Origin of the sequence: Nocardia otitidiscaviarum NBRC 14405 (genome assembly GCF_000308635.1) — a bacterium.
GTDB lineage: Bacteria > Actinomycetota > Actinomycetes > Mycobacteriales > Mycobacteriaceae > Nocardia > Nocardia otitidiscaviarum.
Window position 1 is genome coordinate 1 of record NZ_BAGD01000276.1, and the last position, 57,671, is coordinate 57,671.

At 68.4% G+C, this 57,671-nt stretch carries 39 protein-coding genes (1 of these 39 running past the window's edge); 26 read left to right on the forward strand and 13 right to left on the reverse strand.

Annotated elements, in window-relative coordinates:
• On the reverse strand, positions 1-8,067 hold an 8,067-nt coding region (locus tag ON31_RS35035; RefSeq protein WP_157533822.1), incomplete at its 3' end, for a type I polyketide synthase.
• 216 nt (positions 8,068-8,283) lie between these two features.
• On the opposite strand from ON31_RS35035, the gene ON31_RS31305 reads away from it, so the two are divergent.
• Positions 8,284-9,600 (forward strand): cytochrome P450, encoded by a 1,317-nt coding sequence (locus ON31_RS31305; protein ID WP_039818792.1) that lies wholly within the window; start codon positions 8,284-8,286, stop codon positions 9,598-9,600.
• Here the strand turns inward: ON31_RS31305 and ON31_RS31310 are convergent.
• From ON31_RS31310 to ON31_RS31320, 3 genes are all read right to left on the reverse strand, one after another.
• Positions 9,581-10,801 carry a DUF6545 domain-containing protein gene (locus tag ON31_RS31310; protein ID WP_039818793.1) on the reverse strand — a complete coding sequence of 407 codons (1,221 nt, stop codon included), beginning with the start codon at positions 10,799-10,801 and terminating at the stop codon, positions 9,581-9,583. The two genes, ON31_RS31305 and ON31_RS31310, sit on opposite strands and share 20 nt — an antisense overlap.
• Positions 10,802-10,804: 3 nt before the next feature.
• Positions 10,805-11,347 carry a regulator gene (locus ON31_RS31315; protein ID WP_143982356.1) on the reverse strand — a complete coding sequence of 181 codons (543 nt, stop codon included), beginning with the start codon at positions 11,345-11,347 and terminating at the stop codon, positions 10,805-10,807.
• A gap of 121 nt (positions 11,348-11,468) precedes the next feature.
• Complete coding sequence (locus tag ON31_RS31320) at positions 11,469-12,062, reverse strand: hypothetical protein (RefSeq protein ID WP_143982355.1); 594 nt, start codon at positions 12,060-12,062, stop codon at positions 11,469-11,471.
• A 259-nt stretch (positions 12,063-12,321) separates the two neighbouring features.
• Here ON31_RS31320 and ON31_RS31325 point away from each other — a divergent pair, with 259 nt between their 5' ends.
• Positions 12,322-13,041, forward strand: a complete 720-nt coding sequence (locus tag ON31_RS31325; protein ID WP_039818795.1) for a response regulator transcription factor — start codon at positions 12,322-12,324, stop codon at positions 13,039-13,041.
• Positions 13,042-13,046: 5 nt separating this feature from the next.
• Here ON31_RS31325 and ON31_RS31330 read toward each other — a convergent pair whose 3' ends face one another.
• Together ON31_RS31330 and ON31_RS31335 are read right to left on the reverse strand one after the other, a co-directional pair.
• Positions 13,047-14,339, reverse strand: coding sequence for a glutamate synthase-related protein (locus tag ON31_RS31330; RefSeq protein ID WP_039818796.1), 1,293 nt, complete (start codon positions 14,337-14,339; stop codon positions 13,047-13,049).
• Positions 14,336-15,355 (reverse strand): asparagine synthetase A, encoded by a 1,020-nt coding sequence (locus ON31_RS31335; RefSeq protein WP_306306436.1) that lies wholly within the window; start codon positions 15,353-15,355, stop codon positions 14,336-14,338. The genes ON31_RS31330 and ON31_RS31335 overlap by 4 nt, the downstream gene beginning before the upstream one ends.
• A gap of 222 nt (positions 15,356-15,577) precedes the next feature.
• On the opposite strand from ON31_RS31335, the gene ON31_RS31340 reads away from it, so the two are divergent.
• From ON31_RS31340 to ON31_RS31400, 13 genes are all read left to right on the forward strand, one after another.
• The gene (locus tag ON31_RS31340; protein ID WP_081592876.1) at positions 15,578-16,696 is read left to right on the forward strand and encodes an LLM class flavin-dependent oxidoreductase; all 1,119 of its coding nucleotides are present in this window, start codon (positions 15,578-15,580) and stop codon (positions 16,694-16,696) included.
• Complete coding sequence (locus ON31_RS31345; RefSeq protein WP_039818797.1) at positions 16,693-17,940, forward strand: MFS transporter; 1,248 nt, start codon at positions 16,693-16,695, stop codon at positions 17,938-17,940. The genes ON31_RS31340 and ON31_RS31345 overlap by 4 nt, the downstream gene beginning before the upstream one ends.
• The gene (locus tag ON31_RS31350; protein ID WP_039818798.1) at positions 17,937-18,425 is read left to right on the forward strand and encodes a cobalamin B12-binding domain-containing protein; all 489 of its coding nucleotides are present in this window, start codon (positions 17,937-17,939) and stop codon (positions 18,423-18,425) included. The genes ON31_RS31345 and ON31_RS31350 overlap by 4 nt, the downstream gene beginning before the upstream one ends.
• Positions 18,425-19,654, forward strand: a complete 1,230-nt coding sequence (locus ON31_RS31355) for an ATP-grasp domain-containing protein (protein ID WP_039818799.1) — start codon at positions 18,425-18,427, stop codon at positions 19,652-19,654. Before ON31_RS31350 ends, ON31_RS31355 begins: the two co-directional genes overlap by 1 nt.
• Positions 19,651-21,135 (forward strand): hypothetical protein, encoded by a 1,485-nt coding sequence (locus ON31_RS31360; protein WP_051038093.1) that lies wholly within the window; start codon positions 19,651-19,653, stop codon positions 21,133-21,135. The genes ON31_RS31355 and ON31_RS31360 overlap by 4 nt, the downstream gene beginning before the upstream one ends.
• A 1-nt stretch (position 21,136) precedes the next feature.
• A complete protein-coding gene (locus ON31_RS31365) occupies positions 21,137-22,402 on the forward strand; it encodes a methylaspartate mutase (RefSeq protein ID WP_039818801.1) in 1,266 nt (421 codons plus the stop codon).
• On the forward strand, positions 22,399-23,646 hold the full coding sequence (locus ON31_RS31370; protein WP_051038095.1) for an ATP-grasp domain-containing protein: 1,248 nt from the start codon (positions 22,399-22,401) through the stop codon (positions 23,644-23,646). Before ON31_RS31365 ends, ON31_RS31370 begins: the two co-directional genes overlap by 4 nt.
• Positions 23,647-23,736: 90 nt before the next feature.
• Positions 23,737-25,041, forward strand: a complete 1,305-nt coding sequence (locus ON31_RS31375) for a cytochrome P450 (RefSeq protein WP_039818802.1) — start codon at positions 23,737-23,739, stop codon at positions 25,039-25,041.
• A gap of 160 nt (positions 25,042-25,201) precedes the next feature.
• On the forward strand, positions 25,202-33,637 hold the full coding sequence (locus ON31_RS31380) for a type I polyketide synthase (RefSeq protein ID WP_081592877.1): 8,436 nt from the start codon (positions 25,202-25,204) through the stop codon (positions 33,635-33,637).
• 1 nt (position 33,638) lies between these two features.
• The gene (locus ON31_RS31385; protein WP_051038097.1) at positions 33,639-35,228 is read left to right on the forward strand and encodes an NAD(P)/FAD-dependent oxidoreductase; all 1,590 of its coding nucleotides are present in this window, start codon (positions 33,639-33,641) and stop codon (positions 35,226-35,228) included.
• A gap of 28 nt (positions 35,229-35,256) precedes the next feature.
• Positions 35,257-36,174, forward strand: a complete 918-nt coding sequence (locus ON31_RS31390; protein WP_051038098.1) for an SDR family oxidoreductase — start codon at positions 35,257-35,259, stop codon at positions 36,172-36,174.
• Between the two features lies 1 nt (position 36,175).
• Positions 36,176-37,939, forward strand: coding sequence for a long-chain-acyl-CoA synthetase (locus ON31_RS31395; RefSeq protein WP_051038100.1), 1,764 nt, complete (start codon positions 36,176-36,178; stop codon positions 37,937-37,939).
• Between the two features lie 11 nt (positions 37,940-37,950).
• Complete coding sequence (locus ON31_RS31400) at positions 37,951-38,427, forward strand: PaaI family thioesterase (RefSeq protein WP_157533823.1); 477 nt, start codon at positions 37,951-37,953, stop codon at positions 38,425-38,427.
• On the opposite strand, the gene panC is transcribed toward ON31_RS31400, so the two are convergent.
• The 3 genes from panC to ON31_RS31415 form a co-directional block, all read right to left on the reverse strand.
• Complete coding sequence (gene panC / locus ON31_RS31405) at positions 38,408-39,271, reverse strand: pantoate--beta-alanine ligase (RefSeq protein ID WP_255222339.1); 864 nt, start codon at positions 39,269-39,271, stop codon at positions 38,408-38,410. The genes ON31_RS31400 and panC overlap by 20 nt on opposite strands.
• Before the next feature lie 90 nt (positions 39,272-39,361).
• Positions 39,362-40,255 (reverse strand): P1 family peptidase, encoded by an 894-nt coding sequence (locus ON31_RS31410; protein ID WP_039818805.1) that lies wholly within the window; start codon positions 40,253-40,255, stop codon positions 39,362-39,364.
• A 12-nt stretch (positions 40,256-40,267) separates the two neighbouring features.
• The gene (locus tag ON31_RS31415) at positions 40,268-41,227 is read right to left on the reverse strand and encodes an NRDE family protein (protein ID WP_039818806.1); all 960 of its coding nucleotides are present in this window, start codon (positions 41,225-41,227) and stop codon (positions 40,268-40,270) included.
• 127 nt (positions 41,228-41,354) lie between these two features.
• Between ON31_RS31415 and ON31_RS31420 the strand changes: the two genes are divergently transcribed.
• The 5 genes from ON31_RS31420 to ON31_RS31440 all read left to right on the forward strand — a co-directional run bounded on the left by ON31_RS31420 (position 41,355) and on the right by ON31_RS31440 (position 47,131).
• Positions 41,355-41,786, forward strand: a complete 432-nt coding sequence (locus ON31_RS31420) for a nuclear transport factor 2 family protein (RefSeq protein ID WP_039818807.1) — start codon at positions 41,355-41,357, stop codon at positions 41,784-41,786.
• Positions 41,786-43,402: an NAD(P)/FAD-dependent oxidoreductase gene (locus ON31_RS31425; protein ID WP_051038104.1), complete on the forward strand. Its 1,617-nt coding sequence runs from the start codon at positions 41,786-41,788 to the stop codon at positions 43,400-43,402. The genes ON31_RS31420 and ON31_RS31425 overlap by 1 nt, the downstream gene beginning before the upstream one ends.
• Positions 43,402-44,676, forward strand: a complete 1,275-nt coding sequence (locus ON31_RS31430) for a tetratricopeptide repeat protein (RefSeq protein ID WP_039818809.1) — start codon at positions 43,402-43,404, stop codon at positions 44,674-44,676. Before ON31_RS31425 ends, ON31_RS31430 begins: the two co-directional genes overlap by 1 nt.
• 298 nt (positions 44,677-44,974) lie before the next feature.
• Positions 44,975-45,763: a LuxR C-terminal-related transcriptional regulator gene (locus tag ON31_RS31435; RefSeq protein ID WP_157533825.1), complete on the forward strand. Its 789-nt coding sequence runs from the start codon at positions 44,975-44,977 to the stop codon at positions 45,761-45,763.
• Between the two features lie 9 nt (positions 45,764-45,772).
• Complete coding sequence (locus tag ON31_RS31440; protein WP_039818811.1) at positions 45,773-47,131, forward strand: cation:proton antiporter; 1,359 nt, start codon at positions 45,773-45,775, stop codon at positions 47,129-47,131.
• Here the strand turns inward: ON31_RS31440 and ON31_RS31445 are convergent.
• The gene (locus ON31_RS31445) at positions 47,096-48,325 is read right to left on the reverse strand and encodes a M20 family metallopeptidase (protein ID WP_039818812.1); all 1,230 of its coding nucleotides are present in this window, start codon (positions 48,323-48,325) and stop codon (positions 47,096-47,098) included. The two genes, ON31_RS31440 and ON31_RS31445, sit on opposite strands and share 36 nt — an antisense overlap.
• A gap of 543 nt (positions 48,326-48,868) precedes the next feature.
• Here ON31_RS31445 and ON31_RS31450 point away from each other — a divergent pair.
• Both ON31_RS31450 and ON31_RS31455 read left to right on the forward strand, forming a co-directional pair.
• The gene (locus ON31_RS31450; protein WP_039818813.1) at positions 48,869-49,762 is read left to right on the forward strand and encodes a helix-turn-helix domain-containing protein; all 894 of its coding nucleotides are present in this window, start codon (positions 48,869-48,871) and stop codon (positions 49,760-49,762) included.
• Entirely contained in the window at positions 49,752-49,964 is a 213-nt protein-coding gene (locus ON31_RS31455) for a DUF397 domain-containing protein (protein WP_039818814.1), read from the forward strand. The genes ON31_RS31450 and ON31_RS31455 overlap by 11 nt, the downstream gene beginning before the upstream one ends.
• A gap of 60 nt (positions 49,965-50,024) precedes the next feature.
• Here the strand turns inward: ON31_RS31455 and ON31_RS31460 are convergent, their stop codons facing one another.
• Positions 50,025-50,945, reverse strand: coding sequence for an NAD-dependent epimerase/dehydratase family protein (locus ON31_RS31460; RefSeq protein WP_039818815.1), 921 nt, complete (start codon positions 50,943-50,945; stop codon positions 50,025-50,027).
• Positions 50,946-51,055: 110 nt separating this feature from the next.
• Here ON31_RS31460 and ON31_RS31465 point away from each other — a divergent pair, with 110 nt between their 5' ends.
• Complete coding sequence (locus ON31_RS31465) at positions 51,056-51,997, forward strand: GlxA family transcriptional regulator (protein WP_039818816.1); 942 nt, start codon at positions 51,056-51,058, stop codon at positions 51,995-51,997.
• Between the two features lie 131 nt (positions 51,998-52,128).
• Positions 52,129-54,024 (forward strand): alkyl/aryl-sulfatase, encoded by a 1,896-nt coding sequence (locus tag ON31_RS31470; protein ID WP_039818818.1) that lies wholly within the window; start codon positions 52,129-52,131, stop codon positions 54,022-54,024.
• Between the two features lie 52 nt (positions 54,025-54,076).
• Here ON31_RS31470 and ON31_RS31475 read toward each other — a convergent pair whose 3' ends face one another.
• Entirely contained in the window at positions 54,077-55,786 is a 1,710-nt protein-coding gene (locus ON31_RS31475; RefSeq protein WP_039818819.1) for a SulP family inorganic anion transporter, read from the reverse strand.
• 237 nt (positions 55,787-56,023) lie between these two features.
• On the opposite strand from ON31_RS31475, the gene ON31_RS31480 reads away from it, so the two are divergent.
• The gene (locus ON31_RS31480) at positions 56,024-56,215 is read left to right on the forward strand and encodes a DUF2252 family protein (RefSeq protein ID WP_218007414.1); all 192 of its coding nucleotides are present in this window, start codon (positions 56,024-56,026) and stop codon (positions 56,213-56,215) included.
• Between the two features lie 124 nt (positions 56,216-56,339).
• Here the strand turns inward: ON31_RS31480 and ON31_RS31485 are convergent, their stop codons facing one another.
• Positions 56,340-56,954, reverse strand: coding sequence for a TetR/AcrR family transcriptional regulator (locus tag ON31_RS31485; protein WP_081592882.1), 615 nt, complete (start codon positions 56,952-56,954; stop codon positions 56,340-56,342).
• Positions 56,955-57,054: 100 nt separating this feature from the next.
• On the opposite strand from ON31_RS31485, the gene ON31_RS31490 reads away from it, so the two are divergent.
• Positions 57,055-57,671, forward strand: partial view of a hypothetical protein gene (locus ON31_RS31490; RefSeq protein ID WP_039818823.1) — the 5' portion only. Its footprint extends 208 nt past the window's final position; only the first 617 of its 825 coding nucleotides appear in the window; the start codon lies at positions 57,055-57,057; the stop codon falls past the right edge of the window.

A 57,671-nucleotide genomic window follows, 5' to 3' on the forward strand; every position in this document is an offset into this window, starting at 1 on the left:
CCGAATGGTGGTGCGCAGTGCGGCATGTCGGCGAGCCAGGCGCGCCACGGCCTGCTCCAGGCGCTCGGGGGTGACAAGCGCGGGCAGCCGGACCGCGACGCCACCGGTCTGCGCGGCGCTCGGGATGCCGAGCTGTTCGGTGCGCAGCAGCCGCATCATGTCGCGGGTGACCGGCAGTACCTCCACCTCCGGTATCGCGGGCTGGTCGGCGTCCGGGCTTCCGGTGGGATCGCTGGCGGCGATATCGGAACCCGCAGTGGTGCGGGTTATTTCGTCGACGAGGTGGTCGGCGAGGTCGGTGAGGGTACGTTCGGCGAGGATGGTGCCGAGCGGCACCGAGACGCCGGTGTGGTCCCGTACCTTGTTGCGCAGTTCGATGGCCATCAGCGAGTCCAGGCCCAGGCTCTGGAAGGGTTCGTCGGTCGCGACCGATTCGGTGCCGGTGTGGCCGAGCACCTGCCCGGTCCACTCCGCCAGCGCGGTCACGGCGCGGGCGACCGCCTCCGGGCGCGGCCGGGTGCGCAGTTCGTCGGCCAGATGCGCCCCGGCCGCCGCCTCGACGGTCGCGCGATCGGCGACGGCGCGCTGCGGGGCACGGTATACGAGTCCGCGCAGCAGCGGCGGCGCGCTGGGGGAGCGGCGCAGTACCCGGGTGTCGAGCAGCAGCGGCACCAGCAACGGATCACCCACGGCGAGTGCGGCATCGAAGCAGGCCATGCCCTGGGCCACCGAGAAGGTGCGAATCCCCGCGCGTTCGATGCGCTGGACGTCGGCCCGCGCGTAGTGGTCGTACTTTTCGACCTCCCACGCGCCCCAGGCCAGGGACTGCGCGGGCAGCCCGAGGGAGCGGCGGTACAGCGCCAGCGCGTCGAGATAGGCATTGGCCGCCGCGTAATTGGCCTGACCCGGCGTGCCGAACAAACCGCCCGCCGCCGAGAACAGCACGAAGAATCGCAGCTCGCGGTCCCGGGTGAGTTCGTGCAAGTGGTGCGCCGCATCGACTTTCGGGCGCAGCACCCGGTCGAGCTGTCCGGACGTCAGCGATCCGATGGTGCCGTCGTCGAGTACGGTCGCCGCGTGCACGACTCCGGCCAGGGGGAGCTCGCCGAGCAGATCCGCCAGGGCCGGTCGATCGGTAATGTCGCAGGCCGCGAAACGCACTCGCACCCCGCGGCCCTCCAGGTCCGCGCACAGCGCCCGGCCGCCCGGGCCGTCGATCCCGCGCCGACTGACCAGCACCAGATCCCGCACGCCGTACGCCTCGACAAGATGCCGGGCCAGCGCCGACCCCAATCGCCCGGGCGCACCGGTGATGAGGACCGCGCCGTCCCCGATCCGCACCCGCTCCAGCGCCCCACCCTCCGGCAGCCGCACCAATCGCGGCCGCAACGCGACCCCGCCGCGCACCGCCACCTGCGGCTCGCCAGCCGCCAGCAGCGCGCCGATATCCGCCTCCGACTCATCGGTGTCGAGCAGGAGGATCCGCCCCGGGTTCTCCGACTGAGCCGAACGCACCAAACCCCACACGACGGCTCCGGCGGGATCCGGAACCTGGATAGGAGACCGACCCACGGCAGGCATATGCGCCCCGCCGTCCTCGGCCGCACCGTTCGCGCCGGACACCGTCGTCTCCGGTAAGGGCCTCGCGCCTGATCGCGCCGGTCTGGAGGGATTGGTGGTTCCGTGTGCGGCCCTATGAGGTGGAGGCGTCGCGCCCGTGCTGGGTGCTGCGGACGGGATGGTGGCACCGGGTACCGCCGCATCGTGCCGAGAAGGCCCGCCCGCGTCGACTTCTCGCGTCGCCGCCGAGACGAGCCGGCCGGGCACGGTCGATGTCGAGACGGTGGCGACCGGCACCGCGCCGTGGGTGCGTACCACCAGCGTCGAGTGCTCGAATCGGCTGTCGCCGACGAAGGTTCGCAGTGCGGTGAGGACTCGCTGGGCCGCCGCGTGTACCTGCTCCGGTGCGGTGCCGCGCGGCACCGGGAGGACCAGTACGTCGGCGGTCGGTGCCGCGGTGTCCTCCCAGTCGCCGAGCGTGGGCGTTCGTCGCGGAGCGGGTGGTTCGAGGTGGGTCCACTCCATTCGGAACAGGCGTCGGTAGGCGGTCGACAGGGTCGCGGCGTCCCATTGGGCGGCGGAGACCGGTCGGGACAGCACCCCGCCGACCGAGACGACCGGTCGCCCGGTGCGGTCGGTCGCGGTGAGGGTGACGGTGTCGGCGCCCGTGCGAGCGAGCCGTACGCGCAGTGCCGCCGCGCCGGTGGCCCACAGCTGCACATCGGTCCATACGAAGGGCAGCAGCGCGTGGTCGTCGCCGTCGCTGAACAGGGTGGTGACGTGTAGGGCGGCGTCCAGCAGGGCCGGATGGATGCCGTAGCTCGCGGCGTCCGCGTGCACGGATTCGGGCAGCTCCACGTCGGCGACGATCTCGTCCCCGTGTCGCCATGCCGACCGCAGCGCGCGGAAGGCCGGGCCGTAGTGGTGGCCGCGGGCGATCAGCGCGTCGTACAGGGCGTCGATGTCGATGCGCAGCGCGTTCTCGGGCGGCCAAGCGGTCCCCGGCGCCGGGGGCGCGGTCGTCTCCGCCTGCGGCGGCAGGTGTGACGTGTTCACGCTTGTTTGTGCTCGCGGCAGCGGTGTGTGGGGAGCGGACGCGCCTGTATTTGTTTGCGGCAGCGGTGTTTCCGATTCCTGGCACAGGGTGCCGTCGGCATTGAGCGTCCACTGCGCGTCCGGGTCGCTCTCGTCGCGCGAGTAGACGCGCACGGTGCGCAGGCCGTCTGCCCCGGCCCCGCCGACCACCGTTTGGACCCCTACCGCCCCCTGTTCGGGAATGAGCAGCGGTGCGCGCAGCACCAGTTCGCGCACGATCGGACTGCCCACCTCGTCACCCGCCCGCACCGCCATCTCGACCAGGGCGGCGCCGGGCAGGAGCACCGCGGTCGGCCCGGCATGGTCGGCCACCCACGGCTGGAGTCGGCGCGACACCCGTCCGGTCAGCAGCACACCGTCCGAATCCGGCTGTGGCACAACGGCGACCAGGATCGGGTGGGCGCTGTCCTCGAGTCCCAGCGCGGTGGTGTCCCGGTGCACCCGCTCGGTCCAGAAGCGGCGTTCGTCGAAGGCATAGGTGGGCAGGTCGACCCGTCCGGATTCGGGAACCAGTGCGGTCCAGTCCAGTTCGTGCCCGGCGACCCACAGTTCGGCGCGGGCGCGGGCCAGACAGCTCGGCCCGTCCTGGTCGCGCACCAGCGAACCGACCGCCACCACCTCGCGGGCCAGACCCTCCGACACCGTCCGCACCGCCGCCGTCAGCGACGGGTGCACGCCCAGTTCCACGAAGTACCGGAAGCCGTCGGCGATCATGCGCTCCACGGTGGCGGCGAAGCGTACGGTCTCGCGGGCATTGCGGTACCAGTAGTCCGGTCCGATCTCGCCGGTCACCGGCTCGCCGGTTACCGTCGAATACCACTGTGTCGCGGGCGCTTCGGCGATCAAATCGCCCAGCTCCGCCGACAGTGGGCCGCGGATGGCCTCGATCAAGCGGCAGTGCCCGCCGTATCCGCGTCCCGCCGCCCGCAGCTGTGCGGACACTCCGTCGAGGTCCAGCTCCGCCACCAGCCGCTCCACATCGGCCTGCGCACCGGCGACGACGGTCGCGTCGGGCACATTGACCGCCGCGACCGAGACCCGGCCGTCGACTCGCTCCAGTCGGGGTGCCAACTCCGCCTCGGGCAGCCGCACGATCGCCATGGCACCGGGTTCGGGAACGGTCTGCATGAGACGGCTGCGCGCCACGACAATCCGCGCGGCGTCGTCCAATTCGATGACGCCGGCACAGTAGGCGGCGGCGATCTCGCCCTGACTGTGGCCGACCACCGCGTCCGGGGTGACACCCGCCGCCCGCCACGTGGCGGCGAGCCCGGCCATGGTGGCGAACAGCAGCGGTTGCACCACCGGGAAGTCCATGAGGTCCGCGGCGGTCATCCCGGTCAGCCGGTCCACCAGCGACCAACCGGTCAGTGCGCCGAAAGCCTTGTCGCACCGCTCGAATTCGGCCCGGAACTCCGGCGTGGAGTCGAGCAGATCGCGCGCCATGCCGACCCACTGGGTGCCCTGTCCGGGAAAGGAGAACGCGGTTTTGGCATTGGTGAGCACCGTGCCGGCGCCGCGCACCACCCGGGGCGAAGACCGGCCGTCGACCAGTTCGCGCAGCCCACCGACCATCTCGTCGCGATCACCCGCGACCACGACCGCGCGACGCTCGAACCGGCTCCGGTGCAGCGCCAACGACCGCGCGACCGGACCCGGCCGCAGCCCCGGATCGGCCGCCACCATCTCCAGCAGCCGCTCGGCCTGACCGTGCAGCGATGCCGGGCTACGCGCCGAAATCGGCAACAGCACAACCTTGTCACCAGCACCAGCGCCAGCAGTATCCGAGGCAGCGACGGTGCCAGCAGTGACGGCGGTACCGAACTCAGCGCCAGCGGCGTCGGCGGAACCTGCGTCCGTAGCAGCATCGTCGCTGTCGGCGGCGGAGTCGGCCGCCGCCCGAGCGGCGGCTGTGCCCGTCGTATCCGTGCCTGCCGTATCCGTGCCCGCACCCATCTGCGGACCCGCGCCCACGCTCGTGCGAGCAGCGGTACCGCCCACTACCGCCCTCGCCGCTTCGACCTGTGGTTCCACCAGTGCGAGCGGTGCTTCCTCGAGCACCAGGTGCGCGTTCGTACCGCTGAGCCCGAACGCGCTCACACCCGCCCGCCGGGGGCGATCTCCGCGCCGCCACGGCAGCGGCTCGGCCGCCACCGCGATACCGCCGCGCTCCCAATCGACCTGTGGCGACGGCACACTCGCGTGCAGGGTGGCCGGTATGCGCTCGTGCTGAAGGGCGAGTACGAGTTTCATCACGCTGCCCACGCCCGCCGCGGCCTGCGTGTGGCCCACATTGGATTTCAGCGATCCGATGCCGAGCGGACGCGCCGGATCGCGACCGGGCCCGAACACCCGCGCCAGCGCCCGCGCCTCGATGGGATCGCCCAGCGCCGTGCCGGTGCCGTGCGCCTCGACGTAGTCGACATCCTCGGGGGCCAGGCCGGATACCCGCAGCGCCGAACGCAGCACCTGTTCCTGCGCCGCGCCATTGGGTGCGCTCAGCCCCTGACTGCGGCCGTCTTGATTGACGGCGGAGCCACGGATGACCGCCAGCACCCGGTCCCCGTCGCGGCGCGCGTCACCGAGTCGCTTCAACAGCACCAGTCCCGCGCCCTCGGCCCACACCGTGCCGTCGCCGTCGGCGGCGAACGGCGCGCAGCGGCCCGTCGGCGACAGCACACCCAGCTTGCACAGTTCGATATGGGCGGTCGGCGACATCAGCAGGGTGGCGCCGCCCGCCAGCGCGAGTTCGCATTCGCCCGCTCGCAGCGCTTGCATGGCCGAATGCATGGCGACGATGGAGGACGAGCAGGCGGTGTCCAGGGTGACCGCCGGGCCGTGCAGGCCCAGTGTGTAGGAGATCCGCCCGGACGCCACACTCGGTGAAAGTCCGGTGCCCACTTGGCCGTTCAACTGCTCGGGGGCCGGGTCCGCGAGATAGCCGGTGCTGTACACGCCGAGGTAGACGCCGGTGGCGCTGCCGTGCAGGGCGCGCGGATCGCGCCCGGACCGCTCGATGGCCTCCCAGGCCAGTTGCAGCATGATGCGCTGCTGCGGGTCCATGACCGTGGCCTCGCGCGGGCCGATGCCGAAGAAAGCGGCGTCGAAGCGGTCGACGCCGTCCACGTAGCCACCGCGGAAGGTGTACGCCTTGCCGGTCGCGGTGGTGTCCGGGTCGTAGAGGCCGTCGATATCCCAGCGGTCCGGAGGTACGTCGGTGAGCGCGTCGCCCGTCCCGTCCAGCAGCCGCCACAGCGCCTCGGGGGAGTCGACTCCCCCTGGGAAGCGGCAGGCCATGGAGAGGATGGCGATGGCGTCGTCGTCCGCGGCCTCGTCGGCGCTGCCGTCTCGGCCGTCGGCAGGCTCCGCCGACACCGGTGCCGCGGGTGCGACGGGATCGGCCACGATCGGCGCGGCGGGGGCCAGCGCGGCGGCCACGCCCTCGATCGTCGGATGATCGAAGAACATGTTCGTATCGAGGAAGCGGCCGACGAAATCCGACAGCTCCACTACCAGCTCCACCAGATCGTGTGAGCCCAGACCGAATTCGACCAGAGGCAGGCGCACATCGATGCGTTCGGGATCCAGGGCCGCCTGCCGTGCGATCTCCTGCACCAGCCAGGAGCGAATGGCATCAGCGGACGGTCCCGCTGCTTCCTCAGCATCGGATTCCGCTGTCGCCGTTGGCGGTTCGTAATCGTAGAGCTCGTCCTCCGGTGACCGCAGCGGACCCGCCGCCAGCTCCAGCAGCTCCCCGGAGGCGTAGGCCGCCCGGGAGGCGGCGCGCTGGATCTTGCCGCTGCTGGTCTTGAAGATGGTGCCCGGACGGAGCAGCATGACGTTGGCGAGGGTGAGTCCGTGCTCGGTCGCCACCGCACCGCGCACCGCCGCCTCGATCGCGGCCAGCTCGTCCGCATCCTCCCCGCGCACCTCGGCGACCACCACCGGCTGTTCCCCGGCCGCCGCGAACTCGACCGAGAAGGCCGCGATACAGCCGGGGCGGACACCCGCGTGGGCGGCCTCCACGGTCGATTCGATGTCCTGCGGGTAGTGGTTGCGGCCGTCCACGATCAGCAGATCCTTGCGCCTACCGGTGATGAAAAGCTCTCCGCCGGAGACGATGCCGAGATCGCCAGTGCGTAGGAAGGGGCGGGAGTCGCCGGGCAGTGTAGCCCCGAACACCTCGGCGCTGGCCTGCTCGTCACGGAAATAGCCTCCGGCGACGCTGTTTCCGGCGACCCAGATCTCCCCCTCGTCGCCGTCCGCGCACTCGGTGCCCCGCTCGGGATCGACGATGGCGACCGACATGCCCGGAACCGGTCGCCCCACGCCCACCAGCTCGCGGGTGCCGCCGGGCGACACCAGCTCACGCAGCGTCGGCGTCGCGGTGGGGTCCGGGGCGGTCACGATCAGCGTGGCCTCGGCCAGGCCGTACACCGGGTGGTGGGACTTCGCCCGGAATCCGACGGGGCCGAAGGTATCCGCGAAGCGCCGCACCGTCGTCGCCCGCACCGGTTCGGAGCCGTTGAACGCCACCCGCCACCGACTCAGGTCCAGCTGTTCGAGCTGTTCCGGGGCTATCTTGCGCACGCACAGTTCGTACGCGAAGTTGGGACCGCCGCTGGTGTGCGCGCGATAGGTCGAGATGGCCCGCAGCCAGCGCTCCGGTCGTTGCAGGAAGTGCAGCGGCGACATCAGCACCGAATGCGCGCCCAGGTACACGGTGTGCAGCAGCGGCGCGATGAGTCCCATGTCGTGGTACATGGGCAGCCAGCTGGCGAACAGCGCACCGTCCCAGGAATCGGCGAAGGCCCGATCGTGTCCCAGCCCCGCCGCCAGGGCCGCCTGATTGTGCAGCAGGTTCTCATGGGTGAGCACCACGCCGCGCGGCGCGCTGGTCGATCCGGAGGTGTACTGGATGAACGCGACCGCGTCCGCGCCGAGATCCGGTTCGCGCCACCGCGCCGCCTCATCGCCCGCGACCAGATCCGTGGCCAGCCATGGCAGACCCGTCAATTCGGGGATCTCGGCGCACAGCGCGGCGGTGTCCGCGGCGATTCGGCGCGGAGCCAGCACCACGTCCACCTCGGCGTGCGCCACCATCCGCCGCAGTCGGCGCAGCGAGCGATTGTCCCATTCGGGCAGTGGCGCGGGCACGGCGACCACCCCGGCGGCCAGGCACCCCAGGAACGCCTCGGCGAACTCCGGCCCCGCAGGATACAGCAGCAGCGCCCGCCGCGGCCGCGAATCCTGTAGTGCCGCGCCGATCGCGCGCACACGCAGCCCCAACTCCGCGTAGCGCGTCTCGCGGACCACGCCGTCGACGTCGCCGCTGTCCAAGAACCGGTACACCAGATCGGTGGGGCGGGCCTCGACCTGAGCGAACAGCGTATCGACGAACGTTGTGACCACGAAACTTCCTCTGCCGGTGAAATTCGAGATGTGGGACCTCGTTCCCCCAGGCGTATGCGGAAGAGCGGGTGCTGCGTCCTATGGGTGCTGCGTCGTAACGGACCGCGTCCATCTTTACCACTTCGCGCCCGGAGCGGCGAGGCCGAAGCGACCTTCGGGGTGCCCCGGAAAGTCGGGGCAAGACCCGCCGGAAATCCGTGTGGTTAAGGTACTTCGGTGTTGTCGCTGAACGAACTGCCCCGACTGCGCTCCCGCCACCTCGGTCGGCTCGGAACGCTCATGCGACCCGGCACCCAGGGGTCGCCGCTGCTGGAGTTCGGGGAGCGATTCGTGGTGCGCCCACCCGGATTTCCGACCATGTTGGTCACCCACGATATGGATGACGTGCGGGAGTTGTTCACCAATCGCGACGACTTCTCCGTCGGGCAGGTGCTGAGCCGACTCTCCAGTCACGATCGGATGTTCGGCACCGAGACGCTCATCTTCCTCGACGGCGAGGAGCACGGCCGCGAACGCCGCCGCTTCTCGCCGCCGTTCCAGCAGAAGGCGTTGAAATCCTACGAAGACCTCATGGTGGAGGTCGTCCGGCGGGAACTGCCCAGCTGGCCGATCGGTGAGCCCTTCGAATTCCTGCGAGCCGGTTACGATCTGGCGATCGGGGTGCTGCTCGGTGTGGTCTTCGGCGATGTGGCACCGGCCCGCAGGGACCGGTTGCGGCAGGCGGTGCGCCGCTGGTTCGGCGAGATCGAGAGCCGCGGCTTCCTCACCGTCACCCTGCTCACCCCGCTTTTCGGCGGCTACACCCCGCCCTATCCGCCGCTGACCCGTCGGCAGGCCGAGGTCGATGCCGTCATCGTCGAGGAGATCGCCGCCCGCCGCGCCAGCCCCGACTCCGGGGCGAACCGCCGGGATGTGCTCTCCCGCTACGTCGGCACCGATCTGGACGATCACGACGATGCCGCCCTGGCCCGCAATATGCGCGGCATCCTGTTGGGAGCCTACGAGACCACCGCCATCACCCTGGGCTGGATCGCCGCCATGCTGGCCGCGCACCCGGCGGCCATGGCCGAACTCGACGCGGCCGCCGACGCCGGGGACCGTGACCGCCTCGACGCCTACCTGGACGCCGTGGCCGCCGAAACCATGCGCCTACGCCCGGTCTCACCGTTCACCGGCCGCCGTGCCCTGCGCGATACCGAGATCAACGGTGTCCGCATCCCCAAGGGCGCCATCGTGATCGTGCCCATCCTGCTCATTCACGAATCCCCCGAACACTATCCGGATCCGCTGGTCTTCCGCCCCGAACGCTTTCTCGACGCCCGCCCGAACGGCCACACCTGGCTCACTTTCGGCGCCGGGCCGCACCGCTGCCTCGGTGCCTCGTTCGCCCTCGCCGAGGCCCGCATCCTGTTCCGCACGGTTCTCGAACACCGTCGCATCGCCACCACCCCGGACGCCGTCGAACCCCCGCGTCGCTACCACACCGGGCTGAGCCCCGCGGCGAACGCGCGCGTCACCCTCCACCCACGCTGACCCGACCGGCCACCACCGGATGCGCGTAATCGGGTGCGAGGGCCAGTGATCTGGCGGGCTGCCAGAGTCGGCGCAGGGTGCGTTCGTCGGGGACGTCGGCCCAGTACGCGGTCGGCTCGCCCGGCGGTTCCCCACCGTGGTCCGCGAGGTAGCGGGCCGCCAGGACCAGTTCGGCGACCAGCCGCATATCCTCCTGGTCGGCTTCGGCGACGACGGTGTCGATCAGCTCGTCGACGGCATCGGGAAGCGGCCGGACGTAGCGGGCGACGATTTCCGCCGCGTCGTGAATCTCCATGCGGCGGCGGTGCAATCGCTCGCGGGGGGATCCGTGCCAGCTGTCGGCCCACTTCAGCCGGAACACCACCTGCGGCGCGGCGGCTGTCAGGTCCCGCCAGATCGGGGACAGGCGGCGTACGGTGCGCGACTCCTGGTCCAGCCGCAGCAGCCGCAGCACGGCCTGTGCCGAGGTGGGGATGAAGACGACCACCACGGCGGCGTACACGAACAGTCCGGCTTCGCCCGAGGCGAGTTCACCGGCCACCCGGGTGTAGGTGAGGCGGAAGGCATCGTCGACGCCGGCGAGATCCAGGACCCCGGCGGCCGCGATCGTGCCTAGCGGGAGCAGGGTGGCCAATCCCAGACCGACCATGGCGGCCACCGTGATTCGCTCCCACCAGGTGGTCGTCCGCCACAGCGCGCCCTTGTACAGCAGGATGAAGTAATAGGACGTGATCACGGCGGGCAGCCCCGTGTACAACCCGAAGTAGACCGCGAACTGCCAGTCGCCGTGGTTCGCGATGGACGGCAGCCCCTGTGCGCGCGCCGGGTGGCTGAGGATCAGGAAGGCCAACCCCACGAGCGCCGACAGCCCGATCACGATGCGGAAGCGGTAACGGTAGCGGGTCGGCCCGTACTCGTGCAGCAGCGCCATCCCCAGCCCGCACGCCCAGGACAGCAGGGTCAGCCAGTGCCAGGCGTCGAAGACGGTGGGCAGGCCGCCGGGCACGACTCCGGCCAGATTGCGGGCGACGACCGGCTCCCGCAGTACGGCTGCCGAGGCATTGAGCGCGATCACCGTATTGGTGAGATGGCCGAAAATGCTCGCGTGCCTGGTCAGGGCGACTCGGATGATGGTGATGAGGACGATGAACGCCGTCGCCGACGCGGTGGCCCAGAGGGGCATGTGGTCGTGCGGCCACATGCGCTACATCTCTTTCAGCATCGGGTCCCGGCGCGGCCCGTCGGTGCGGGCGTGGGAGCCGATCAGGGTGGCGAACAATTCCGCTTCGTACTCCTCGTTGGAGGCGTAGCTGGAGATGCCGCGGGCGGCCCGGACCGTGGCGGGGTCGATATCGCCGACGGTCTCTTTCAGTGTCGCCCATTCCGTCGCGGAGATCGGCCGGTCCTGCCCGTGGCCGAGCAGCATATGGCCGATCTCGTGCAGCACCACGTGGGTCTCCACGGTGGAGTCGGGGGAGGGCCGTAGGAAGATGGCGTCGTATTCCTTGCACGCCAGCCACAGTCCGCACAGTCCCACCGGCGCGGTGGGCGGCAGCGGCAGCCGCGCGATGCGGCGTCCGCGCATGCGCTCGACCGCGGCGATGAACTCCTCGATCGTCCAATCCGGGGGCAATTCGAGGTCGTCGACCATGGCCCGCAGTCGCGCCCGGGTGGAGATCTTGCTCCGGTCGGGCCGCCACGGCCACGGGAATGGCTTGCGCCAGAACAGGTTCAGTATGCCGCTCAATTGGAGTTCCTGTCCCGAGCCTTCGGACATCCGATCTTGTTCACCGCGCACGGCGGCGCGGACAATCACAGTCGACCACAACCCGGCGTTCCGCGCAATCGATCGGAAGTCGTTATGGTGGCTAGGTTTTCGACGTGTCGTCCGGGGTCGACTCGTCCGAGGCTCGGGTGGGTTTGGCGACATCTTGCAGTGCCTGTAGTAGCTGGTCGATCGCTGTCTTGGGGAAGATCAGCTGGTAACCGTCGGTGTGGCTGCGTGCCCGCTTCAATTCGATGCCCAGTCGGTCGAGTTCGGTCACGAGGTCCACGACGGAGCGGTGCTTGCGTGCCAGATTCTGCAGGGCGTTCACGCCGCTCTCGACATCGTCCGCGTCATCGGTCATGGGTGCGGCGGGTGGCTCGTCGACGGGCATTCCGAGCGTGCCGCCGTGGTGCAGGGCCGCCGTCGCGCTGCCGGGCGGCAGTCCCAGGGCCTCGAGCGCTCGATTGTATTTGGCCTCCGATGTGGCGCTGATGGTGTCGACCTGCCCGCTCTCGATCCGAGATTGCACATTCCGGGTAGGACCTCCCAGTTCGTGGATGTGCTGATGTGTGATCAGCTCATCGGGAAGATTGCGTTGCCGAAACGCCTTCAGCTGCCGTCCGAACCGCTGTCCAGCGGACTCGACGACTTTCTCGCGCTGCGCGCTCTCGCCGACGCCCAATTCGTCGCCCATGAGCAGGCATTGTAGCACCCACATGTGCAGAGCTGGGCATGACGTCCCATCGCTGAGAAGCGTACCTAGTCGATCGAGGGTCGGCAACGTGATTTGACCTTGAATCTGTCCACGCTTTCGGGTGCCTGACGGCGGGATGCGATGTTAACGAATCTGCTGTGTGCACGATGCACACCGATGTGTTGACATGAGTATTCATGGTCGCTAAATTGCACTCGAAGGGGCGGGTTCGGGCGCCAATGCGAGGTGGGCAGCGATCATGTGGAAGTTCGGCACGATCGGAGAGACTCCCGACGGAATCACCTTCGGCGGAGTCGGGTTGCGCGAATCCGGCGCGGCGCGACCTCGGACACTCCTGGTTGCCTCCGATTCGCCGTTCGCGCGAACGGATTTCGAGGATGCGGTCGCGGCCAGCGAAGGCTTCGTGCTGGCGGGCACCTGTTCCTGGCGCGAGGTCGCCGACCGGGCCGGGCACTGGCGGCCCGACGTGGTCGCCGTGGACGCCTCGGTCGCCTACGTGGCGGGTCTGGCCGAGACGGTGGCCCAGCTGCGCGGCCTGGCGCATGCGCCCATGATCACGCTCCTGGTCGAGCACGGCGCGGCCAAGGCCGATATCGACCAGGTCGACGCGGTGGTGGCCACCGATCGCGGCGCGGCCGCGGTCTTGGAGGTGCTGGAGGTGCTGATCTCCGGGGCGGTGCTGGCGCTGATGCCGCAACCGGACCGGGTGCATGCCGACGCGGCCGCGGATTACGAGGTGCAGCGCCGCCTCGCCGCCATGACCAAGCGGGAACGGGAGATCCTGGAGTTGGTCGTCGACGGCCTGTCCAATCGAGAGATCGGCTCCCGGCTCTACATCAGCCCGGAGACGGTCAAGGAGTATGTCAGCCGCATTCTCACCAAGCTCGATGTGACCAGCCGGATCGAGGCCGCGGTGGCCGCCGTCCGTGCCGAACAACTCGCCTGCGGCGACCGCTAGCGGGGCTATCGGTCGCCCCGGGGCGACTCGGGCAGCCAGACGTCCTCGGCCGCCAGGTCCGCGATCCGGTACTTGCCGAGGGCGCTGACCAGCAGTCGCAATTCCAGTCCCAGTGCGGCGAGCAGATTGCGCAGTCCGTGATCGAGGTCCTCGTCGGCGGCGACCAGCGCTGCCCGACCGAGGCCGGTGGCGCTGGCGCCGAGTGCCAGGCACTTCACCACCCGGGTGCCCTCCCAGCAGCGGCCGGAGACCAGCAGGTCGCCGCGGCGGTCGCGATCGCCGATCCGGCGCAGGCATTCGGCCAGGGGCAGGCCCACATTCTGCAGGAATCCGGTTGGGGCCCAGCCGGTTCCGGCTTCGGCCCCGTCGACGGTCACCGCGTCCGCGCCCGCCGTCCACGCCACCTCCGCCGCGGCGGCCACATCCCGCGACGGCGGCAGCTTCACCCACACGCGGCACCGCGGAAAGTTGTTGCGCATCAAGCGAATCTGATGGCGCAGGATCTCCGGGGTGAACGTGCCGGGGGTGGCGCAGCGCAGGACCGAGCCGGTGCCGTCCGCGCTATCGGGGTCGATTTCCACCATGTCGTACCACGCCGCCAGCCGCGCGGCATGGCGCCGGGGCACGAGGGTCATACCGCCGAGACCGGGCTTGGCGCCCTGCCCCACCTTCAGCTCGAAGGCGAGTCGGCCGGTGGCCAGCAGCGGCTCGGCCGCCGGGTCGCTGTACACCAGATTCCACACCTCGGCGTCGGCGTCCTCGGTGCTCTGCTGAACGATCACGCCACCGATGTCGTCGGCGGCCGTCTTGGCGTACTCGTTGAGCCTGCGCAGCAGCGACCCCTGCGACTCGCGCGGCCCCGGCGATTCCGGCGCCAACCGGCCGTAACCGGATACCGGAACGATGTTCTCGCCGATCACCATCGGTATGCCGGATGCGGCGGCCTGCCGCGCCAGTGCGACGCCGAGATCGCCCTCCACCACGGCGGTCGATCCGAATGCCGAGACATAGACCGGAAGCTCGGTGCGCAGGCCGCCGATCGTGGTGGTCAGGTCGACATCACCGGCGAGTGGTTCCCGTCCCAGCTCGAACAACCGCTCCTCCCGCAGGGGGACGAAGACCGGTGGCACCACACGGATCCGGTCGATCGCGTCCGGGGATCCCGGCATCGGGTGCTCGCCCTGACCGAACAGGGCCGAGCCGTACCGGGTGCGATCGGGGAATACCGCGCCCGCCGCCGACCGGGCGCGGGCGCGCACCTCCCGTTCCGGGAATCCCGGAGCTGTCAGGGCGCTCATGGTCGCGGGACTCCCGGCAGCTTCGGGTAGGCGGTGGCCTGCCAGACGGCGTCGGAGCCGCAGAGGAAGCGAGTGAACCGTTCCACTCCGAGGCCGAATCCTGCACTGGGCGGCAGCCCTTCGCGCGCCAGCGTGAGATACCACTCGTACTTGGCCGGGTTCTCCCCGGTTTCGCGAATTCGGGTCAACAGGGTCCGGTAGTCCGACTCGCGCTCACTGCCGCTCATCATCTCCCCGAAGCCGCCGGGGAAGATCAGGTCGAAATTGCGGAGCACGCCGGGCGAGTCCGGATCCTCCCGGTCGTAGAAGCCCCGCGACCCCTTCGGGTAGTCGGTGACGAAGAACGGGCGGGTCGCGGCCGCCGAGACGAGTTCCTCACCGGCCCATTCGATCTCGGTGTGGTCCGGCTGGTCGTAGCCGAGGTCGCGTAGTTCGCGCACCGCCTCGGTATGGCGCTTGCGGCCGTAGGGACCTGCGAGGACCTGGTTCAGCTGTTCGACGTCGCGGCCGAGTTCCCGCAGCTCGTGTTTGGCATTGCTGAGCACGTACTCCACCACGTGGGTCGTCATGCGTTCGGCGACATCCATCGCGTCGTCCCGGGAGCCACCGGCGATCTCCACGTCCAGTTGGTGGAATTCGACCAGATGGCGATGTGTCACCGCGGTGTCGAGCGGCTCCAGCCGCACATTGGGGGCCACATGGAAGATTTTGTCGAAGGCGAGCAGGGATGCCTGTTTGTAGAGAATTCCGCTGGTCATCAGCTTGTATCGATGACCGTAGTAGTCGATGTCGACCTGCTTCGCGCCGCGGGACCCGGGATCGGTCACCGGGCCGATGATCGGCGGCAGCAGTTCGGTGAAACCCTCGGCGGTCAGGAATTCCCGCGCGGCCGCCTGGAATGCCGACTGGACGGTCAACGTCGCAATGGTTCGAGGCGAGGTGAGATGCGCACGTGTCGACGGGAGTGCGGATACCGTCGATTCGGTCGATTCAGTGGGCAAGTCCGGTCCGTTCAATAGTGGTGAAGGTTGATCGGATAATTGGATCGATACCGAAAAGAATTGTGTGGACGAAGCCCATTATCGAGTCTCGGAAGAAGTCTGTCCATCACCCGTTCGGGGGGATTTCGACCAGCGGGAGAAGTGTGAAACAGCTGGTTGACACCGGTCGTAACACGCGATTAATCTCGGTCGGGAAGCTGTATTGATCAATTCTGAGACCGAAATGAATCTCGATAAATGAATTCTGATCGTATGGAGTTCGCCCCGATTTCCGCGGCGCGAAACCATGATTCCGGAGAATTGCGATTCCACTGGTGTGCCCCGGCGGACAGTGGACAGCAGTCGGCCACCGAGAAGTATCGGGTCGGCGAACTCGACTTCGACGGGATGGTGGCGTTCGCGCAGGAAGCCGACCGGCTCGGCGTCGACTCCCTGCTCATGGGCATCGCCCACTACATGCCCGATCCGCTGCCGCTGATCGGTGCGCTGGTCCGGGAGACGCGCGATGTCACCTTCATCCTCGCCTACCGGCCCGGACTGCTGTCGCCGACGCTGTTCACGCAGGTGGTGAACACCATCTCGTGGATGTCGGACGGCCGCATCGCGCTGAATCTGGTGGCCGGGATCTCGCCCGTGGAGCAGGCGTACTACGGCGACTTCGTGGCTCATGACGGACGCTACGCCCGCACCCAGGAGTTCCTGCAGATCTGCCACCGGTTCTGGAACGGCGAGTCGCCGTTGACCCACGAGGGTGATCACTACGCCATCAGGGACGCCGAACTCGGCCTGGGTTACCAGGGCAAGGGCAGACCGGAGATCTACCTCAGCGGTGCCTCGGAGATCGCCAAGGAGACCGCGACCATGTACGCGGACTGCTGGCTGCGCTACGGCGACACCCCCGAGGGCATCGAGGCCGCGGCCCGGCCGGTGCTGGACAAGGGCACTCGGGTCGGCATTCGCATGCACGTCCTGGCCCGTGCCACCCGCGAGCAGGCGCTCGCCGATCTCGCGGCCATGCAGGAGAATCCGGATCAGGCGCATCGGGCATGGGTCGAGAAGTTCGTCGCCGCGTCGGATTCCGAGGCCGTCAAGACCTCCTTCCGGCTCGCCGCGCAGGCCGACGACGACTGGCTGTCCCCGATGATCTACTCCGGTTTCGTGCCGTATCGGGGCGGTCCCGCGCTCTGCGTGGTGGGCAGCTACCGGGAGGTCGCCGACTACCTCTATTCCTACCGCGCGGCCGGTGTCGGCGAGTTCATCTTCTCCGGCTGGCCGACCCGCGACGAGATGCGGATCTTCTATACCCATGTGCTGCCGCTCATCCGGGAACGGGAACGCGGCGGAGGGCCGGCGTGAACTCAGGGGCGAGTGTCCGACAGCGTGCGCTGTTCGCCTCCGGGGTCCTGCTGGGCCTGGTGGCCGAACAGGTGATCCTGTTCGCGGTGCCGCTGCTGATCTTCCAGGACACCGGTGAGGTCTCCACCCTCGGTTTCGCGTTCGCGCTGGAATGGCTGCCCGGCCTGCTCGCCTACCCCTTCGCGGGCCTGCTCGCGGACCGCGACGGCGGCGCGCGATTGTTCACCCGGGTCTCGCTGCTGCGCGCGCTCATCCTGCTCACGGTGCTGCTGGTATGCCTCGCCGAGCCCGGCGCGGCGACGGTCGCCCTGATGGCGGGCGGTGCGTGCCTGTCGGTCTGCATGGCGCCCATCCGGATGTCGATCGAGAAGATGGTGCCGCAGCTGGCGCCGCCGTCGCAGGTCGCGGCGGTGCAGTCGCTGGTCCAGAATATGGAGCTGCTGGCCATGGCGCTCGGCCCCGCGCTGGCGACCGTGGCCGCGCTCTTCCTGGGCAAGCTGTGGCTGCTACTGGTCGCCGCCGCTGCCTTCGCGATCGCCGCGGCGACCTGGCTGCCGCTGCCCCGCCCGCGCCGCGAACCCGCGGTGCGCCAGGCGGCGCGGGCGGTGCTCGCCGAACTGGCCATCGGCTGGCGGCTGCTGGTGAGCATCCGTCCGGTGCTGCTGCTCGGCGTGCTGAACTTCGCCATCAATCTGGTGGTGGGTGTGCTGCTGGCGGCGAACGCGGCACTGATCACCGATGTGTTCCGGGCCCCCGATTCGGCGTACGGTCTGCTCAACACCGCGGTCGGGATCATGGGGCTGCTCAACCTGCTGCTGATTCCGATACTGTTGCGGCGCTTCGGCATCGGTCTCGTCGGCGTGACGGGTTTCGCGCTGATCTGCGCCGCCCTGCTGGTCGCCGCCTTCGCGCCGTCCTATCTCGTCTACGCCCCCGCCTTCGTCGCGGTGATCGTCGGAGCCGCGCTCTACAACGTCTACAACCGCACCCAGCGCCTCAAGGTGATCCCCGGCGAGCACCTCGGCAAGGTGATGGGGCCGTTCTATCTGCTCAACCTGGTGTCCTATCCGATCGCGGGACTCATGATCGGCGGGGTGGGCGCCAGCGTCGGCCCCCAGCGGCTCGTGCTGTGGCTCAGCGCTCTGCTGTGCCTGTTCGGCGCCGTACTGCTGCCGCTCACCATGGCCGCCTTCCGCAAGGCGCTGCAACCCCGCGAGATCGCAACCGTGGAGGTCGAGGCATGAACAGTCGCTTTCGGTGCGTGCTGTGCACCGTCGAATCCGATTCCCACCTCTGGAATCTGGTCTATCTGCACAAGCTGCTCGAGGAATACGGCGCGTGCGTGCGCAATCTGGGCACCTGCACGCCGATCGGTGCGGTCACCCGCGCCCTGCGCGAGGACCGGCCCGATCTGCTGGTCGTGTCGAGTGTCAACGGGCACGGCTTCCACGGCGCGCGCGTGCTGCTGTCGGCCCTCCGGTCCGACGGGCTGGCCGTGCCGTGCGTGGTCGGCGGCAAGCTGACGACCGCGGTGTCCGATGACGACCGGGTCCGTCGTGATCTGTTGGCGGCGGGCTACCTGGACGTCTTCACCGGCGACGACGCCATCGACCGCTTTCGCGTGCTGCTGGATTTCGGTATCGCGCAGGGGTTCTCGTCCTGGCACGCCGAGCCCGCCGTCGCCACGCCCTGGGACGGCGAACAGATCACCACACCGGAGGTGCGCTGATGCACATCGTCATCGTCAACAAGTGGCCGCGCTTCAGCGACGGGGTGCGCTGGGACAACGAGCTCACCCGCTACGAGGAGTTCATCGACCACGACGCCCACCGGGTGAGCTACGTGGTCGACGGTCCCGGCGCCGACGGCGTGCTGGCCCATCCCGAGCGAATCGCCTGCCGGATAACGGTTTCCGATGTGAACGACGTTACCGAACTGGGGGCCGCCGTCGCGGACGTCATCGAGCGGGTGGGTCCGGTGGATCTGCTGATCGCGCTCTCGGAATTCACGCTGGAGACCGCGGCTCGGGTGCGTGAGCGGTTCGCGATTCCCGGCCCGACGGTCGACGAGGTCGCCGTGTACCGGGACAAGGTGCGGATGAAGCAGGTGGTGGCGGCGGCGGGCCTGCGCGTACCCCGCTTCGCCCGGTGCGAGCGGGCCCGGTCTTTCGCGGCGGAGTGCGGATATCCGTTGATCCTCAAGCCGATCGACTCCGCCGCCAGTATCGGCGTGCTGCGGGTGGACGACGCGGCCGAACTGGAAACCGCACTGGCGACCGTCGATTCGTCCCGCTACGAGGTCGAGGAATTCATCGCGGGCGACATCTACCATGTCGACGGTTTCGCCGACGACGACTCCCGGATCACCTTCCAGGCGACCGCCCGCTACATCAACGACTGCCTGTCGTTCACCGCCGGCACGCCGCTCGGTTCGGTACTGCTCGGTCCGTCACCGCGCCGCACCCTGCTGGAGGAGTTCTCCCGACGGGTCGTCGCCGCCTTGCGCCTGCGCAGGTTGCCTTTCCACCTCGAGATCTTCCTGCCTCCGGACGGCGCTCCGGTATTCCTGGAGATCGGCGGCCGGGTGGGCGGTGCCGAGGTGCCGCACCTGATCAACAAGGCATTCGGCGTCAATCTCTACGAACTGTGGCTGCGCGCACTCGTGGGCGACCCGGTCGCCACACCGCTCGCACCCACCGACACCTCCGGGGGCTGGCTGGTCGTGCCGAAGCCGGCCGAGCACTCCGAACGGGTGGTGCGGGCCGGATCCATGCGGGGCCAGGTGCCGATCGTCTGGCGAGAACTCCTGCCCGAGGCCGGACAGGTGCTCGCACCGGGCGGCTCCTACGACGCGCTGCACCGCGGGCGGTTCATTCTGCTGCACGACGACGAGCACGTCGTCGAGTCGGGCATCCACAAGATCATCGAGAACTTCGACTTCGAGGCGGAACCGCTGTGAACGAGCAACAGGCCCACGACGATCGGGCACGGTACGAGCGGCTGATCGCCTTCCTCACCCCGGCCGAGCGGGACGGCGTGGCGGCGGTCGGCGATACCCTGCTCGAGGCCGCGGGCGGCCCGGACCGGATCGCCGACTACAAGGTCATGGTGGCCTACGGCGGAGGCAAGGACAGCACCTATGTGGTCGCGTTCGTGCGGGCCGTCCAGCTGCGGCTGCGGCTGGTGCACGGCACGACTTTCGCTGTCCGCGTGGCGAATATGCGTCATGCCGGGGTGCCGCGCGCGGTGATGGAGAATATCGAGCGGGTGTACGCGGCGCTGGGGCTGCTCGACGACGACCGCGCCGAACTGCTCACCGTCGACCACACCGAGGTCCGCCGCTTCGCCGTCGATCTTCCGCTGCCCGCGCAGCTGGTGGCGGTCAACCGGCTCGACGTGCTGATGAACGGGCACCGGTCGGCCGGTGACGGCCGCCCCACCTTCTGCAACAGCTGCAATCTCGCGGTCGCCGACTTCTACGGTCGGGCGGTCTGGTGGGGCGGCGGCGTGGACGCCGTCATGACCGGTGATTCGCGGCGTGAGCAGATGCTCTACGCGGCGTGGATCAGGCGTCTGGCCGAGGGTATCGGCATCGATGTGCGCCGCCACGGCATGACCTTTCAGGATCTGCTGATCGCCTTGCGCGGCATCGGTGACGCCTACTTCCGTGAACTGTTCGGCGACGGCTCGCCGGAGGTGGCGGCCCGCGCGGTCGCGGTGGGCGATCGTGCGGTACAGCCCGCCTTCGTCTCCATCTACGACCTGGTCAGCTACCGGGTGGACGACCACTGGGATCTGGTCGTCGACTTCCTCGGCTTCCGCTTCGACGACCTCGCCTTCAGCTTCACCGAATCCGACTGCGCCAACCCGACTCTCATGGCCCACCTGCGCGGCCTGCGGGCCGAGTACGTCGAGGGCCGGACCTACGCGGCGGGTATCGGGGAGTACCTGGAATTCGCGGAGACGGTGATGCGCAAGAAGGAGATGCCCGACCGCCTCATCCGGCTGGCGCTGGAACGCTACGACTCCCCGGAGCGAATCGCCGAGCGGCGCGCGCTGGCCGACGCCTACGCCGAACGCGCCTTCGGGCTCCGCCCGGCCATGCTCGTCACCATGGTGTTCTCGCCGTTCACCGATGCGGGAGCGCGGCTGGCGGACTTCGTGGAACGCTGCCATCCGCGGTGGCGCGACGAGTTGCCCGCGCTGCACGCCACGCTGCGCGGCGATGCCACGGATGCGCGTTGTGTCGCCTGGCTGCACGAGATCTCAGGATTGTCCCTCGCGCACCTGCGCACGCTCTACCGCAGTTCCCTGGTGGACTTCGCGACCGGTGACACGGTGATGGCGCGGGTGCGCGCGGGCGATCCGCACAAGGCGCGGGTGCGCACCGTTGATCCGGACTCGGGCCGCCCGACGCTCGAGCTGATCTCGGGCCGGTGACGTGAGCGGATATCTGGACCGCTTCGTGGCCGACCGGGCCGGTGTGGGGCCGGTGGTCCAGCCGCGCATGGGGTTCGGCACGGTGTCGACCATGCGATCGGGGCTGGCCCGGGTCGCCGCCCTGGACTATCCGGTCGTCGGCACGCTGACCCTGGACAGCTACACCCGCGTCGGCGACTACACGACCCCGCTGCAACGGCTGGCCGCCGGAGAAGAACTGAACGGGTATCCGATCGTCTCCCATCCGGTCGAGCGGACGGCCGCCGTGCTCGCCGGGCTGTACGGTCCCGCCTTCCCGGTCCAGGTGCGGCACGGCACCGCACTGCCGCTCGGCGTCTTCCGGCGGCTGGTCGAGCTCGGGCTGGACGCGACCGAGGGCGGTCCGGTCTCCTACTGCCTGCCCTACAGCAGAGTGCCGCTGCGCCAAGCGGTTCGGGCGTGGGCGGTCAGCTGCCGGTTCCTCGCCGACCACACCGAACGCGGCCATATCGAGAGTTTCGGGGGCTGTCTGCTCGGCCAGCTCTGCCCGCCCTCGCTGCTGGTGGCGATGGGTGTACTGGAGGGCTGCTTCTTCCGGCGACACGGGCTGCGCCACATGTCGTTCAGCTACGCGCAGGGGACGTCGGCCGCGCAGGATCGTGGCGCGCTGCGTGCGCTGCGCGCCCTGGCCGCGACCTATCTGGGCGATGTGACCTGGCATGTGGTGCTCTACACCTATATGGGGCTGTTTCCGCGCACACCGGACGGCGCGGAACTGCTGATCCGCGACAGCGCGCGGCTGGCCCGCGATGCCGGGTGCGAACGGCTGATCGTGAAAACGGTGTCGGAGGCGTGGCAGATCCCGTCCATCGCCGAGAACGTGGCGGCGCTGCGCCTCGCCGCCACGGAGATCGGGCGACCGTCCCCGACCGAAGACCCGGAGAGCGGAGACGACGCCTATTTCGAGGAGATCCTCGACGAGGCGCGGACGCTCATCGACGCCGTGCTCGACCTCGCCCCCGATGTCGGGGACGCGCTGGTCGAGGCATTCGCCTCCGGTCTGCTCGATGTGCCCTACTGCCTGCACACCGACAATGCGGGCGCGGCCACCTGTGTCATCGACGATCGAGGCGCACTGCGGTGGGGTGCGCTGGGTCGGCTGCCGCTGCCCCGCACCACCGCCGCCGACGCCTCCGGCCGACTCGGATCCGACCGGCTCTACGCCATGCTCGAACATGTCGCGAACCGCTACGACAGCCCCCTGATCCCTCCGAGGGGAAACCCATGACCCATCGACGCCAACCCGCCGCCGTGGTGCTGGTGGACGCACTGTCCACCGGGGCGCTGCTGGTGCCCCGGGTGCGGAACCGCTGTCGGCTGATCCACATCCGCTCGCGGGCCGATCTGCCCGCTGTCTTCGCGGCCAGCCTGCCGGTCAGCCAGTTCGACGCGGACATCTGCTACGCCGACGGGGCCGACGAGGTCTTGCGCGTACTCGCCGAGGAGAATCCGATCGCGGTCATCGCGGCCAGCGAATTCGGTGTCGAGGTGGCCGACGAGATCGCCGCGAAACTGGGTCTGCGGGGCAATGATCCGCATCGCTCCCGGGTGCGGCGCGACAAGTTCCACATGCTCGAGGCCGTCGCCGCCGCCGGGCTGCGCACCGCCGCGCAGACCCGCGGCACCACGGCGGCGGAGCTGCTGGCCTGGCGGCGCGCCAGCGGCCTGCGGCGCACGGTGATCAAGCCGCTGGACAGCGCCGGATCCGAGGACGTCTTCGTCGCCGATACCGACGCGCAGGTGAGTGCCGCGGTGGCCGCCATGCTGGGCAAGACGAATCTGATGCTGCGCACCAATGAGGCTGTCCTCGCACAGGAGTACCTGGTCGGCCAGGAGTACGTCGTCAACTCGGTCAGCCGCGACGGCGTACACCGGATCACCGACGCCTGGGCCAGTCACAAGGCGACCGTGGACGACGAGCGTCGCATCTACGACCACGAGGATCTGCTGGCTCCGTCGGAGCCGCACGCGGCGGAGATCTTCGCCTACGTCCGCGGTGTGCTCGACGCGCTCGGTGTGGCCAACGGGCCCGCGCACACCGAGCTGATCCGCACCGCCGAGGGGCCGGTGCTGTTGGAGACCGGGGCGCGGCTGTCCGGTCTGGCCGAGCCGCGCGCGCTCGACCGCTGCACCGGGGTGAATCAGGTGGACCTGACCGTGGACTGCTTTCTGGACGACGGTCGGGTGCTGGCGGCGCAGCCGCCGGTGTACGTCCGACGCGAGCGTGCGCGCTGTGTGAACCTCATCGCCCGTCGGGCGACGCCGCTGCCCGCGACCGCTCTGCGCGCCGCGCTCGAACGTCTCCCGGCCTTCCAGAGCGTGCGATTCCGGATCCGCGACCGGGCGATGACCAGGCCGACGGTCGACCTGAATTCCTCTCCGGGGGTGGTGTTTCTGGTGCACTCCGAGGCCGCCGAGATCGAACGGTCGTATCACGAGCTGCGGCGAACCGAAAGCAAGTTCCTGTCGTGACGTCGGTCCGGCGCACGCCCACCCGATCGGGGGGATGTGTCCGCCGCTGCGACGGTCCTACGATTCTCCAAAGCATGGGCAGGTGAGAGAATGACACTGCAATACTGGTTGCGCTGGTTGTCACTGCAGGGGGTGCCGCGGCTGGTGCTGCGCGTGCAGACGATGCGCGGCGACACCTTCGCCAAAATGATGGGGCCGCAGGGTATCTCGGATCCGCACCCGTTCATCGAGCACATCCGGGCGCAGGGCAGGCTGGTGAAGACTCCGCTGCCCTGGGCGACCTGTGACTATGAGCTGGCTCGAATGATTCTGCGGGACAGCAGGTTCGGCGTCCGCAGCTCCGCTCGCATCAAGATTCCGGCGATACTGCAGAAGTTCGCGAATCGCGTTCCACCACCGGCGAATCCGGCCGACCCGCCGGCCATGCTGCGGTTGAATCCACCGGAGCACACCAAGATGCGCAAGCCGGTGGTCTCGGCGTTCACCCCGCGCGCCGTCGGCAGGCTGCGCGATCGGGTGGAGACCGTCACCGAGGAACTGCTCGACGCCCTGCCCTCCGGCGGCTCGGTCGACCTGGTCGAGACCTTCGCCTCGCGCGTGCCCATCGCGATCATCTTCGAGATCCTCGGCATGCCGGACTCCGACCAGGACAAGTTCCTGTTCTGGGGCGAGGAGATGACGCCGATGCTGGACGTCGGCATCTCCTGGCCCCGGTACCACCGGGCCATGCGCGCGGCGCAGGAGTTGAACGACTACCTGGACCAGCACATCGATCGACTGCGGCGGGAACCGGGCGAGGACATCCTCAGCACTATGATCGCCAGCGGCGAATTGGATCATTACGCGCTCAAGGCCAATGCCAGCATCATCATCGGCGCCGGTTTCGAGACCACGGCCAATTTGATCGCCAGCGCCATCACCCTGCTGCTGCGACATCCCGAACAGTTGGACCGATTGCGCGCGGAACCGGAGCTGTGGCCCAATGCGGTCGAGGAGGTTTTGCGCTATGAGCCGCCGGTATTCATCACGGCTCGCCAGGCGCTCACCGATGTCGAATTGGCGGGGGTGCCGCTGCATACGGGCGATATGATCATGCTGTCCCTGGCCGGAGCCAATCGCGACCCCGCGGTATTCGACGATCCGCAGCGATTCGATATCACCCGTCCGAATGCCAAAGAGCACTTGGCGTTCAGCAGTGGCGTCCATTCCTGCTTCGGTGCCAATCTGGCCCGAATGGAGGCGGCGTACGCACTGCGGGCGCTGTTCGAGCGATTCCCGGATATGCAAGCGGCCGCTCCGCCGCGGCTCCGCCAGCAGCTCACATTCCGTGGTTACGGGAACGTGCCGGTCCGACTCGGGCGGCGTGCTGGTTCCCCTCGATCCGTCGCTGGCTGAATACATTTCGCGCGGCCGGTTAATTGCATTCCACCCGGCCGGGGGGATGTGGACGAAAAGTAATTCACATACGATTTCATCGGAAGCAGATCGTGATATCCGATCGATCCGCAGGTGAAATCTGCCGATAGGCGTGCTGTTACAAAGGCGAGGCTATTCGATGAATTCTGTTCACATCTCCCCGACCGATGCCATGCCGACCGAGCACGAGGGCATCGCCATCGTGGGGATCGGTTGCCGATTCCCGGGACACGTTCGCAATGTCGACGATTTCTGGCGACTCCTGCTCGACGAACGCGACGGCGTGCGCGAGGTTCCCGACGACCGGTGGACGGCGGCGGGCTTCTACGACCGGGATGCCGGACGGCCCGGACATATGCGGACCCGAACAGGCGGCTACATCGACGACGTCACCGCCTTCGACGCGCACTTCTTCGGCATCACGCCGACCGAGGCCGCCCGGATCGACCCGCAGCAGCGACTGTTCCTGGAGACGACCTGGGAAGCGCTGCAGGACGCGGGCATCGTCCCGGAACAGCTGGCCGGGACGAAGACCGCCGTGTACGCCGGGGTGTCCGGCCACGACTACGGCATCATCCAGCTCAACCCCGAGAACCGCTACCTCATCGGCGGCCACACCATGACCGGTGTCACGAACTGCATTGTGGCCAACCGTGTCTCGTACCTGCTCGACCTGCGCGGCCCCAGTATGACGGTGGACACCGCATGTTCGTCGTCCCTGGTCGCGATTCACCTGGCGTGCCGCAGCATCCGCTCCGGAGAGGCGTCGATGGCCATCGTCGGCGGCGTCAGCACCCTGCTGCTGCCCGAGGCGACCATCGGCTTCAGTCAGGGCACGTTCCTGTCGCCCGAGGGCCGGTGCAAATCGTTCAGCGAATCCGGTGACGGCTACATCCGCAGTGAGGGTTCGGGCACCGTCGTGCTCAAGCCGGTCGCCGCCGCCGTCGCCGACGGCGACCACATCTACGCGGTGATCCGCGGCAGCGCGACGAATCAGGACGGACGTACCAACGGCATGTCCGTGCCCAGCGAGGACGCGCAGGCACAGATGATCATCGACGCCTGCCGGGACGCGGGCGTCGCGCCCACCGATATCGGTTACATCGAGGCGCACGGGACGGGAACGCCCGTGGGCGACCCCATCGAGGCGCGGGCACTGGGAAAGGTGTTGGGAGCCGGGCGAAACGGCCAGGGCCCCTGCATTGTCGGCGCGGTGAAGTCGAATGTCGGCCACCTGGAGTCGGCGGCCGGGATGGTCGGCCTCGTCAAGGCCTGCCTGGTCGTCAAGAACGGTGAGATCCCCGCGAATCTGCATGCGGAGCATCCGAATCCGACCATCCCCTTCGCGGATTTGGGGCTGCGGCTGGCGACGGCCCGGCAGCCGTGGCCGAATGCCGGGCCGCGCCTGGCGGGGGTGAACTCGTTCGGCTTCGGCGGCTCCAATGCTCACGTGATCCTGGAGGGGCTGCCCGTCGACGGGGAACGCACCGATCCGGTCCGGGACAGCGCGGACGCCCCCGTGCTGTTCACGCTCAGCGCGAAGACCCCGGACGCGCTGCGGGCCTACGCCGACAGCTACGCCGAATTCCTGGAGCGGCCCGCCGCCGATCTGACCGCCATCGCCTCCGCACAGGCACGGACCCGCTCCCACCACGACCATCGGCTCGCCATGGTCTGCACCTCCACCGAGCAGCTGCGCGACGCCCTGCGCGATATGGCCCGTGGCTCCGCGCCCGAGGCGCTGCACAGCGGGGCGCGGTCTACCAAGACCTCCGGCGTGGCCTTCGTCTTCTCCGGCCAGGGACCGCAGTGGTGGGGCATGGCGCGCGAATTGCTGGGCCGGAGCCCGGTATTCCGGCAGACCGTGGAGCATGTAGACGCCGAACTGCGCAAACACGGCGACTGGAGCGTACTCGAGGAACTCGGCCGTGATGAGGCGGACAGCCGCATCGGTGAGACCTACATCGCGCAGCCCGCGGTGTTCGCGGTGCAGCTCGGCCTGGCGCGGCTGTGGCAGAGCTGGGGGATCGTCCCGTCGGCCGTGGTCGGACACAGCATCGGCGAGGTGGCCGCCGCCTGTGTGTCGGGGGCCTTGACCTTCGAGGACGCGGTGCGGGTCATCTTCCACCGCAGCCGGGTGCAGCAGCGCGCCTCGGGCAAGGGGAAGATGCTGGCTGTCGGCCTGCCCTCGCACGAGGCGGAGCGGCGCATCACCGGCTATCGCGGACGGGTGGAGGTCGCGGCGCTCAACGGCCCGGAATCGACCGCCCTGGCCGGTGACCCCGACGCGCTCGAGGAGATTCGGGTCGAACTGGAACGCGACCGTGTCTTCTGCCGCATGCTCCAGGTCAGCGTGGCCTTCCACAGCCACCACATGGATCCGCTGCGCGATGAGTTGCTGTCGTCGCTGTCCGGCCTCACCTCGGGTCCGGCCGAGATTCCGATGTATTCGACCGTGAGCGCGGACGTGGTGCCGACCGGCGGGCTCGACGCCGAATACTGGTGGCGCAATGTGCGCGAGCCGGTGCGCTTCGCGCCCACCATCGATCGGCTCATCGCCGACCAGCACCTGACCTTCGTCGAATTGGGACCGCACCCCATCCATTCCACCGCCATCGGCGAGCTGCTGGCCGGGCGGCAGGCCGAGGGCGTGGCGGTGGCGTCGCTGCACCGCAAGCAGAGCGATCGCGTCACCCTGCTGTCCTCGCTGGCGACGCTGTACACGAACGGATTCGATCCGGACTGGAATGCCGTGTACGACGGTGTCTCCGAACGTGTTCCGGTGCCGTTCTATCCGTGGCAGCGCGAAACCTATTGGCTGGAAACCCCGGTCTCACGGGAGAAGCGCTTCCCGTCGCTGGGCCATCCACTGGTGGGGGCTCGCAATCTCGCCGCCGACGACCCGGACAAGCACGTGTGGGAGTTCGTCATGGACACCGCCGTGTTCCCGTGGCTCGAGGACCATCGCGTCCAGGGGCCCATCGTCTTCCCCGGCGCCGGACACCTCGATCTGATCGTCGGCTGCGCCCAGGACGCGTTCGGTCCGGGTCGCTACTCCATCGAGAATGTCGAATTCCGGCGGCCGCTGTTCGTTTTCGATGACCGCCCGGCTCCGCTGGTCCAGGTGGTGTTGACCCCGTCGCTGCACTTCACCGTGTACAGCCTCCAGGACGGCGACAAGGATTGGGTCGCGCACTCGGTCGGGACGGTGCGCCGCGGCGCACCGGATACCGAACTGCCGGTACCGTTCGCGGAGTTCGGGGCGGACTGCCCGATCGAGTTCGAACCGGAGAAGGTGTTCGCGAAATTCCGGAACAACGGCCTGCAACTCGGACCGAGCTTCCGGGCCATCACCAAACTCCAGTACGGCGAGCTGCGTTCGCTCGGGCGCATCGACACCCCGGAGGCGTTGGCCGACGAGGCGCCGCGCCACACCATCCACCCGGCGCTGCTCGACGCGTGCTTCCAGTCGCTGTCCATCGCCATGGGCAATGATCCGAATACCGAGGACAAACACCTCTACATCCCGTTCGAGGTCAAGCGTTTCAGCTTCCACGCCAAGGCGGGCAGCCGCGTCTACTGCTACGGACGCGCACACGTCTTGGACGATCTCGCCTACTGCGAGGGCGATCTCTGGCTCGTCAACGAGGACGGCACGCTGGTGGCCGAATTCGAGGGCTTCAAGGGCAAGTCGATCACCCAGAGCACGGAGGACCGCGACGCACTGTTGCAGTGGCTCTACGAGTACCGGTGGCATCCGGCCCCGGTGCGCACGAAGACCCTGCTGCCCGCCGATTTCGTGCCCGCGGACGAGGCCCTGGGCGCGGCGGCCGCACCCGTCCTCGACGAGGTGCGGAACTGGTCGGTCAATCGCGACTACCACGCCGTGACCGAGGCGGAGATGAACCGCCTGTGTATGGCCTATGTGACCGAGGGCTTCCATCAGCTGGGCATGGACTTCACGCCGGGACGGCGCTTCACCCTCGATGAGATCGCCCGGGAGCTGGGCGTGCGCGACAAGCACCGCGACTACCTCGCTCGCCTGCTGGAACTGTGCACCCGGCACGGGATCACCGGTAAGGACGGGGAGGACTGGCGGATCGAACGGGTTCCCGCCCGGGTCGATACGGCCGCCGAGCTCGCCGCGCTGCGTGAACGGCATCCCGAATGCGAGGCCGAATATCTGGTGCTGGAGCGGTGCGGTCCCCAGCAGGCCGCCGTACTGCGCGACGAGGTCAATCCGATCGAGCTCATCTTCCCCGAGAGCGAGTTCCAATCGGTGGTCGATCTCTACGAGTCGTCGTTCTCCTTCGAGCGCTGCAATCGCACCGTCGCCGCACTGGTCGCGGAATGCGTGCGCGGGCTGCCGAGCGATCGGCCGGTGCGGGTGCTGGAGATCGGCGCGGGCACCGCGGGCACGACCGGGTGGATACTGTCCGAGTTGCCGGCCGACCGCGCGGAATACGTGTTCACCGATATCACCCAGCTGTTCCTGGGCAAGGCGCGGCAGCGGTTCGCCGACCACGACTTCGTGGACTACCGGATTCTCGATATCGAAACCGATATCGAGGAGCAGGGTTTCGATCCTCACTACTTCGACATCGTGGTGGCGGCGAACGTCCTGCACGCCACCGAGAAGCTGCGGACCACCCTGGACAATGTCACCCGGCTGCTCACCTCGCGCGGCCTGATGGTGATCGTCGAGGAGACGAATCCGCCGCACTGGGTCGATCTCACCTTCGGCATGACCGATGGGTGGTGGCGTTTCGCCGATCACGAGCTGCGCCCGGACTATCCCCTGATGTCGGAGGCCACCTGGCGGGAGTTCCTGCCCAGCGCGGGCTTCGAGCACGTGCAGATCTTCTCCGATATGACCGATCCGGAGCAGACCGGCTGCTCGGTCATCGTGGCGCGGACACCCGAGGTGGATCTCGAGCCGCATCAGCCGCGCGTCGAGCCGGGCGCGTGGGTGGTGCTGGCGGACGCCGACGGCGTTGCCGAACGGTATCTCGCTCTGCTCGGGGCGGCCGCCACGGACAGTGTCGTGGTCACCCGCGGCGACGCCTACGAACAGCTCGACACCCGCGCCTTCCGAGTGGACCCGACCAGCGGCGCGGATCTCGAACGCGTACTCGGGCAGGTCCGCGACCGCGCCGGGACCGTGGCCGGGGTGCTGCACCTGTGGAACCTGGACTTCGCCGCGACGGAACTCAGCACCGAGCTGCTGGCACAGGTGGAGAGCCACGCGGCCTACAGTGTCATCGCGCTGGCGCAGGCCGTCGAGAAGTTGGATCAGCCTGTGGCACCCCGCTTCTGGGTGGCCACGTCCGGGGGACCACTGGTGGAGCGGGCCGACAGCGTCGCGGTGTCACAGCTGCCGAGCTGGGGCATCCTCCGGGTGCTGCTGAGTGAACACAGCAGTCTGCGCGCGAAGATCATCGACTTCGATCCGGCCGCCACCGCCGAGCGTCGGGCCGCGCAGCTCTTCGATGAACTCCTGCACGTGCGGACCGCGGAGGAGGAGGTCGCCTACCGCGGGGACATTCGCTACACCGACCGCTTCGAGCATCTCTCGCTCGCCGAATTCGAGGCATCGGTCGCGACCCCCGCCCGGGTGTCGGACGAGATCTCCTTCGCCCTGTCCGTCCCGGCCGAGCCCGGTATCGAGGAATTGCGCTACGAGCGACAGGCGCGGCCCGAACTCGGCGCGACCGAGGTCGCCATCCGGCCGGAGGCGACCGGACTGAACTTCCGCGACATCATGCTGACCCTCGGCGCACTGTCGGAGGGAGCGACCTTCGGCGGGTTCTACGAGAGGAACCTCGGCGTGGAGTGCGCGGGCGTCGTCACGGCGGTCGGGTCCGAGGTCGAGGGCATCGTGGTCGGTGATCGCGTGATCGCCTTCGCCCGAGGCTGTTTCGGGTCGTCGGTGGTCACCGACGCGTCCCGCGTCTACCCGTCGCCGGAGCAGCTGTCGGCCGTCGAGGCCGCCACCCTGCCGATGGCCTATCTGACCGCGTGGTACGCGCTCATGGAAGTGGGCCGGTTGCGGGCGGGGGAGCGGGTGCTCGTGCATGCCGCCGCCGGTGGCGTCGGCCTGGCCGCGGTCCACATCGCCCATGCGGTCGGGGCGACCGTGCTGGCCACCGCGGGCAGCCCGGAGAAGCGGGACTACCTGCGCGGGCTGGGTGTGGCGGAGGTCTTCGACTCTCGTACCCTGGCCTTCGCCGACGAGATCCGGCAGCGCTGCGACGGCGTCGATCTTGTGCTGAATTCCCTTCAGGGCGAGACCATTCCGAAGAGTCTCGAACTGTTGCGCCCCCGGGGCCGATTCATCGAGATCGGCAAGAAGGACATCTACGACAACTACCAGCTGGGCCTGAAGCCGTTCGGCAACAACCTCAGCTACTCGGCCGTCGATATCGACCGGATGCTGCTGGAGGACCCGGCGCTGTGCCGGGAGTCCATGACCGCCGTGCTCGACCGCGTCGCGGCGGGAACGTTGCCAGCGCTGCCGCACACCGATTTCGGTGCCGCGGAGGTGGCGTCGGCGTTCCGCTACATGGCCACCGCCAAGCAGATCGGCAAGGTCGTCGTCGAATACGAGCCCGACAGCGAGGTCCTGGTCTATCCGACCGCGACCGACGCCGTCACCGTCGACGCCGACGGCACGTACCTGATCACCGGCGGTTACACGGGTTTCGGGCTGCGCACCGCCCAATGGCTGGTCGGCAACGGCGCGCGCACCGTGGTGCTGGTGGGCCGCCGGGCGCAGGTCGACGCGGAGAACGAGGGGCCCATCGCGGCCATGCGGGCGGCGGGTGCCACCGTGGTGCTCGAACGCGCCGACGTCTCGGTCGAGGCGGAGGTCGAGAGTCTGCTGGAACGGATCGCGTCGCTGCCGCCGCTGCGCGGGATCTACCACGCCGCCATGGTGATCGCGGACGGGCCGTTGGCCACCATGACCGAGGCGGACTTCCTGCGCGCGGTGCGGCCCAAGGTCGACGGCGCGTGGCATCTGCACCACCACACCCGGTCGCTGGATCTGGACGCCTTCGTCATGTTCTCCTCCATGAGCTGGAATGTGGGCACCCCGGGTCAGGCGAACTACGCCGCCGCCAACGGATTCCTGGAAGCCCTCGCACTGCACCGCCGGGAACTGGGCCTGCCCGCCCTGACGGTCAACTGGGGCGCCATCGCGGAGGTCGGATTCGTCGCCCGCAACAAGCTCGACACGCTCTCCTGGCTGGGCTGGACGCCGATCTCGCCCGACCACGCCCTGGACTTCATCGGCCGGTGCCAGGCCCAAGGTGTCAACCGCGCCAGCGTCTTCGGCGTGAACTGGGCGAAGATGAATCAGGTCATGCCGATCGTGCGCAGCTCGCCGCGACTGGCCCACCTCACCGCACAGACCACCGCCGGTGCCGCGGCAGCATTCGGCACCGAGGGGTTGCGGGCCGAACTGTTCGAGCTCCCGGAACCCGAGCGCGCGCCACGGCTGGTCACCGCACTGTCGCAACAGATCTCCCGGATCTTCGACATGCCGGTCGAGCGCCTCGCCCAGGACGTCGGGCTGACCGACCTCGGGATGGACTCGCTGATGGCGGGCCAGATCCGCAATATGCTGGCCAAACACCTCGAGATCGACTTCCCCACCATGGGTTTGATGCGCGGTCCGAGCATCGTCGAGCTCGCGGACGACGTGCTGGCCCAGCTCCTCGGCGAAACATCCGGGGCCGTGACTACTCCGGCCGTCCCGGCCACCGGCCCGGAGCGCTGGATCCGCACCGTGGTCGGCCGCTCCAACACCGCGTCGGTGCGCCTGTTCGCCCTGCCCTTCGTCGGCGGCGCGGCCTCGGTGTTCACCCCGTGGCCCAACCAGTTGCCGGAAACGGTGGAGGTGGTGGGAATCCAGTTCCCGGGCCGGGAGGACCGGATCGAGGACGTGCCGATCGACGCCATGCCGGAGTTCGTGGCGGAGCTGGCCGAGGCCATGCTGCCCTACCTGGACCGCACCTTCGTCGTCTACGGGCACAGCATGGGCGGACTGCTCGCCTACGAGCTCACCCGATACCTCGAACAGCAGTACAACGAGGTGCCGATGAAGCTCATCATCGGCGGCTGGCCCTCGCCGGTTCTGGTCGAGGACTACGTGCGAAACCTGAACCACGTTCGCGACGGCTTCGACCTGGCGAGCGAATCCGACAGCCGGGTGCTGGCGGTGCTGCGGGACAACAAGCTGCTCGACATCCCCGTCGAGGAGGAGGCGGCGATCATGCACTGGCTGCCCGCCATTCGCGCGGATCTGAAGATGCTGGGCGACTACCGGTTCCACAACGGCTACACGTTGCGCGCCCCGATCTCCGTGCTGCGCGGTGCGGACGATCCGGTGTTCGAGGAGTCGCAGTTGGAGGGCTGGGGCAAGTTGACCAGCGGTGGGTTCTCGCTCACCACGGTGCCCGGCGGGCATCTGTTCATCCAGAACGCGGATCCGCGGGTCATGCGGACCATCGCGGCGGAGCTGTCCGCGGAGGACGCGTTCCCGAGTTTCACGAGCCTGGTGGAAGGGCGCTGACATGACGAATCCGGCAAGAACGAATCCGGCCGAGCGGTACGACGTGGTGATATGCGGCGGTGGTCTGGCGGGGCTGACGCTGTCGAGACAGCTGAAGCGCGCCATGCCCGAGCTGTCGGTGCTGGTGGTGGAGCGCACGGCGGGCGATGTCATCCCCGACGGCGCCTACAAGGTGGGGGAGGCGACCGTCGAGGGCGGCGCGCACTATTTCACCGAACAGCTCGGCCTCGCCGGGCATTTCAATACCCGGCAACTGCACAAGCTCGGGCTGCGCATGTTCTTCGGCGACGCGCACGGTCCCTTCGAGGCGCGGCCCGAGCTGGGTGCCCGGCGGTTCCCGCGAGTGCCGTCGTACCAGATCGATCGCGGCATCTTCGAACGCGAACTGCGGCGCGGGGTAAGGGAACTCGGCGTCGACCTGGTCGAGCAGGCGAAGGTGGCCGATGTCGACCTGGCGACCGGCGAGGACGACCACGTCGTGCACATCGAGGTGCCCGGCGTGGGCGGCGATCGGGCCGTGCGGGCGCGGTTCGTGGCGGACGCGACCGGTCGGCGGCGGCTGCTGCAACGCAAGCTCGAGTTGGGCACCCCGAGTCCACACAAGATCAACGCCGTGTGGTGGCGGTTCCGCGGCGAATACGACGTCGAGCGGATGACCGACACCACCAGCCTCACCTGGCGGCCGAAAACCCAGGAGCGCCGGTGGTTCTCGACCAATCACCTGATGGGCTCCGGGTACTGGGTGTGGATGATCCCGCTGTCGTCGGGGAACACCAGCATCGGCATCGTGACCGACGAGCGCATCCACCCGTTCAGCAGCTATGCCACGGAAGCCAAAGCGCGGCAATGGCTCGACGAGTACGAGCCGACGTTGGCGACCTTCATCCGGGACGCCGAGCCCATCGACTTCCTGCGTATGCGCAATGCGAGTTACGGCTCGCGGCAGATCTTCTCGCATCACCGGTGGGCCTGCCTCGGTGAGGCGGCGGTCTTCCTCGACGCCTTCTACAGTCCCGGTTCGGATTTCATCGCCTACACCAACCACATCACCACGCGGCTCATCGAACTGGACCGTGCGGGCCGGCTCACGGCGGATGTCGCCGCGACCTACAACCGGCTCATGCTCGAGGATCTGTGGCCCAACTATCTGGCGATGTACCACGAGAACTATCCCAGTTTCGGCAGTGCGCCCGCCATGTTCACCAAGGTGATGTGGGATACCTCGTTCTACTGGGCGCTGCCGTCGTCGTTGCTGTTCCACGGACTGATCGCGAACGAGGACGCGGCGGCGGAGTTCCATCCCATCGCGACGAGATTCCAGGGCATCCAGCACCGCATGCAGGCGAATCTGCGGGCGTTCGCGGCGCAGGCCCCGCAGCCGGACAAGTACCTGTTCGTCGAGTACAGCAAGATACCCATCTGCGCTCAGCTGCATCTGGACCTGCTCACCGACAAGTCCGCCACCCAGGCGTTCCGCGATATGCGCCGCAATGTCGACCGCCTGGAGGCGTGGGCGGAGTCGTTCGAGCAGGAAGTCGGCAAACAGTACGACCTCCCCGTGCGGGAGCCCGCGGTGGCGGTCGCCGAATGACGGCGACGACAAGCGAGAGGAGCGGAATGTGACCCAGTTCCAGGATCGGGTGGCGATCATCACCGGTGGCAGCCGGGGCATCGGCAAGGCGCTGGCGCTGGCCCTGGCCGAGCGGGGCACCGATATCGTGATCGGCGCGAAGACGATGGAGGCCGGTGGGCGGTTGCCGGGCACCGTGCCCGAAACGGTCCGCGAGGTCGAACAGCGCGGTGCGCGGGCCCTGGGAGTGCGCTGTGACGTGCGCTCCGAGGCGGATCTGAAGAACCTGGTCGACCGGACCGTCGAGCGCTTCGGCCGGGTGGACTTCCTGGTGAACAATGCCGGGGCGATGTGGTTGCAGACGGTCGAGGGCACCCCGCACAAGCGGTACGACCTGGTGATGGCCATCAATGCCCGGGCGCCGTTCCTGCTCGCGCACCACTGCATTCCGCATATGCGCGAGGGCGGTTGGGGGCACATCGTCAATCTGAGCCCACCGCTGGATCCCGAGGGTATCCAGCACATGGGCGGCAAGGTGGCGTATATGTCGTCGAAGCTCAATGCCACCCTGCTGACGCTGGGGTTGGGCAAGGAGGTCGCGGCGGACGGCATCGCCTGCAATACGATCTGGACGCGCACGCTGATCGGGACGCTGGCGACGCAGAATCTCGGCATCGGCAGCCCCGAGGACTGGCGCACCGAGGACATCGTGGTGGACGCCATTCTGGCCGTGCTGGAACAGGATCCGGCGACCTTCACCGGCCACTCGCTGCTGGACGATGAGATTCTGGCGCGTTTCAAGGGCATCGAGGACCTGTCGCGGTACCGGTTCGTGCCGGACAAGGAACCGACGCCGATGACCTGGGAGCGTTGGGATCTCGTCGCCGAGGTCGCGCGGCAGCTCTACTTCCAGGCCATGGTCTCGGCCGACAAGGCGAAAGCGGCGGCACTGTCGGAGGGCGCCTGACGTGCCGACCCACCGCATCGGCTCGTACGCGGTCCTCGCCCGGGGGTTGCTCGAGGGCGCGGGCTCCAATCGGACGCTCGCGCTCGAGCTGGAACGGCGCGCCCGCACCCGGGCCGCGCATCCGTTCCTGCTGTACGCGGACCGGCGATTCGACTACGCCCACGCCAATCGCCTCGTCAACGCCATCGCGCACGCGTATCGGGCCGCGGGTCTGCGCAAGGGCGACGTGCTCGCCCTGATCATGGAGAATCGGCCGGAGTTCCTCTGGCACTACCTGGCGGCGGGCAAGCTCGGTGTCGTCGTGGCACTGGTCAATACGCAATCGCGCGGTGACGGGCTCGCGCACGCCCTGGCGGTGTGCGGTGCCCGGCGGGTGATCGTCGGCTCGGAGTGCCTGCCCGCCTTGCTGGCGATCCGGGATCGGCTGCCGGGCGAGCTGGTCGACGGCTGCTGGGTGGACCCGGACCCCGACGAGACCGACTGCGACACAGCGGGTCTGGCATTGTTCGAACCGAGCGAGACGGTCGCCGATCCGGTCGACACCGCCGGTCACGCCCTCGGTGATACCGGCGCGTACGTTTTCACCAGCGGCACGACGGGGCTGCCCAAGGCCGCCGTCATGAGCTATCAGCGGCTGACCAGCGTCGGGCGGGTGCTCGGTGCGCTGGCGTGGCGGCTGGAACCGGGGGATGTGGTGTACAACTGCCTGCCGCTGTTCCACACCCACGCCCTGGTGATCCCGCTGGCCAGCGTCCTCACCCACGGCTCGACCCTGGCGCTGGGCCGCCGGTTCTCCGCGAGCGGGTTCTGGCACGACATCCACCGTTTCGGGGCAACGGGTTTCAACTACATCGGTGAGATGTGCCGGTATCTGGTCAACACGCCGCCCGGCCCGTACGACGACCGGCACCGGGTGCGGGTGATCGTGGGCCAGGGGTTGCAGGCCGATATCTGGGCCACGCTCCAGGAACGGTTCGGCATCGGCCGAATCGTCGAGATGTACGCGTCCACCGAGGGGAATATCGCCACGCTCAACCTGTCCGGCACGGTCGGATCGGTCGGGAAGTTGCGCCTCGGCGGCACCCTCGCGCGATGGGATTTCGAGCGGGACGATTGCGTGCGTGAGCGCGGGCGTCTGGTGCGCTGCGGGCCGGGGGACGTCGGGATGCTGCTCGGGCCGATCCGCGAGCGCACCCCGTTCGCCGGGTATCGCGATCCCGAGGCGACCCGCGCCAAGATCGTCACCGACGCCTTTCGCGACGGCGACGCGTTGTTCGTCACGGGTGATCTGTTCCGCCTGGACGATCGGAAGAATCTGTTCTTCGTGGACCGGCTGGGTGACACCTTCCGGTACAAGGGCGAGAACGTCTCGACCACCGAGGTGCAGGAGCAGTTGGTGCGGTGCCCCGGCATCGCGGAGGCCATGGTGTACGGCGTACCGGTGCCCGGCCGTGAGGGGCGGGCCGGAATGGCGGCCATCGTCCTCGCCGAGGGAGCCCGTTTCGACGGCGCGGCGATCGCCGCGCGGTTGGACGCGGCCCTGCCATCGGCTGCGCGGCCGGTCTTCATTCGGGTATGCTCCTCACTGAAAACCACAGCGACACTTAAGGTTTCGAAACTGTCGCGACAGCGCGAGGGCTTTGCCCCGCAACCGGGGGAACCGGTCTACGTGCGTGACGGAACCGACCCCGCCTACGCGGAACTCACGCCGGAACGCTACGCCGCCTTTACCCGTGTTCAACACCAGACGCGATCGACACCATGAAGGAGCCGTCCATGAGCGATGACACCACGGTCACCGGCCACGACGAGATCATGAAGCACGCCCTCGCGCTGTTCGACCACCTACCGGTCCCGCCGGGGGTCGAACTGAAGCTGCCGCCGCCGTCCACCACGACCCTGGAGATGCGCTTCGAGGAATTCGTTCCCGGCAAGTCGCTGTCGGCCACGGTGACGGTGGCCGCGAAGTACGGAAATGTCATGGGGCTGCTGCAAGGCGGGTTCCTCGCCGCCATGTTCGACGATCTCATGGCGCCACTCGGCTACCTGACCGCGCGGAATCCGACGACGAGTATGGAGCTGACGACGCACTTCCTGCGCCCGGTATTCGTCGGTGAGCAGCTGACGCTGACCGCCACGGTGCGCAAGCGCGGTCAGTCGGTCATGTACATCGCCGCCGAGGCGGTCAACGCGAACGGCAAACTGGTGGCGACGGCCATGTCCACGATTCAGGTCATGTCCCTGTCGAAGTAAGCGGCGTCGAAGGAGACAGCTGCACCGCCATATTGTCGATCAGCCGGGTCGCGCCCACGCGCGCCGCCACCAGCAGGCGCGCGTCACCGTGGGCGGGTGCGGGGCCCAGCTCGGGGTCCCGCAGTTCCAGATATTCCACGGCCACCGCGGGATCGGCCGACAGCACCTTGTCGGCGGCGGCGAGTACCGCGTCGCCGCCCTCGGCCCCGGCCCGCACGCCCGCCGTGAGTGCGGCGGGCAGCACGACCGCCACCGCTCGCTCCCGGGCGCTCAGGTACCGGTTCCGAGACGACAGCGCCAGGCCGTCGGCCTCCCGCACGGTGGGCACCCCGACGATCTCGATCCCCATATCCAGGTCGGCGACCATCTCCCGGATGAGCACGAGTTGCTGGTAGTCCTTCTCGCCGAAGAACGCCGCATCCGGGCGGGTGATCAGCAACAGTTTCGCCACCACGGTCAGCATGCCGCCGAACAGCTGCGGCCGCGTCGCACCGCACAGCCGGCTGCCCGTCGGTCCGGGGCGCACCGTGGTGCGCCGTCCGTTCGGATACATCTCGCCCGCGGTCGGAGCGAAGACCACGCGGGTTCCGGTGCCGCGCAGCAGATGGAGATCGACCGCGAGCGTCCTGGGGTAGCGGTCGAAATCCTCACTCGGGCCGAACTGCAACGGGTTCACGAAGATGGAGACGACGACCTCGAAGCCGCGCTCGATCGCGGCCGCGATCAGGGACAGGTGGCCGTCGTGCAGCGCGCCCATGGTCGGCACGAGTGCGACGGGGCGACCCGCCGCCCGCAGAGCCCGGGAGGTCGCGACCATCTCGTCGACACGATGAACGACACGCACGGCTACCTCGTCAACTCGTCGGACATTCGCGGATGTGCCCGAACACGGTGATCGGGAGGGGCAGCGGCGGCCTCGGACGGTGCCGATGGTTCACAGGCTCCTCCGGGTGGTGGTGTGCCGGGTGTGCGGCGGCCCGACCGAGCGGATCGCCCGGGTGACGGCCGCCAGCGCCATGAGTCGCACGACATCGACATCGGCCTGGACCGAGCCTGTTGCGGCACAGATAAACCCATCGCCGTCGAAGCGTCCGTGCGGCGGTGTGAGGGCACGGGACAGGCCGTCGTGCGCGCCCTGTGCGACCGCCTGGCAGCCCAGCTTGTCCAGCCGGGCGTTGGTGACCACCACGCCGATCGTCGTGTGCATGCGTGCTCCCAGATCGATGTCGTGTAGCTGGGTGACCGCGTCCAATTCGATGTCCGCGGCGCCGTAATCGATATCGCCGTAGGCGTTCACCACGCACAGCGCGCCCACCACCACGTCGTCCCAGCGGTGCTCGGCATAGGTGAGCCCACCGGGGCGGCGTCCGCCGGGGCCGCGCCAATGCGCGGTGTACGCGCCCGCGCCCGCGCCGATCCGACCGGAGACGATCGGGAGTCCGGTGGCCGTGCGCGCCGCCTCGTATCCGTTCGCCGCGGTGGGCCGGGCCGCCGGATTCCCCACGGCCAAATCGAACAGCGCCAGGGTCGGCACGATGGGGACCGGCCCGCCGGGGGTGGGCACACCGCGCCCGCTCTCCTCGAGAAAGCGCATGACACCGTCGGCGGCGGCGAGACCGAAGGCGGAGCCGCCGGTGAGCACGGCGGCGTCCGCGCAGGGCACCATCTTGTCCGGCGCCAGCACATCCAGTTCGCGGCTGGCGGGCGCGCCGCCGCGCACCTCGCACGACGCGGTCGTGCCCTCGGGAAACAGGACGACGCTGCATCCCGTCTCACCGGTCGGATCGGTCCAATGTCCGACCCGCACATCGGGAATACCGATTGTCACAGTGACCTCACCTCAGTGCTGGGCGCCTGCGACAGGGACGAAGAAGTCGTCCGGCGTGGCCGGGAAACCCATTCGCGCCACCTCGGTCGGCACGGGTTGGTAGGGGAACAGCTGACGTTCGTTGTAGGCGAAGAGTTCCACGCCGTCGGGCCGCGCGGCATACAGGGACACGCTCGCCGTCCACTCCACCTCATCCGGACTCTCCGCAGCGAACGCCGCTGCGGTCTTGTGCGATTCGGTGGCCGTCGTGATGAATGGAGGCTGCACGGCGGAGTACGTGTACGCGGTCCAGGCCGGGCTGTGATAGTCCGGGCCCGGCTCGTCGGCACCGGTGTAGACCGACAGCCACGGCCCCCACGAGTCGAGACTCGCGGTAGGGGCGGGCAGCCGGGTGAGGCGGTCGATGAGCCGCTTGCCGAGCGCGCCGCCGTCCGTCGGTTCGGCGGTGGTCAGCAGGTGCGGAACACCCGGGGGGAGTGCCGTCGTCGTCACCGCGGGGCCGTCGACGGCGATCACCGTGGCGTCGTGGCCGTCCGCGATCAGCAGTCGGTAAGCGAGTGTGGCGGTGTCGGCGGGTGGCAGTTCCTCGACGAGATGTACCGCGTGCCGGGCGGATTCGGCGGTGGCGCACAGGATCGGCAGCGTCGTGACGGCTGCGGGCGCGGCGGTACCGGTGGTGAGCAGACGGCAGTAGACCCCGCTGCGGCGATTGAACGCGAGCCAGGTGCCGCCCTCGGCGTCGATGCCCCCGACGACGTCGGACAGGGCGTCGGGGTTCGGGGTTCGGCTCGCCGGAATGCGTTGGAGGAGTTCGGGATTGTCGTGCCAATGCGGACCGTACGAACAACGCGGGTGGAGGCCGAGTCTCCGGGCCGCCTCGAAACCATGTGGCCGATGCACGGGTTGCTCATGCGACTCGATGGCGAGGAAACGCGCGGCCTTGTCGTCGAGAAGAAATACGCAGGTACACATCGGCCATCCACCTCGTCATGCGGTCCGCCCCACTCCCATCGGTGCGAGGGTACCCCGATCGCGACCCCGTTCGATTCCCCCGGTCAGGGGGATGTCCTTGTGCCGCAAGGAGATTAGGATTTCGCGCATGACCACAGCGGTGGAAGACCACGGCGGATCGGTCGTGGGGGAGCCGAACGATCCGAGTCCGACCGAGATCGAGTTCCGGCAATGGCGGGCGTTGAGCTCCGATGCGGGCGCCGAATTCTATGCGCGGGTCACGGCCGAGGACGCGGTATTCGCGGTGCCCTCACCGCATGCCACGCTGACCCGGCGCAGCGTTCTCGACGCGGTGGCCGCGGCTCCGCGTATCGAGACGTATCAGATTCTCGAATTCCATGAGCGCGCGCTGGGACCCGACGCGTTTCTGGTGTTCTACGAGATGTATCAGAAGCGGGTCGGCCTGGACGGAATCTACGCCGCGATCTCGACCGTCTACGTGCGGCGCGACGGACGCTGGCTGATGCAGTACCACCAGCAGACGCCGCTGCAGCGTGGATCCACCGGGAGCGTGCGGTGATGAACGGCGAATTCGATGTCCTCATCCTCGGTTCCGGGCTGTCCGGCAGTACGCTGGCGCTGTGCCTGCAAGCGGCCGGGCTGCGCACCTGCATGGTCGACGCCAAGCGGCATCCCCGATTCGCGATCGGCGAATCCACCATCCCGAACACCTCCAAGCTCTACACCTTGATGAGCGTCAAATACGGTGTGCCGGAACTGGCGGCGCTGTCGTCGTTCGACGATCTGATCGAACGCGTCGGCACCTGCGGTATGAAGGACAATTTCGGCTTCGTCTACCACGACAAGCGCGCCGATCCCGCCAAGGTGCACCAGTTCCCGCTGTCGGAGATCGTGTCGACCGAATCCCATCTGTATCGCGCGGACGTCGACCACTGGCTGGCCTGCCGGGCACGGGACCGCGGCGCGGCGCTGTTGGAGGGGGTCCCGACGCGCTCGATCGAGGTGACCGAGCGCGGCGTGCACTTCGAAGGTGTCGACGGGACGCGGATCTCGGCCGACTACGTGGTCGACGCCACCGGTCGAGGTTCGTACCTGGCCGACGCTTTCGGCCTGCGCACCACCGAGGGGCTGCGCACCAAGTCGAAATCCATCTTCACGCATATGACCGGCGTCATCCCCTTCGACGAGGTGACGACCATCCGCGCCCCGCGGCGGTGGCACACGGGGACACTGCACCACGTCTTCGACGGCGGCTGGATGTGGGTCATTCCCTTCGACAACAGCGTCCGGTCCGCGAATCCCCGGTGCAGCGTGGGCATCTGCTGGCGGATCGACAACGGCGACGAATCTCCGATGCCGAACCCGCAGCGGGCCTTCGCCACCTTCCTCGCCGACCATCCCGATATCGCGCGGCAGTTCGAGCACGCGCGTGTCGAGCGGGAGTGGACGAGCACCGGCAGACTCCAGTACACGGCGACCCGGACGGTCGGCGCGCGCTGGTGCCTGACCTCCAATGCCGCGGGCTTCATCGATCCGCTGTTCTCGCGCGGCATGCAGAACACGGCCATGGTCGTCGACCGGTTGGCGGAACGGCTGATCAATCGTTTCGCGGCGGGTTTCGTGCCGGAGGTCTTCGAGGACATCGACGCGTTGCAGGCCGGCCTGATCGAGGAGAACGACTTCCTGGTGTCGGGCGCGTTCCGCTCGTTCGCCGCCTTCGACCTGTGGAATGCCTGGTTCCGGGTGTGGCAGGTCAATCAGGTGACCGGGACCATGCGAACCGAACAGCAACTGCGCACGGTGTCCCAGCTCGTCGCGGCCGACGGCGGCGGGTCGTCGGTGCTACGGCCGGGTTGCGCGCCGGGTTCCCGGGTCGACGGTTTCATCGACGCCTTCTACAGTCGAGCTGACCGGATCATCGAGTCGTACTGGAACTGGGAGATCAGTATGGAGACCGCCGCGCGCGAATTCCGCACCCTGTTCGCCGATGTCGACTTCGTGCCACCGTCTTTCGGACTGACCGACATGTCGCAGCCCTTCTTCGATATCGACGCCGACAAGGTGGCGCAGGCCGTCGCCTGGGCGCGCGGCGCCCGCCCCGGCATTCGGGAGCTGTATCTCGGTGGGCTACCGGCCGAGGCCGATGCGGAACGCTCGGGTGTGGTCGCGTCCTGATGTCCGGCGACAGATCGCCGTTCGGCACTGACGCGTCGGGAGTCGTATCGGGGTTCGTCAACGGGCTCTTGCGGTTCGACCGGTCCATGGTGTGGTCGCTGGACGAGGTGGACGACGAGGTCGCGGGCGCACCCGTGGTCGTCGTGCTGCGCGCCTACCAGTATCTGCTGGGCGGCGTGCTCCCGCCGGACGATGTCCGCGCGGCGCTGGGCCGGATCGATCCCGCCGCCATCCGCCCGTGGGAGGCGGCGCACCTCGAGGTCGTGCGGTTGTTGCTGAACCGCGCCTATCGGGCGGCCAGCGCTCGACTGCTCGCCATCTCGGCCGAGTTCCCGACGGATGAACTGGCGCTCGCCGCCGGGCACCAGGTCGACTTCCTGTCTGGATCGACGCGGATCATGCTGTCCCGCTTGACATCCAGCCCGCTGCTGGTCGAGGGCGCGAGCGCGGCCCACCCCTATCTGCTGGCCATGCTCGCCTTCGCCTACGGCGAGAACGACGCCTACGCCGACGCGGCCGCCGCCGGGGAGCGCGCGTTGGAGCTGGCCCCGGTCGACAATCCCTGGGCCGTACACGCCTGTGCGCATATCTATTTCGAGCGGCGCGACTACGGCGCGGTCGGGGGGCTGCTCGGTGCGACGACCGGTCACTGGAGCGCGCAGCGGTGCCTGTTGCGGACGCATCTGACCTGGCATCGCGCCCTCGCCTCGATGGCGGTCGCCGACCGGGACGGGCTGGCCGAACTGGTGGCCGAGATCCTCGGCACGGTCGCCGGTCCGTCCTCGGCGATGCAGTTCTGTGACGCGGTATCCCTGCTGTGGCGACTGCGATTGGCGGGCATCGCCGGGCCGGACGATTTCGACGCCCTGGCGCACCGGGCGGTGGAGATACGGGCCAGCTCCAACTCCGCGTTCGTCGATCTGCACACCCTGCTCGCGCTCGTTGGAGCGGACCGCCACGAGTTGGCCCGCCGGATCGCCGCGGAGATAGCGGAGGACCGCGCCGGGAGCGCGGATGACATGGTGCGACCGCGCCATACGGCGATACGGGTGGCGGAGAGCTTCGTGGAGTATTGCGGTGCGAACCCGGAATCGGCTGTGCGGGGGTTGATATCGGTGCTGCCGGAGGTTGTCGCACTGGGCGGCAGTATGATTCAGCGCGATCTGGTGCTGGAACTGCTGGTCAACTGTGCTCACAGCGGTGGCGCCGACCTGCTGATACCGTCCGGGGCCCGGGTCGGGACACGCCCGCTGGTCACCTGTCGCGTCGCCTGATTTGACCCGGCTTCCACCCCCCCCTGTTCGGGGGTATGTGGGTCTATGGTGGGTCGCTTAGACTTCCTCGGTAGCGGGTCGTGATCTTCGATCAGAACAATTCCGACCGCCTGTTGAACGCATCTCCGCGGATAGAGATTCAACAGAAGTTCGTGCCATGACGACGCTGTCGAGGCTTATCCGATCACGCCCGGGGGGGCTCGGAACGAGGGCGTACGCACATGGGAGGACACAGTTTTGGAGCATCCGACGCCGATCGTCCCGGCACCTTTCATCCGCACCGAGCTCGGAGGCTGATATGCAGCTAACTCGTGGATCAGGGCTGGAAACCCGGATATGCCCCAATATCAGCGTCGTCACCGGAGCGCGGTTGTCGTCGCAGACCCGGCGCACCCTGGTCGTCGCATCCGAATTCCCGTTCGTACATGACGATTTCGAGCGCGCGGTGGCATCGGTCACCAATCTGACGCTCGCTGGGAGATCGACCTGCGGCGAAGTCGTGGAGCAGGTGGTGCGCTGTCGCCCCGATATCGTCCTGCTCGATGCGTCGGTGGAGGTGCCACGCGACCTGCCCGCCCTCGTCCGTCGACTGCGCGCACTGGATCACCCGCCGCTCATCGCGCTACTGGTGGCACGCGGCGTCCCCCGCTCCGCGACCGAGCATCCGGATGTCCTGCTGGCGGCCGACTTCGGCCCACCCGCGGTACTGCACGCGCTGAAGCTGGTGGCCACCGGCGTCATGGTCGCCGCCGCCCCACCGCATCGCACCCCACTCACCCCCGCCATAGCGGACCCCGATGCGCGTCGACGTCTGGCGACCCTGACCGAACGCGAGCGTGAGATCCTGCTGCTGATCGTCGACGGTCTGTCCAATCGCGAGGTCGGCGCTCGCCTGTTCATCAGCCCGGATACGGTGAAGGACCACGTCAGCCGCATCCTCACCAAACTCGGTGTGGCCAGCCGGATCGAGGCCGCCGTGGTGGCCGTCCGCGCGAATCTGTGCCGTGCGACCGGCCTGGACGCCACCGGGACGCGCGGCCGCGGCCGCGGCGGGCGGGCGGTGCGCGCCGTGGCCAGCCGAGCGTGAGGAACGGCCGTGCCCAGTCTGCTGCAGATAGCCACCCACTTCTTCCTGCAGGTGGCCGTGATCCTGGTGACCTATCGCCTGCTCTGGCACGTGTTCCGGCGGCTCGGACAGGTGCAGGTGGTCGCGATCATGGTCGCCGGATTCGTGCTCGGACCGTCCGTACTGGGCTGGATCTGGCCGTCGGCCCAGCACTGGCTGTTTCCGACCACCCTGGAGGGCACCTCGATCACGCATCCCAACCTGGTCGCCATCTACGTGGTCGGCCAGCTCGGGCTGGTGCTCTACATGTTCCTGGTGGGAGCGTCCTTCAAACTGGACATCCTCGGCGCACATCTGCGTCAGGCCGGGGCCACATCGGCCGCGGGCGTGGCGGTGCCGCTGCTGCTGGGCGGGCTGGTCGGCTGGTGGCTGGTCGGGCAGGGCGGCTACTTCACCGAGCGGGCCGCCGGGTGGCAGGGTGCGCTGTTCGTGGCCTCCGCCGTCGCGATCACGGCGTTTCCCATGCTGGCGTGGATCGTGCACGATTCCGGACTGCTGCACACCCGGCTCGGCACCATGTCGCTGTCGTGCGCGGCCGTGGACGACGCGTGCGCGTGGGTGCTGTTGGCGACGGTGGTCGCCACCGCCAAGGACGAGATGAGCGGTGCGTTGATCACCGCGGTCGGGGCGCTGGGCTACCTGCTGTTCATGGTGTACGTGGCGCGGCGCTGGCTGGCCCGACTGAACACCTGGACCCCGCGCGACGGCGCTGCGCAGGTGGGCGGTCTGCCGATCGCGCACCTGTCGGTCATCCTGATCGTGGTGCTGCTGGCGGCCTGGTTCACCGACTGGATCGGTATCTATTCGGTGTTCGGCGCGTTCGTCGCCGGTGCGGTGATGCCGCGTGGCGAACTGCTGGACCGGGTGCGGGAACGGCTGGAACCGTTGGTGTCCTACCTGCTGCTGCCCGGCTTCTTCATCTACTCCGGGCTGAACACCGAACTCGGCCTGATCTTCGCCCCCGAGGTGCTGCTGATGGCCGCGCTGGTCCTGGTGGTGTCGTTCGCCGGGAAGTTCGGGGCCGTCGGGTTGGCCGCGCGGTGGCAGGGTATGGGGTGGCGCGAAGCGGCGGCCATGGGCGCGCTGGCCAATGCGCGCGGGCTCATGGAACTGATCCTGCTCAATATCGGCCTGAGCGCGGGCCTCATCACCGGCGAGCTGTACACGATCCTCGCCCTGATGGCGATTGTCACCACCTTCCTGTCCACCCCGGTCCTGCGCCTGATCGAACGCAATATTCGAAGGAATGGAAGGACTTTCGGACCGGACGGCGAGGAACCGTTGCCTCCGGCGCTACCCGACGGCCGCGCCGCGGTCGCTCCCACCTGATCCGCCGGTCAGGAACAGCCGTGCCGCGACCGCATAGGTCAGCGCATACCGCTTCAGGTCGCGCACGGCCACCCACTCGTCGGCCATATGCGCGATCCACTTGCCGCCCGGCCCGTACACCACACTCGGAACCCCGCCGTGCGCGGTGAGAATGGTGCCGTCGGTGGTGCCCGGTACGCCGCCGAGGCGGGGCCGGACGCCATTGACGATCTCGTGTCCGGCGATCAGGGCGGTGACCAGCGGGCCGTCCGGATCGGTTGCGACCCAGGGGCGATCGTCGATCACGGTGACCGCCGATCCGACCCCACACCCCCGCGCCGCGGCGTCGACGCACCGATCGATCCGTTTCGACAGCACCTCGTGGTCCACGCCGGGCACCGTCCGGATATCGAGGAACAGTGAGCTGCTGCCCGGAATCGTATTGATCTGATCCGCGGTCCCCGCCAGTGCCACCGTGGGCGTGATGGACGGCGCGCCCAGCGGCGGTCGACCGCCCACCTCTCGCACCAACCGGCACTCGAGATCCTGGAGGCCGAGCACCGCCCGGGCCAATGCGGGCAGGGTGTTCCGTCCCTGCCACGGTATCGCCCCATGGCTCATCACCCCCGTGAAATCCACCCTGAGCCGCATCGCTCCCTTCGACACCGGGCACACCTCGTCGCCCTCGGGCTCACCGCAGATCACCCCGTCGACATCGCGAACGAACCCCTGCGCCACAGCGGCTTTCGCACCCGTCATCATCCCCTCTTCGTCGGCGAGCAGCAGCAGGCGCACCCGACCGGGAAAGGGCCCGGACAGTTGCAGCGCCCGCACCGCGTACAGCATCGCCGCGACACCGGATTTCATATCCGCGGCACCCCGCCCGTACAGCCTGCCGTCCCTGATCTCGCCGCCGAAGGGATCGACACTCCACTGCCCGACGTCCCCCTCCGCCACCACATCCACATGCCCCTCGAAGGCCAGCATCGGCCCTTCCCCACCGCCCCCATCCACCGTCACCACGATGTTCGGCCGCCCCTCCGCCTCGAAAAGCGTGGCACTCCACCCCCATTCCCGCATCGTGGCGAGCAACAGATTCGCGACGGCCCGTTCTCCCCGCCCCTCCTCCCGTGGCGTGTATCTCCGCACCAGTCGTCGCGTGAACTCGATGAGTTCCCGCTCGTCGATCGCGGCCGTCAAGGCGTCGATGTCCACGATTACCCCCTCGGAGGGTCGGCGTCCGCGTGCGCCGGACGGTACGCGCTGATCCCGTACCGCGCGCCGTAGCGGACTGTGGGGCAGGGTTTTACGAATCCTCGCCGACACTTCGGGGCACCGGGCATCCCCCGATCGGGTGGAGCATCCGGGTGGCAGTCCGCGCGCGGCGTCGAGTGCGATGGCGACCACCACGGCGGCCACCGGTCACGGGAATGGTGACATGGCCGCCTCCGCTGAGTGGTAATCGGAACGATTCGGCTCGCCCCGGGTGGCTGTCACGGTAGAAACCCCAGCACGACCAGACGATGACGCTGCCGCACAGCGCCAGAATCGCCAGCAGAGCCCATGCGTCCCACGCCATCTCGGCCTCCATTCGTCGGCAAGTGGGAACTCAGGGTGGTCGTGCGCGCTGGTTGGGCCGTCGAGGTGGCGAATATTTACGAAAGTGGGGTGAATGCCCGCCGCCCGTCCTGGGACGGTCCTACGCTATTTCCCAGAATGGGAACGGAGCTGGACCGATGCGGGCCAAGGGGGCCGGACGTGTCTGAGGACCATGGCGTTGGATCGACCCTGCCGCGGCGTCAGCTCGGGCGGGCGCTGCGTGAGGCTCGCGAGGGTATGGGGCTATCCCTCGAGCAAGCCGCGAAGCTCATGGAGTGGGGCAAATCCACACTGGGGCGGCTGGAGAAGGGGCAGGCCGAACGAGTCCGGGTCCGGGAGATCGATGATCTCTGCCAGATCTACGGTCTGCCGGACGAGCAGACCGGCGTGCTGAAGACTCTTGCCACCCAGGCCAGTACACGATCATGGTGGTATTCCTTCACCGATCTGATCGCGGCGGGCTTCAACACCTATCTCGGCTTGGAGGCGGGAGCCGCCCGGCTTTCCTTCTATCAGCCGCTGGTAGTGCCCGGCCTATTGCAGACAGCCGAATACGCTCGTGCCATGGACCGGGTGTACTTCCCGGACGACGACGACATCGAGAGCGACCGCCGGATCGAACTCCGCATCCGCCGCCAAGCCGTACTCGCGCGCAAGCGAAGCCCCGCCGTCGCCGATGTCATCGTGCACGAGAACGTTCTTCGCACCGTGGTCGGTTCGCCGAGAGTCATGGCCGCTCAGCTGCGGCGGCTGGCGGACATCGGCACCACGGACAATGTCTCCGTACGCGTACTGCCGTTCCATGCCGGACTGCCACTCGGTGTCGGCATGTCCCCGTTCGTGATCCTCGACTTCGCTCCCACCGCTCGCGGGGACGTCGAACCCACGGTGGTGTTCGCGGAAAACTACACGGGCGGAATGTACTTCGAAGACGTTTCCGATGTCGCCCGCTATCGCGCGGCACATCGCACTCTCGGCGCGGCCGCACTGCCGGTGCTGCCCAGCCGTTCCCTATTGCGAGAGACCGCAAGGAGATTCGACAGTGAACAGTGAACTACCGGGTGCGAGATGGTTCAAGTCGAGCCACTCCGGAGGCGGTCAGGAATGCGTGGAGGTCGCGTTCCTCGGCGTGGGAGGTGACCGGGTCGGGGTCCGAGACTCCAAGAACCCGACCGGCCCGGCGCTCGTCTTCGACGCCTTCTGCTGGGATGCGTTCGTGGGTGCGGTCCGGTCCGGGCGGCTCGATCAACCATGAGCTGGCCGACCCGGTTGCCACCCGGTTCCGAACGCGGGTGGCAACACCGGGTTGTAGGCGCTACCCGGTGGTGCCGTAGCAGGCGGTGTCGGCGAGCACCGTATCGATGGGAGTGGGGGACAGGTCGAAGGTGCGCTGGGTCAGGGTCGAGTCGAGGACATCGGGATGTTCCAGCGAGTAGAACATCTCGATCATCTCCGCCGAGATGGGGTCGCCCGCCCCAGCCCACGCCAGCGCGGTCAGCGACATCGGAACCAGTTGCGGCACAGGGGCGTTGGTCAGCTTCGCGAGACGCTCGACGACGGCCCGCAGTGACATCACCGTCGACGGAACGTGCCAGGCCCGTCCCCAGGAACGCTCGTCGCGGGCGACGGTGGCCAGCGTCAGTGCGACATCGTCGACGAACGACCAGCTCTTCGGTACGTCCGGGTCGCCCGGGTAGCTGGCGGGTTCCCCGGCGATCACATTGCGCGTCACCAGGAAATTGAACAGCGATCCGGCGTCTCGACCCAGGTAGTCCGAGGCACGTACCTCGGTGACGCGCACCCGGCCCGCCTCGTGCGCGGCGAGCGCGTCGAGCCACATGCGCGCTCGCACAGCACCTTTCACCGCGATCGGGGACATGGGCAGCTCCTCGGTCATGGGCCCGTCCACCCGGCCGTAGCCGTAGGTATTACTGAGCGACACGTAGTTCGCGCCCGTGCGTTCGGCCGCGGCGAGCACGCCCGCGGCGATGGGCGGAAAGTCCGTGGGCCATCGGTCGTAGGCGGGCCAGGTGGTGTTGATCAGGGTCTGTGCGCCCGCGGTCAACGCGGTGAGCCCGTCGGCGTCGGTGGTGTCGGCAACCACCTTGTCGATCAACGGATGGTCGGGCCCGAGCCCGCGTCGGCTGACCAGCCGCACCTGCTCGCCTGCTTCGGCCAGCAGTAGAGCGGTGCGGCTCCCCGTGCTACCGGCACCAGCGACGACATGCAGAGACATTGCTTTCCTCCTCGGCTCGAGCCACCCCGGCGGCGGTCCGCAACCGACTGTGCCCGGCCCGAAACGCGTACGGTAGTGGCCTGAATGCCGTACATCCCAAGGATCGAGCCATGCACCGCGTCGTCGTTCTCGCAGTCCCCCCGGTGACCACCTTCGACCTCGCTATTCCCGAAATGGTCTTTCCCGCAGTACGGGTCGCCGGCGAACCGGTGTACGACGTCGTGGTGTGCACCGCCGATCCGGGCATCGTGCCCGCATTCGTGGGACGCGATGTCGTGATCAGCGCGGGCCTGGACCGGCTCGAGGCGGCCGATACCGTGATCGTCACCGGCACCGGCGCCCACGTGGACGGCGACCCGCGTGTCCTGGCCGCCCTCCGCGCGGCCGCCGCCGCGGGCACTCGCATCGCCTCCATCTGCACCGGAGCTTTCGTCCTGGCGCAGGCAGGTCTTCTCGACGGGCGTCCCGCGACCACGTACTGGCAGTACTCGACCCGGATGAGTGAGCTCTTTCCCGCGGTACGGCTGCAACCGGATGTGCTCTTCGTCGACGACGGCCAGATCCTCACCTCGGCCGGATTGGCCGCCGGGCTGGACCTGTGCGTACACATCGTGCGCCGCGATCACGGCGCGGCCGTGGCCAACGCGGTGGCGCGTCTGGCCGTGGTCGCGCCCATTCGCCCCGGCGGCCAGGCACAGTTCATCGAAACGCCCCTCCCGCCGGAGACAGGGATCTCACTGGCCGAAACCCGCGCCTGGGCATCGGCGCGACTCGACGAACCGCTCACCCTGCGTGAGCTGGCGGCCCACGCCCACGTCAGTACCCGCACCCTCACCCGCCGCTTCCGTGCGGAAACGGGATGCAGTCCGCTGCAATGGCTGCTGCACCAGCGCATCGACCGGGCGCGTGAACTGCTGGAGGTCACCGACCTACCCGTGCCCGAGGTGGCCCGCCGCTCCGGCCTGGGCACCGGAGAATCGCTGCGCCTGCACCTGATGAAACGGCACGGCCTGACCCCCAGCGCCTACCGCACCGCATTCAGCCGCCGCTGAGCATCGTCCCCTTCGGGCCGGAAAACCATCGCCCACGAGGTGGCGCGGCACCGGCCGACCGCGACCGTGAATCGTCTACTTCACCCTGCTCGGGTGAGGCCGATCCAGCGGCGGGATCGCAGACTTCCGCTATGACTGCGACATCGAAACCGGCATCCGAGTCCGTTGTTCGCCAGCACCAGGAGTTACTGCGGCAGCTGCCCTTCTCCGATACTCGAGACTTCGACGACGCCACCCGGGGGTTGATCGGCCGACGCACGCCGAACGCGGTCACCGCGGCCGATGGGACGGTGCTCTGGGACAACGACACGTACTCCTTCCTCGACGGCGACGCTCCCGACACGGTCAACCCGAGTCTCTGGCGGCAGTCCCGGCTCGCGGCGGTCGACGGGCTGTTCGAGGTGGTGCCGGGGATCTACCAGGTGCGCGGCATGGATCTGTCGAACACCACTTTCGTCGAGGGCGACGCGGGCGTCATCGTGGTCGACACCCTGCTGTCGGTCGAGACCGGCCGCGCGGCGTTGGAGCTGTACCGGCAGCACCGTGGCGACCGCCCGATCAAGGCGATCATCTACACGCACTCCCATGCCGACCACTTCGGCGGCACAAGGGGATTCGTGTCTCAGGAACAGGTCGACGACGGGTCGGTGCAGATCCTCGCGCCCGAGGGCTTCCTCGAGCACGCGGTGTCGGAGAACGTGTACGCGGGAATCGCGATGAACCGCCGTGCTGCCTATATGTACGGCGCCGCCCTCGCCCGCGGTCCACAAGGTCAGGTCGGGGCCGGGCTCGGCCAGACGGTTTCCACCGGAACCGTCTCGCTCATCGCGCCCACCGACATCATCACCACCACCGGTCACGAGGAAACCATCGACGGGGTGCGGATGGTGTTCCAGATGGCGCCGGATACCGAGGCCCCCTCGGAGATGCTGATCTACTTCCCCGACTTCAAGGCCCTGTGCGCGGCCGAGGACGCGACGCACACCTTCCACAATCTGCTGACGCTGCGCGGCGCGGTCGTGCGCGACCCGCACGGATGGGCCAACTACATCACCGAGACCATCGACCTGTTCGGCGACGAGGTCGAAGTCGTATTCGCCTCACATCACTGGCCGGTCTGGGACAACGAGCGGGTGCGGGCCTTCCTGTCCACCCAGCGCGACCTGTACGCCTACGTGCACGACCAGACGCTGAGGTTGATGAACAAGGGCCTCACCGGCCCGGAGATCGCCGAAGAGATCCAGTTGCCCCCGTCGCTCGAGAACGCGTGGAGCGCCCACGGTTACTACGGGTCGGTCAGCCACAATGTCAAGGCGGTCTACCAGCGCTATCTCGGCTGGTTCGACGGCAATCCGGCCAGCCTGTGGGAGCACACCCCGGTAGAGCAGTCCAAGCGTTATGTGGACTTCATGGGCGGTGCCGACGCGGTCGTCGCCAAGGCCCGCGAATCCTTCGACGCGGGCGACTTCCGCTGGGTCGCACAGGTTCTCAACCACGTCATGTTCGCCCAGCCGGACCACGCCCAAGCCCGCGAACTCCTCGCCGACACCTACGAACAGCTCGGATACGGCGCGGAGAACGGCACCTGGCGCAGCTTCTACCTCTCCGGCGCGACCGAACTGCGCGACGGACGGTTCGGCACCCCCACCGAGACCACCGCGCCCGACGTCATCAACAACCTCTCGCCGACGATGCTCTTCGATGCCATCGCGATCCAGATCGACGGACCGAAGGCGTGGGACGAGAAACTGTCGATCGACATCGTGCTCACCGATACCGACCAGCGCTATCGCCTGTGGCTGGCCAACGGGGTGCTGACCTACAGCGGCCGTCCACAGCGCGGCACGGCCGATGCCACGCTGACCACCACCCGCCGGAGCCTCCCGATGCTGGTACTCGGCGGACTGTCCGCGGACAATCTCGCGAACTCCGGCAGCGAGCTCACCGGAGATACGTCGGTCCTGCAACGTCTGGCCGCGGTGCTCGACCCCGGCGACAAGAACTTCGCGATCGTCACCCCGGACTAGACACACCTCGACGCCGCGATCCACGGAGGCCGTCTAAGACTGGACGGGAAGCCTAGTCGCCGTCGCGGGCGGGTCCGGTGTGCTCGGGCAGGTCGGCGACGGCGGCGCTGATGGTCGGATACACCGGTACCGCCCGGTTTCCGGTGTCGGCGGAGCGGAGTTCGTCGCCGAACTGGCCGATCGACCGCGCGATCCGGAAGTCGATGCGGCGACGGGCGAGGCTGTCGCGGAGGTCGGTGAGCATGGTTGCCGCGCTGACGTCGATGGTCGGAGAGGTTTCGGCGTCGAGCACGACGAGCCGGGTCGCATCGGTGCACATGCGCTCGATGTGCTCCCGCACGTAATCGGCATTGGCGAAGAACAGCCCGGATTCCACGCGCACGACCAGCACGTCGGCGCGCCGGGGCAGGTCCGGGTGACGATCGGCGTCCAGCCACAGCGTTCCCTGCGCGGCCAACGCCGTCACGTGCGGTTGGGAGGCCCGGTAGACGAGCAGCACCATGGAGATGCCGATGCCGATCAGCAGTCCGGGCAGAGTGTCGAACAGCAGCACGCCGAGCATGGCCGCCACCGCGGCGGTGAAGTCCGCGCGGGCGGCTTTGCCGTAGATGCTGCCCAGCCGGTCGGTCCAGACCCGATAGAGCCTGCGCAGTGCCGCGATATCGACCAGCTCGATCACCGCGGCGATCACCACACCGGCCAGCGTGGCCTCGGGCAGCTTCTCGAACAGACCGGTCAGAAACAGCAGTGTCAGCGCGGTCAGTGCCGCGACGATCAGGCCGCTCATCTGTGTCTTGGCACCCGCCGAGCCGTTGACGGCCGTCTTGGACAGGCTGCCGTTCACCACCATTCCCGAGCTGAGACCCGCACCCAGGTTCGCCGCACCCATGCCGAACAGCTCCCGATTGGGATCCACGGTGTAACCCGCTGTGGCCGCATAGGTTTTCGCCGCGCCCAACCCCTCGGCGAATCCGATCAACAGCACCCCGACCGCGGGACCGAGCAGGTCCAGATAGTCGTGTAAGCTCAGGCCGTCGGGTGGTCCGACAGTGGGCAGGCCCGCGTCGATATGCCCGACGATATCGACGCCGTGGTCGTCCAGGTGCAGGGCGGCGACGGCGAGGATCCCGAGCAGCACGGCCAGCAGCGATCCGGGCACCAGCGGCAGCCAGCGGCGAAATCCTAGGACCACGACGAGGCTGAGCGCACCGAGCAGCGCTGTCCGCCAGTTGATCTCGCCCAGGTGGGTGATGACTCCCCAGGCTTGTTCGAAGAAGTCCCCGTCGCGCTTGTCGATGCCGAGCAGTTTCGGAACCTGTCCGATGATGATCGTCAATGCCAGGCCGACGATGAAGCCCTTGAGTACGGGCTCGGAGATGAAATTGGCCACGAACCCGAGCCGGGCCAGTCCGGCCAGCAAGCCGACCACGCCGGTCGCGATGGCCAGAGCGGTCGACAGCGCGATGTACCGGCCGCCGTCGGAGCCCGCGAGCGGGGTGATGATCGCCGCCGACAGCGCCGCGGTCGCCGACATCGGCCCGACAACCAGGTGCCGGGAACTGCCCGCCAATGCGTAGAGCACCAGCGCCGGCAGCGCCGCGTACAGTCCCGCGACCGGCGGGACGCCCGCGATCGACGCGTAGGCCAGCGCCTCCGGCACCAGGACCGCCCAGACGGTGAGGCCCGCGATCGCGTCGGCGCGCAGCCACCGCGAGCGGTACCCCTGCAACGACTGAAACACCGGCCATGCCATGGCTGCCATCCGTTCTCGTGCGGGCATCGGCCCGTGTTGGAGTGCACCGATGCCTGTGCGACCACGGCCCGCGCCCATCACCGGACACTGCCCACCGGCCACCGTAGGGCGGCGGGTGACGTCGGCCGCTCACCTGATCCGGGTGAATTCGACGGTCGCCCAGCCGCTCGTGTGCGGCACGGCCCTGCCCCTTTTCATTCGATTCGGGTGAGTTGCCGGTCCGTGCAGGTGGGCACCATGGTCGATATGACCGAGCACCCTCGGACTGGCGGTCGCCGATACCCGGAGGTAGATCGGGCTTACCTCGGCACGGCCGAAACCTTCGACCGCGCGATGGGCGACTTCGCCCTCGCCTACGCCGATCAGACCGCCGAGGACCACCGGGCGCTCGCGCGAGCCATCGAAGCCGGACGAGTGGAGGCGGCCACGGAATCCTGACCTCCGCGCCGATTCACTCACCGCGTGTGAGGTGCCCCCATCCGCAACTCCCGTAGCGTCGCGCTCCACCATCGTCCTGGGCTGACCTCCGTCGGCGTCGGTCGAATGATCCTTAGCCGGACCATCAGTCCTGGTCCGGGTCGACTGCCACGACCCCGCCGACCAACGTCCATACCGCCGCGATCGTCTCATCGAGGGAGAGACCGGATTCCTCCCTCAACTCGATGAATGCCTCGAGACTGGTCAGTAGGTGGAGCATGGCGGCGGCGCGTCCGGGATCTGGTTCGCGGAGCGCGCCGACTTCGTCGAGCCGGAGCGCCAGCGATTCCAGGGAACGACGCTGAAAGGTGCGCTGGGTCTCGATCAGTGGCCGGACTTCTGGTTCCAGTACGACAACTGCGCGCAGGTGCCGCTGGATGCCGCCCCACCGTTCCCAGACCCGGCAACTGGCTCTCACGAGCGTCTCCAATGACCGCATCGGGTCCTCGACGTCGAGCGCCGCCCGAAGTTCGTGGATCTCGGGACTGTCTCCGCAGCGGGTGTTGAGCGCCTCGAGTACCCCGAGCCGAGATCCGAAGCGGCTGAACAACGTTGCCCTCGCGACGCCGGCCTCCCGGGCGATGTCCTCCATGGTGAGGGTGTGGAAACGACCTTCGTGAACGGCGGTTTCGGCCGCCGCGAGCACACGCTCGACAGTGTCGGAACGGACGGGCGCGCGCGTGTAGCGACGGGTGGTCATGTCCTCAGCGTAGAGCGCGCGTTGACAATGTCAGACTGTGGGTCCAGACTAAGAATCTGGACTCACAGTCCAGGCAGCGGGACTCCAAAGGAGACATGCCATGGCCACCGTCATTTCCACCGGGCTGACTACTGTCGAGGATGGTCGGATTCCTGTCCTGGCCAGCGATGGTGTCGAAAGTGTCGCGCGGCAGGTGCTCGCGCGGGCTGCGAGGTCGCTCGATCACCTGGCGGGAGTCCTGGCTTTCGCTCCCCGTGTCGAGGTCAAAGTGCTGTCATCCACCGACTGGCACGCACACGCGACCTTCCCGGTCTACGGGATGCCGCATTTCGCCGATGAATACACACTCGTGGTGGCCGGCGAGCAGAACGATTTCTGGTTGGCGTTTGTGCCGCAGGTGGGGGCGTGGGTACCCGCTGGGCTGGAGCGCTTGCGCGCCGTATACGGCGACCTGGACGGGGCCTGGCGGCTCGGCCGGTTCTTCGACCTTCTCGCGATTCACGAGTTGGCTCACCTGTTTCATCTACAGGCTGATCGTGAGTTTCCACGCCTGTGGCTACGCGAGTTGTTCGCGAACCTGTGCCTGCACTCCGCCATGGTGGCAACCGAGCACGCCGCGCTGACCGACCTCCGCACCTTCCCCGCGGTGGTGGCGTCGATCGATTCGATGCGCTTGGATCATCGATCGTTGGCCGATTTCGAGCGTCTCTACGCGGA

What these genes read in the sequence shown, in the direction of transcription:
- ON31_RS31310 (WP_039818793.1), bottom strand. Translation starts at nt 10,801, where the DNA reads ATGTGGCCGCACGACCACATGCCCCTCTGGGCCACCGCGTCGGCGACG.
- ON31_RS31320 (WP_143982355.1), bottom strand. Translation starts at nt 12,062, where the DNA reads ATGGGCGACGAATTGGGCGTCGGCGAGAGCGCGCAGCGCGAGAAAGTC.
- ON31_RS31325 (WP_039818795.1), top strand. Translation starts at nt 12,322, where the DNA reads ATGTGGAAGTTCGGCACGATCGGAGAGACTCCCGACGGAATCACCTTC.
- ON31_RS31330 (WP_039818796.1), bottom strand. Translation starts at nt 14,339, where the DNA reads ATGAGCGCCCTGACAGCTCCGGGATTCCCGGAACGGGAGGTGCGCGCC.
- ON31_RS31340 (WP_081592876.1), top strand. Translation starts at nt 15,578, where the DNA reads ATGAATTCTGATCGTATGGAGTTCGCCCCGATTTCCGCGGCGCGAAAC.
- ON31_RS31350 (WP_039818798.1), top strand. Translation starts at nt 17,937, where the DNA reads ATGAACAGTCGCTTTCGGTGCGTGCTGTGCACCGTCGAATCCGATTCC.
- ON31_RS31355 (WP_039818799.1), top strand. Translation starts at nt 18,425, where the DNA reads ATGCACATCGTCATCGTCAACAAGTGGCCGCGCTTCAGCGACGGGGTG.
- ON31_RS31370 (WP_051038095.1), top strand. Translation starts at nt 22,399, where the DNA reads ATGACCCATCGACGCCAACCCGCCGCCGTGGTGCTGGTGGACGCACTG.
- ON31_RS31375 (WP_039818802.1), top strand. Translation starts at nt 23,737, where the DNA reads ATGACACTGCAATACTGGTTGCGCTGGTTGTCACTGCAGGGGGTGCCG.
- ON31_RS31380 (WP_081592877.1), top strand. Translation starts at nt 25,202, where the DNA reads ATGAATTCTGTTCACATCTCCCCGACCGATGCCATGCCGACCGAGCAC.
- ON31_RS31385 (WP_051038097.1), top strand. Translation starts at nt 33,639, where the DNA reads ATGACGAATCCGGCAAGAACGAATCCGGCCGAGCGGTACGACGTGGTG.
- ON31_RS31400 (WP_157533823.1), top strand. Translation starts at nt 37,951, where the DNA reads ATGAGCGATGACACCACGGTCACCGGCCACGACGAGATCATGAAGCAC.
- ON31_RS31415 (WP_039818806.1), bottom strand. Translation starts at nt 41,227, where the DNA reads ATGTGTACCTGCGTATTTCTTCTCGACGACAAGGCCGCGCGTTTCCTC.
- ON31_RS31420 (WP_039818807.1), top strand. Translation starts at nt 41,355, where the DNA reads ATGACCACAGCGGTGGAAGACCACGGCGGATCGGTCGTGGGGGAGCCG.
- ON31_RS31425 (WP_051038104.1), top strand. Translation starts at nt 41,786, where the DNA reads ATGAACGGCGAATTCGATGTCCTCATCCTCGGTTCCGGGCTGTCCGGC.
- ON31_RS31430 (WP_039818809.1), top strand. Translation starts at nt 43,402, where the DNA reads ATGTCCGGCGACAGATCGCCGTTCGGCACTGACGCGTCGGGAGTCGTA.
- ON31_RS31435 (WP_157533825.1), top strand. Translation starts at nt 44,975, where the DNA reads ATGCAGCTAACTCGTGGATCAGGGCTGGAAACCCGGATATGCCCCAAT.
- ON31_RS31460 (WP_039818815.1), bottom strand. Translation starts at nt 50,945, where the DNA reads ATGTCTCTGCATGTCGTCGCTGGTGCCGGTAGCACGGGGAGCCGCACC.
- ON31_RS31465 (WP_039818816.1), top strand. Translation starts at nt 51,056, where the DNA reads ATGCACCGCGTCGTCGTTCTCGCAGTCCCCCCGGTGACCACCTTCGAC.
- ON31_RS31470 (WP_039818818.1), top strand. Translation starts at nt 52,129, where the DNA reads ATGACTGCGACATCGAAACCGGCATCCGAGTCCGTTGTTCGCCAGCAC.
- ON31_RS31475 (WP_039818819.1), bottom strand. Translation starts at nt 55,786, where the DNA reads ATGGCAGCCATGGCATGGCCGGTGTTTCAGTCGTTGCAGGGGTACCGC.
- ON31_RS31480 (WP_218007414.1), top strand. Translation starts at nt 56,024, where the DNA reads ATGACCGAGCACCCTCGGACTGGCGGTCGCCGATACCCGGAGGTAGAT.
- ON31_RS31485 (WP_081592882.1), bottom strand. Translation starts at nt 56,954, where the DNA reads ATGACCACCCGTCGCTACACGCGCGCGCCCGTCCGTTCCGACACTGTC.